Raw genomic sequence first — 55,051 nt, forward strand, 5'->3', positions numbered from 1 at the left:
CCTCCGCCGCGGCCTCCGCCGCGGCCATCCGGGCCCATCGTCAGCGCGATGCACCCGCGCAGGTGCGCCATGACCGCTCCGCAAGTCATCGCCACGGTCGTCTTCCTGACCTCGGTCGGATCGGCGATGGCGCTCGCCCTCATGGCAGGCGCCTCGTCCGCTCTGGACGCGGTGACGCAGACGTTTGATCGCGTGCGGCCGGACGAAACACGCGACCGGACGCGCCGCCGCCCGGACACCCCTACGGCATCGATCCCTGCCGACGGCGCGGCCGACCCCGTGGGCGCTGCGACAGGAAGCCCGGACGCTTCGCCTGCGCTCTGAGAGGCCCTGTTTCGCATCGCCGGACAGGGCCGAAGGGAGACGGGAGCGCATCGCCGTGACCGTGGTCGGGATCCATCGCTCGCCCTGGAGAGCCGCCGGATTGTTTGCGGCCGCCCCCGCGGCTTCGTCGGCCTGTGCGCGGTGCTCGTCCGCCCCACGCTGTTCCGGCGCGGTCCGATGGTGTCCGTGGGGCCGCGCGGGCTCGCTGCGCTACGCGACGCAGCTCAGCGAAACGCCGGTGGCCTGCGCGTGGCGGGCCCGCGGCCCTCGTGATCGCATGCTGCCGCGCGCGCTGCGGTACGCTAACCGACCTTGTCGTCTGGTTCGGTGGGCTCCACGCTCGTACCGAGCGCTCCACCGCGCGGCAAATCCACCGGACCGTGCCCGTCCCGGTTCAATATGCCGCCGTGATCTGGATTGCGCCCGTGGTTCGGGTGCGTCGCCTGCCGCTGGGCCTGTGCCAACTCCCTGTGGGTCGGCAGCGGCCGCCAAGGAGCGGGCGCGGCCCCCAGGCGAAGGGCCGTCGGGGTGCGCGTGAAATACACCGCCAGCACCACCCATGGGACGACGAAGACAACAAATGCGGTGAGACCCATGACGACGCTCCGCGAATCTTTGCCAGCAATAGTGAGAACGCTGTCGGTCCATTGCTGATCCCGCCGGGTCGAAATCAATCTCTGTCGCACCGCAACACAGGTTTCGTTGGTGGACGCGCGATGCCGCATCGCGTCGGCTTGGCAAGATCGGAAGCGGAAACGCCGATACGCCTGACCACGCTCCGTGATTTGGCTCGCGGCGTGCGGAAGCGGGCGGTGCCGCCGCGAAGCACCCGCAAGCCGCCTGCTTGAAGTCTCCGGATCGAACGTCTGGGCCGCCTCGTCAGGCCCGCACCGGGTGGATATCCGCCGGACAGATTTCTGGCGGCTCAACCACACAGGCCGCCATCACGCGTGGGCGAATGCCCTGACGCGGCCGAGCGCCTCGCGGCGATGGGGCCGTCGGCAGGTCGCTACCCCAGCGCGATCAGCATCCAGGTGCGAGCCTTCGCCATCAGTTCCCCATCCCCGGCCGACGGATCGGATGCGATCACGCGGCCGATGATCTGGCGGGCGTCCGTGCCACTCATCCCGATTCCCTGCGCGAAGCCGCTCAGGCGCTGCATCAGGCGATTGGCGGTGGCTTCGCGATCCAGATCGGCCTCGGGCTCGCTCATCCCTTCACCGGGTGCGCCAGCAGGATCGCGGTCCGGACCATGGTGCGCGTCCAGGCCGGCGTGTCGGTGGTGAGCGCATCGGCCGCATGGGCGTGCGTTCGGATGGTCACGACGAGGTCGAGGCTCCAACCCTTCGCAAGCGGGTACGCGTCGGTAGCGAGGTCGGCCGGCACCGCGTCGACCGCAGCATCGATCTCCTGATCGGTGACCTCAGCGGCTTTCCGGACTTCGGAGACGGTCGGGTCGGTGGCCACGCGAACCTGCGGCTGATGTCCGCTGAACCCGCCTCAGATTCGCCGAACCTGAGGGACCCGGTAGAAAACCGTCTTCGGTCAAAAAACCATCCAACCTCGCTCGGTTAGATGGTGGGCGCGACAGGGATCGAACCTGTGACCCCTACCATGTCAAGGTAGTGCTCTCCCGCTGAGCTACGCGCCCGGGCCGGAGCCGTTCTTGCTCCGGTGGGCGGGGCCTATAGCGGCTGGCCGGCGAGGGCGCAAGCAGAACCTGCATCGTGGATCGGAACGATCGCGCCCGGCCCGGGCACCGGACGACCGGATCGCGACGGGGCCGGACTGCATCGGTGATGTCTGGCAAGGGTTTGCGGGCAAGGGTTTGCGGGAAAAATCTTCGGGCCGGTTCAATCGACCGGCTCGGATGCGGTTCGAGGCCGAAGCCGGCCCTGGTGCACGCCGGCGGAAAAATGCGCTATGGCCCTGCCGCTCGGCATCAGGCCGTGCCGCGACACATGGCGGACACAGGGCGCCGGCATGCCGCCGCCTCACGCTTCAGGACATGCGCTACTTCATCGACCACGATCAGGGTGTTGCGATCCGCGGCTGGATCGTGCCGGACAATCCCCTCGCCATCAGCCGGGTCGTGGTCGCGGTCGACGGACGACGCGTGGCCGAGGTCCCGGCCAGCGTCATCGACGAGGCCTTCAAGCGCAACGGGTGGCATGCCACCGGGCAATGCACCTTCGTGGTCACGGAGGCGGAGGTGCCGGGGCTGACGGAGATCCCGCGGCTCGAATTGTACGATGCCGACACCAACGTGATGGTCTATCGCCGCGTGCCGCCCGAGGGGCTGGTGCGGTTGCGGACCATGCTGATCAACACCGGCATCGAGCCCGAGACCGTCCTCCAGACGGCGCTCTTCCCGCATTTCCAGCATTGCTATTTCGGCATCCATAAGCTGCCGGACGAGATTCTCACCTGCGTCCTGACCGGACCGGCGGCCCCGTCGGCCTTCCTGTCCGGCGCCGTGACCGTCCCGCGCTACGAGAACTTCCTGACGCCGGACCTGATGATCACCGCCATCCTGCTGCAGGAGCCGCAGATCGAGATGGCGACCCGGATGCGCTGGCTGAAGGCTCGGGCCGGGGATGCCGCCGATCCCGCGCGCAGCTGGCGCCTGGGCCCGCTCGCCGAGGCCGCCGCCTTCGCGGAGGGGTACGACTTCTCCGACGTGAAGAGCCTCAAGCGCTTCTTCCGCATGCTGCCCGAACCCGCCTACCGGCTGCTCTACAATCCGCTGACCCGCCAACTCGGGACCCGCATGCCGGACGACCGGCTGCATCCGGGCAACTCCATCGCGGCGATCGAGATTCTCGCCCGCGTCGGGATCGTCGGGCACAAATCCCGGTTCCCCGCCTTCGCATCGACGCTGTTCGACCGCCTGGGGATCGCCAAGCCGATCCCGGCCCTGCCCCCGGTGCCGGCCGAGACGATGGCGCTCGCCGAGCGCCTGAAGGCCGTCAAGGCGGTGGAAGACATGATCGTCTTCGATGTCGCCATGTCGGATGCCGTGAAGGCCTCGGTCGACAAGAGCTGGAGTTGAGGGTGCCTGCGTCCGGGGCGGAGGTGCCCGAATTCCAGCCCCTGCCGGCGCAGCTCACGGGGCTCTGGCGCAAGCGGCGCGACCTCGCGGCGCGGGCGGCCTCGGACGGCCTGCGCGTCGCCCTCCCGGGCCTCGCGGGCCGCTGGGTCGAGATCGTCCTGTCCAACGACCCGGCCGAGGGCCGCGACACCCTCCCGGACATCAGCTTCGTCGGACCGGACGGACGCCCGGGCACGGTGCTGCCCCAGGAGGCCCGGGGCGGGGGCGCCTTCGCGTGGATCGGCCGCCTGCCCGAGGACGTCGTCGCGTTGCGCGTCGCCGATCCGGCGGGACGGGTCCCGGTCCGGCTGCGTCGGATCGCCGTGCATCGTCTCGCCCGGCCGATCCTGGCCGCGCGCGGTCTCCTGCGCGATCCCGGCCTGACCGCCCAGGCGCTCGCCTGGCGGATCCTCGGCAAGAAGGTGCGCGCCCGTGGCTTCCTCGGCCGGGCGCTGCGCCACCGGCGCGTCAGCGGCTACGAGGCGTGGCTCGGAACCCACAGCCTGCGCCGTGCGGAGCGGGACGGGATCGCCGCCGAGATCGCCGCCTGGACCGATCCGCCGCTGATCTCCGTGCTGATGCCGGTCCACAATCCCGACCCGAAGGTGCTGCGGGCGGCCCTGGCGTCGCTGCGCGCGCAGCTCTATCCCCACTGGGAATTGTGCGCCGTCGACGACGCCTCCACGCGCCCCGAGATCCCGCGGATCCTGAGCCGGGCGGCCGAGGCCGACCCGCGCATCCGCGTCCTCACCCGGCCGGAGAACGGCCACATCGCCCGGGCGACCAACGACGCGCTGGGCATGGCCCGGGGCGCGGTCTGCGCCTTCATGGACCACGACGACGCGCTCACCGAGGACGCCCTCTACGAGGTCGCCCGGGCGCTGCGCCGCGATCCGGACCTCGTGCTGATCTACAGCGACGAGGACAAGATCGACGGGCGCGGCCGCCGGTTCGACCCGCATTTCAAGGCGTGCTTCGACCGCGAGCTACTCTACGCCCAGAACTACATCAACCATCTCACGGTCGTGCGCACCGAGGCGCTGCGCGCCGTCGGCGGCCTGCGTCCGGGCTTCGAGGGGAGCCAGGACCACGACCTGCTGCTGCGACTCACCGACGGGCTCGATCCCGGCCGCATCCGCCACATCCCGCGGGTGCTCTATCACTGGCGCGCCGCGCAGGGCTCCGGCACCTTCTCCGACCGGTCCCTCGCCCGGGCGGAGGCCGCGCGCCTGCGCGCCCTGGAGGAGGTCGTGGCCCCCTGGGGCGGCCGGGCGGAGCGCGGTCCCGGGGGCTTCAACCGCCTGATCCGGCCGCTGCCGGCGCCGCCGCCGCGGGTCTCCGCGATCATCCCGACCCGGGACCGGGCCGAGATCCTGTCGGTGACCCTCGACGGCTTGCTCGGCGCGACCGACTACCCCGACATCGAGGTGATCATCGTCGACAACGACAGCCGCGAGCCCGAGACCGCCGCCCTGTTCGCCCGCTACCGGGACGATCCGCGGGTGCGCGTCGTGCCGGTGCCGGGCGCCTTCAACTTCTCGGACCTGTCGAACCGCGGCGCCGCCGCGGCCACCGGCCCGGTGCTCCTGTTCCTCAACAACGACATCGAGGTGCTCGAGCCCGGCTGGCTCGCCGAGCTGGTCCGCCACGCGGTGCGGCCGGAGATCGGGGCCGTCGGGGCGAAGCTCCTCTATCCGGACCACACGATCCAGCACGGCGGCATCGTCCTCGGGATCGGCGGCGTCGCGGGGCACAGCCATCTCGGCGTCGCGGACGCGGATCCGGGCTATTTCTGCCGCATGGTCATCGCCCACGAGGTCTCGGCGGTCACCGGCGCGTGCCTCGCCATGCGGGCCGATGTCTTCGCGGCGGTCGGAGGCTTCGACGCCGAGGCCCTGAAGGTCGCCTTCAACGACGTCGATCTCTGCCTGAAGATCCGCCGGGCCGGCTACCGGATCGTCTGGACGCCCTTCGCCAGATTGATTCACCACGAGTCGAAGAGCCGCGGGGCCGAGGACACACCCGAGAAGCGGAAGCGCTTCGAGGGCGAGGTGCTGACCATGCTGGACCGCTGGGGTCCCGAGCTGCGCGCCGACCCCTATTACAACATCAACCTGTCACGGAATTCGGCGCATTACCGGGTGTGAGCGGTCCACGCCCCGTGGCGCCGCCGATGGCCGCGACCACCGGTGCTATGCATGCGTCAGTGGGTGAACTTGCGTCCGGAGCCGGTTGCGATACCTCTGGACATGCCGCATGAGGCGGTTCCGGCCAAGGCGACCCCATAGGCGCGCGGCGAGGGCGGCAGCCAACAATGAGTTCGAATACCCCAATGGCCTCGGCCACGATCCTGGAGCGCGACGCCCAGCAGGCGGTGGGAGACCACAAGGTCCATCCCAACGAGATCGCCATCGGTGTGGTGATCGGACGCGCGTCCGAATACTTCGACTTCTTCGTCTTCGGCATCGCCTGCGTGCTGGTCTTCCCGAAGGTGTTCTTCCCCTTCGTCGACCCGCTGAAGGGCACGCTCTACGCCTTCTCGATCTTCGCCCTCGCCTTCATCGCCCGGCCGCTCGGCACGGTGCTGTTCATGGCGATCGACCGGCGCCACGGGCGCAGCGTCAAGCTCACCACGGCCCTGTTCCTGCTGGGCGGCTCGACGGCGGCGGTGAGCTTCCTGCCGCGCTACGACAGCATCGGCATCGCGTCGGTCTACATCCTGGCCGGCCTGCGGATCCTGCAGGGCCTCGCGCTGGGCGGCGCCTGGGACGGCCTCGCCTCGCTGCTCGCCATGAACGCCCCGCGGGAGCGCCGCGGCTGGTACGCGATGATCCCGCAGCTCGGTGCGCCGCTGGGCTTCATGGTGGCCAGCGCCCTGTTCGCGTTCTTCATCGTCAACCTCGACGAGGCGGACTTCATCGACTGGGGCTGGCGCTTCCCGTTCTACTGCGCCTTCACCATCAACGTGGTCGCCCTGTTCGCCCGGCTGCGCCTCGTCGCCACCGAGGAATTCGCCCGGATGATGGACCTCGACCGGCTGCGTCCGGTCCCGGCCCTCGAGCTGTTCCGCCACCATGCGGGCGACGTGATCCGCGGCGCCTTCGTGCCGCTCGCGGCCTTCGCGCTGTTCCACCTCGTGACGATCTTCCCGATCGCGTGGCTGGCGCTGAACAGCACCACCCGCTCGCCCGGCGAGTTCCTGATCGTGCAGTTCTCCGGGGCCATCGTCTGCGCCGGCGCGGTCGCCGCCTCCGGTCTGATCGCCGACCAGATCGGCCGCCGCAACGCCCTGATCATGAGCGCCTCGCTGATCGGCTTCTTCGCCATCGGCAGCATCATCGCGCCGCTCCTGTTCGGCGAGAGCGCCATCGGCCAGACGATCTACGTCACGATCGGCTTCATGCTGCTCGGGCTCGCCTATGGCCAGACCGCGGGCGCCGTGACGGCCCGGCTGGGCAACCGCTACCGCTACACCGGCGCCGCGCTCACCTCCGACTTCGCGTGGCTGATCGGGGCCGGCTTCGCGCCGCTCGTGGCCCTGTTCCTGTCGCAGCGCTACGGCTTGGCGATGATCGGCGTCTACCTCCTCTCCGGCGCGGTCTGCAGCCTCGTGGCCTTGTTCACCGACCGGTCGGAACTGCGCCAGATGTAGTCGGCGGGCGGCGGCGCAGGCCGCCCGATCCGCCCATCGCTGACAGGAACGCCGCCTCGCGCGGCACGGCAGAAGCGCCGCGCAAGCGGCCTGGGATGACGAGACGCGTGCTGTGACCTCTACGACCCATCGACCGGACAGGACCGACACCGCGACCCGCCGAGGCGGCCGCGGGCGGCGCCTCCTGCCGCTCCTGACCCTGCCGCTCATGACCCTGCTCGGCGGCTGCAACTTCGTCGTCATGCAGCCGGCCGGCTACGTGGCCGAGCAGCAGCGCAACCTCGTGCTGGCGGCGACCGGGCTGATGCTCCTGATCATCGTCCCGGTGATCGCCTTCACGCTGATCTTCGCGTGGCGCTACCGCGCCACGAACGAGGACGCGGTCTACGATCCCGAGTGGCACCACTCGACGCAGCTCGAGGTGCTGATCTGGACGGCGCCGCTGATGATCATCATCGCGCTGGGTGCCCTGACCTGGATCGGGACACACACCCTCGATCCGTTCCGGCCGCTCAGCAAGATCGACACGAAGCGCGACGTCCCGGCCGGCACGGTGCCGCTGGAGGTCGAGGCGGTGGCCATGGATTGGAAGTGGCTGTTCCTCTACCCGCAATACGGGATCGCCACGGTCAACGAGCTGGCCGCGCCGGTGGACCGGCCGATCCGCTTCAAGATCACCGCCACCGACGTGATGAACACGTTCTACGTGCCGACCCTCGCCGGCATGGTCTACGCCATGCCGGGCATGCAGACCCAGCTCCACGCGGTGATCAACCGGGAGGGCGCCTGGGAGGGCCGCTCGGCGCATTACAGCGGCGCCGGCTTCTCGAACATGTTCTTCAAGTTCCACGGCCTGGCCAACGACAAATTCGACCAGTGGATCGCCAAGGCCAAGGCCGAGGGCGGCGAGCTCACCCAGGAGGCCTACCTGAAGCTCGAGGAGCCGAGCGAGGCCGAACCGGCGCGGTTCTACAAGTCCTACATGAAGGGCCTCTACGACCGGATCATCGGCATGTGCCCCCGGCCCGATCAGATGTGCGTCGGCGAGATGGTGAAGATCGACGCGCAGGGCGGCGCCTCCGGCGCGGAGGCGGAAGAGAACTACAAGCGGCTCCGGTACGACAACCGCCTCGCCGAGCGCGGGATCGAGGGCCCCGGCGCCACGTCGCCGGCCTCGGAGACCGGCCCGCACGGCCAGACGCAGCCCCAGGGCATGAAGCCGCGGCCCGATATGGGCAACCCGGACGTCCGGAGCCAGAAGGCGCCGGACAGCCAGGGCCAGAGCGAGGGCGAGCAGATCGCGCCCAAGCAGCTGAACCAATGATTCCGCGCGTGATGCCAGCGGAACCCACACACAAGACCGGCGGTCGCCGTCGAACCCACTGAACGGGCCGATCCCATGTTCGCAAACCTGGACCTACAGCAGCTGCTCGTCGGACGATTTACGATCGAGCAGATCCCCTATCACGAGCCGATCCTGCAGGGGACCTTCGCCGGCGTGGCCGTGGTCGGCCTCGCCGTGCTCGGGGTCATCACCTATTACCGCTTCTGGGGGCCGATGTGGCGTGACTGGATCACGTCGATCGACCACAAGAAGATCGGCATCATGTACTGCATCTTCGCGGGCGTGATGCTGCTGCGCGGCTTCGCCGACGCGATCCTGATGCGCTCGCAGCAGGCGGTCGCCTTCGGCGACCAGCAGGGCTTCCTGCCGCCGCACCACTACGACCAGATCTTCACCGCCCACGGCATGATCATGATCTTCTTCGTGGCGATGCCGTTCGTCACGGGACTCATGAACTTCGCGGTGCCGCTGCAGATCGGCGCCCGCGACGTGGCCTTCCCGTTCCTGAACAATTTCAGCTTCTGGATGACGGTGGCCGGCGGCATGCTGGTGATGGTCTCGCTGTTCGTCGGCGAGTTCTCCCGCGCCACCTGGCTCGCCTACCCGCCGCTCTCCGGCGCCGCGATGAGCCCCGGCGTCGGCGTCGACTACTACATCTGGGCGCTGCAGATCGCCGGCATCGGGACGCTGCTCTCGGGCATCAACCTGATCGCCACCATCGTGAAGATGCGGGCGCCCGGCATGACCATGATGAAGCTGCCGATCTTCGTCTGGTCGTCGCTGTGCACCAACATCCTGATCGTGGCCGCCTTCCCGATCCTCACGGCCGTTCTCGCGATGCTGTCGCTCGACCGCTACATCGGCACGCATTTCTTCACGAACGACCTCGGCGGCAACGCCATGCTGTACTTCAACCTGATCTGGATCTGGGGTCACCCGGAGGTCTACATCCTGATCCTGCCGGCCTTCGGCGTGTTCTCGGAGATCACCTCGACCTTCTGCGGCAAGCGCCTGTTCGGCTACACCTCGATGGTCTACGCGCTGGTGGTGATCACCATCCTCGCCTACCTCGTGTGGCTGCACCACTTCTTCACGATGGGCTCGGGCGCGGACGTGAACTCGTTCTTCGGGATCACGACCATGATCATCTCGATCCCGACGGGCGCGAAGATCTTCAACTGGATGTTCACGATGTACCGCGGCCGGATCCGGTTCGAGGTGCCGATGATGTGGGTGGTGGCGTTCATCGTCACCTTCGTGATCGGCGGCATGACCGGCGTCCTGCTCGCCGTGCCCCCGGCCGACTTCGTGCTGCACAACTCGCTGTTCCTGATCGCGCACTTCCACAACGTGATCATCGGCGGCGTGCTGTTCGGCATGTTCGCCGGCGTGACCTTCTGGTTCCCCAAGGCCTTCGGCTTCAAGCTCGACGACTTCTGGGGGAAGGTCGCCCTCGGGTTCTGGGTGACCGGGTTCTACGTCGCCTTCATGCCGCTCTACGTGCTCGGCCTGATGGGCGTGACCCGGCGCATGCAGCACTTCGACGACCCGTCGCTGCAGATCTGGTTCGTCATCGCCGCCATCGGCGCGGCGCTCATCGCCTGCGGCATCGCCTCGCAGATCATCATGTTCGTGGTTTCGATCCGGAACCGCGACAAGCTGCGCGACCTCAGCGGCGATCCGTGGGGCGGCCGGACCCTCGAATGGTCCACCTCTTCGCCGCCGCCGGACTACAACTTCGCCTTCACGCCGGTGGTCCACGATTCCGATGCGTGGTGGGACATGAAGAACCGCGGCTTCGACCGTCCCCTCAAGGGCTACAAGCCGATCCACATGCCCAAGAACACCGCGACCGGCGCGATCCTGGCGGGGCTGAACTTCGCCTTCGGCCTGGCCATGGTCTGGTACGTCTGGTGGCTGGCGGCGCTCACCTTCGTGGCGATCTTCGTCGTCGCGATTGCCCACACCTTCAATTACAATCGCGACTACTACATTCCCGCCGACGTCGTCAGTCGGACGGAAGGTCAGCGGACGCGCGAACTGGAGATGGCGTGATCCGATGATGCACGCGGAGACTGCACCCCCCGGCGCCGCGGCGCCGGTCTTCTACCAGACCGACGAGGAGGGCCATCATTCCGAGGGCTCGACCATGCTCGGGTTCTGGCTCTACCTGATGAGCGACTGCCTCATCTTCGCGACCCTGTTCGCGACCTACGGGGTGCTCGGGCGCAGCTTCGCGGCCGGCCCCACCCCGAAGGAGCTGTTCGACCTGCCCGGCATCGCGGTGAACACCGCCATGCTGCTGTTCTCGTCCATCACCTACGGCTTCGCCATGCTGGAGATGGACCGGGACCGGGTGAAGCAGACGCAGATCTGGCTCGCCATCACCGGCCTGTTCGGCGTGGCCTTCGTGGCCCTGGAGATCCGGGAATTCGTCCACCTGTTCCACGAGGGCGCGCCGCCCTGGCGCAGCGCGTTCCTGTCGTCGTTCTACACCCTGGTCGGGACCCACGGCCTACACGTCTCCATGGGCATCCTGTGGCTCGTCGTGCTGATGGTGCAGGTCAGCAGGCGCGGCCTGATCGTCGAGAACAAGCGCCGGCTGATGTGCCTGTCGATGTTCTGGCACTTCCTCGATCTGATCTGGATCGGCGTCTTCACCGTCGTCTACCTGATGGGAGTGCTCGAATGAGCGCCGACGCACACCGCCTCACCGGCCACGGCCAGGACACGCACGATGCGCACGCCCACAGCGAGGGCGGGCACGGCAGCTTCCAGAGCTACATGACGGGCTTCGTCCTGTCGGTGATCCTGACGGTGATCCCGTTCTGGCTGGTGATGGGCAACGTCCTCGACAACAGCCTCGTCACCACCCTGGTCATCCTGGCGCTCGGCGGCGTCCAGATGGTCGTGCACGTCATCTATTTCCTGCACATGAGCACGAAGTCGGAGGGCGGCTGGACCTTCATGGCGCTGATCTTCACCATCACGCTGGTGGTGATCATGCTCGCCGGCTCGGTGTGGGTCATGTACCACCTCAACCACAACATGATGCCGATGGATGCCCACGACGTCATGAACAACGCCCGCTGAGCGCGCGTCCGCAGATGAGACCCGCGGGGTCGGCGGGGGGCTTGAGCCCCTCCCCGGCCCCGATTGCGTTGTGGCGGCGCGTGGTGTTCGGCGTCGGCGCGGGCCTCGTCTTCGTCGTCCTGCTCGGGCTCGGCACGTGGCAGGTGGAGCGGCGGGCCTGGAAGCTCGACCTGATCGCCCGGGTCGATGCCCGGGTCCATGCCCCGCCGGTGCCGGCCCCCGACTCGGCCGCATGGCCGCGCGTCGGCCCCGACGACGCCTACCGGCACGTCCGGCTCGCGGGCACCTTCCTGCACGATCGCGAGACCCTGGTTCAGGCCGTCACCGAGCGCGGCGGCGGATTCTGGGTGCTGACGCCCCTGCGGCGTCCGGACGGCAGCCTCGTGCTGGTCAATCGCGGCTTCGTGCCCGGCGACCGGCGGGATCCGGCGACCCGGGCGGCCGGGCAGGTCGCGGGGGAGACCACGGTGACCGGCCTCCTGCGGCTGACCGAGCCCGGGGGCGCGTTCCTGCGCTCGAACGATCCCAAGGACGACCGCTGGTATTCCCGCGACGTGGCCGCCATCGCGGCGGCCCGGGGCCTGACCGGCGTCGCCCCCTACTTCGTGGATGCGGACGCGACGCCCAATCCCGGCGGGCTGCCGGTGGGCGGCCTCACGGTGATCGCCTTCCCCAACAACCACCTCGTCTACGCGATCACGTGGTACGGGATGGCGCTGATGCTGGCGGGCGCGGTTGTCTACGTCCTGCGGGGCGGACGCGGTCCTGGACCTGCGGGGGAGTAGCCCGCGTCAAGCGCGTGTCTATAATGGCGTGACAAACGCCATAACGAGTCAACGCCATGACCTCCCGCATCCCGAACTTCGCCGAAATCCCGCTGGCCGGCGAATCGCTCGCGGTCGCGGCGCCGGCGCTGGGCGAGCCCTGGATGACGCCGGAGGGTATCCCGGTGAAGGGCCGGTACGGACCGGAGGACCGGGAGGGCCTCGAGTTCCTCGACACCTATCCGGGGATTGCGCCGTTCCTGCGCGGCCCCTACCCGACCATGTACGTCACTCAGCCCTGGACGATCCGGCAGTACGCCGGCTTCTCCACGGCCGAGGATTCGAACGCCTTCTACCGCCGCAACCTCGCGGCTGGCCAGAAGGGCCTGTCGGTCGCCTTCGACCTCGCCACCCACCGCGGCTACGATTCCGACCATCCCCGGGTCTCCGGCGATGTCGGCATGGCGGGCGTGGCGATCGACTCGATCTACGACATGCGCACGCTGTTCTCGGGGATTCCCCTCGACGAGATGACCGTGTCGATGACGATGAACGGCGCGGTGCTGCCGATCCTCGCGCTCTACATCGTCGCCGCGGAGGAGCAGGGCGTGCCGCCGCAGAAGCTCGCCGGCACGATCCAGAACGACATCCTCAAGGAGTTCATGGTCCGCAACACCTACATCTATCCCCCCAAGGGATCGATGCGGATCATCTCGGACATCTTCGCCTACACGTCGAAGAACATGCCGAAGTTCAACTCGATCTCGATCTCCGGCTATCACATGCAGGAGGCCGGGGCGACGAACGACCTGGAGCTCGCCTACACGCTCGCCGACGGCGTCGAGTACATCAAGGCGGGCCTCGCCGCCGGGCTGACCATCGACCAGTTCGCCCCGCGCCTGTCGTTCTTCTGGGCGATCTCAACCAACTTCTTCATGGAGGTCGCCAAGATGCGGGCCGCGCGCCTGATCTGGGCGAAGCTCGTGAAGGGGTTCGATCCGAAGTCGGAGAAATCCCTGGCCCTGCGCACCCATTCGCAGACGAGCGGCTGGTCGCTCACCGCGCAGGACGTGTTCAACAACGTCACCCGCACCAACATCGAGGCGATGGCGGCGACGCAGGGCGGCACGCAGTCGCTCCACACCAACGCGCTGGACGAGGCGCTGGCGCTGCCCACCGACTTCTCGGCGCGGATCGCCCGGAACACGCAGCTGTTCCTGCAGCAGGAGAGCGGCACCACCCGGATCGTCGATCCCTGGGGCGGCTCCTACTATGTGGAGAAGCTCACGGCCGACATGGTGGCCCGGGCCTGGGAGCACATCCGCGAGGTCGACGGCCTCGGCGGCATGGCCAAGGCGATCGAGGCCGGGATCCCGAAGCTCCGCATCGAGGAGGCTGCCGCCCGGGCCCAGGCCCGGATCGATTCCGGCCGGCAGACCATCGTCGGCGTGAACAAGTTCCGGGCCGACGACGACATGGCCATCGACCTGCTGCGGGTCGACAACGGCAATGTCCGCCGGCTCCAGATCGACAAGCTCAAGCGCCTGCGCGCCGAGCGCGACGAGGCGGCGGTGACGGCCCGGCTGGAGGCCCTCACGAAGGCCGCCGACGGCACCGAGAATCTGCTGGAGCTCGCCGTCGAGGCCGCCCGCGCCAAGGCGACGGTGGGGGAGATTTCCGAGGCCCTGGAGAAGGCCTGGGGCCGGCACCGCGCCGAGATCCGCTCGATCTCCGGCGTCTACAAGCGCGAGGTGGGGGGCATGTCGCCTGTGGTCGAGGAAGTCCGGGCGCTGGTCGAGGCGTTCGAGGAGAATGACGGCCGCCGGCCGCGCATCCTGGTCGCCAAGATGGGCCAGGACGGGCACGACCGCGGCCAAAAGGTGATCGCCTCGGCCTTCGCGGATCTCGGCTTCGACGTGGATATCGGGCCGCTCTTCGCCACCCCGGCGGAGGCCGCCCGGCAGGCGGTGGAGAACGACGTCCACATCGTCGGCGTCTCGTCCCTGGCTGCCGGCCACCTGACCCTGGTGCCGGAGCTGAAGGCGGCGCTGACCGAGCAGGGCCGGGACGACGTGATGATCGCCATCGGCGGCGTCATCCCGCCGGGCGACTACGAGGCGCTGACGGCCGCGGGCGCGGCGGCGATCTTCCCGCCCGGCACGGTCATCGCCGAGGCGGCCGCCAAGCTGATCCGCGCGCTGAACGAGCGGCTGGGCTACGCGGCGCGGCAGGCGGCGGAGTAGAAGGCTTCCCGAGGCGGCCGGACCGGCCGCCTCGCCCCATGCCCTGGCGCGCCCCTCGTCCTGAGGTGCCGGAGCGAAGCGGAGGCCTCGAAGGAGGCCTCCATCCGGCCGCGCGATCCCTGGAGCCCCCCTGCGGCGCCCGCTGACGCGCGCACCTCAGGATGGGGCGGTGGTATGGGATCGGCCGGCCCCCGGGGCTCGCCGCTCAGTTCAGCGCCTGCGGGTCCGCCTCCGTGAGGAAGGCCCCGACCGCGTGGAGGAACTGCATGCGGTTCTTCTCCATCATCACCGTATGGGTGCCCTCCCCCAGCTCGACGAAGCGCTTGTAGGGGGCGTGAGTGAGCTTGGTGAAGTATTCCTGCGCCTGATAGCTCGGCAGGTCGGCGTCCCACTCGGCGTGGATGATCAGCACGGGCACGCGGATCTCGCCCGGATCGTAGAGCGGCTTCCCCGCCGCCCAGTAGGCGTCCTTGTCGGCGACCGTGCCGTTCGGCGCGCGCAGGACCGGCGGCGATCGCTTCGCCCCGACCGGGTCGGTGGCGAAGGTCGCGTCGGCCCATTGGTCGAACCAGCCCGCCGGGATCAGGTCGGCCTTCTTGTCCTCGGGGACGCCGGTCAGCCAGCGCGCCCGGGCGCTGTCCCGGCTGACGGTGCGATAGGCCCCCACCGTGCCGCCACCGCCGATCAGGCCGGGCGTGCGCGCCAGCCATTGCGGCGCGTAGAGGACGAGGCGGTTGACCGCGTCGTTGTGGGTGCTGGTGTAGAGCCCCATGGTGGAGGTCCCCCAGGACCAGCCCATCAGGTCGATCTTCTCGACGTTGCGCCGCTTCCGGATGAAGTCGACGACCTGCCCCATCACCTTGGCGGCGTCCGGCGTCCGCATGAGCGGCGGATTGTCGGCGGGCGGCGCGTCCATGGCGGCCGGGCGTCCGGACAGGCCGTAGCCCGGCAGGTCCACGCAGTAGACGTCGAAGCCGAGGCCCGCGAGGTAGTCCATGGCCGACATCCCCCCGAGCGGCAGGTCGAAGGCGGTGGAGGACGGGTAGGTGGAGCCGTGCACGTAGAGCAGGATCCGGTCGCCCGGGAACCGCTCGGTTCCCGCTGGCCGCTTGTTGCGCACGTAGATCTCGACCCCCGGCTCGCTCCAGGGCAGGCGGAACTCGTCCGTCGTCAGCTGGGCCACCGGAGCCGCGACGACAGGAGCCGCGACGGCAGGCGCCGCAACGGCTTGGGCTGCCGAGGCCGCGACCGCCGCCCCGGCGGCGAGCGCCCCGACCAGCTCGCGCCGGGCCAAGCCCCGGCCGTGCCGGGCCGCGTCCGGATCCGTCCGCATTGGTCTGTCCGCCATGATGTCTCCTCCGGTCCGCCTTGTCTGGCGGCTCGGGCGATTCAAGCGGCGGGCGTCGGCGGGCGCAACGCTCCGGACCGGCCGGCGGCGGACAGGCGGCGGGTTCCGTCGCCCGATCCGGCGAAACCGCGTGAAAAAAGCCCGCCCCTGTCGCCGGGGCTGGTGACGCCAAGCTCCCGGACGGGCATTGAGGCGGGAGATTCCGGGAGACGCCCGCTTATGACGACTCCGACCACCGTCGCGACCACGCCCTTCCCCGACCAGAAGCCGGGCACCTCCGGCCTGCGCAAGAAGGTGCCGGTGTTCCGGCAGCCGAACTACGTCGAGAACTTCGTCCAGGCGATCTTCGACACCCTGCCCGACAAGGCGGGCGCGACCCTCGTGCTGGGCGGCGACGGCCGGTTCCTCAACCGCGAGGTGGTGCAGAAGACGCTGCGCCTCGCCGCCGGCAACGGCTTCGGCCGGGTCCTCGTCGGTCAGGGCGGCCTGCTCTCGACGCCGGCTGCCTCCTGCGTCATCCGGAAGGCCAAGGCGCTCGGCGGCATCGTGCTCTCGGCGAGCCACAACCCGGGCGGGCCGGACGGCGATTTCGGCATCAAGTTCAACGCCGCCAATGGCGGCCCGGCGCCCGAGACGCTGACGAACGCGATCTTCGAGCGGGCGAAGGCGATCACGGAATACCGCCTCGTGGAGGCCCCGGACCTCGACCTCGACACTCTGGGCGACACCCGCCTCGGCGCCATGACGGTGACGGTCATCGACCCGGTGGCCGACTACGCCGCGCTGATGCGTACGCTCATCGACTTCGACGCGGTGGCGCGCCTGTTCGCCTCCGGCTTCCGCATGCGCTTCGACGCCATGAGCGCGGTGACCGGCCCCTACGCGACGGCGATCTTGGAAGGGATGCTCGGCGCCCCCGCGGGCACGGTGGTCAACGCGGTCCCGAAAGAGGATTTCGGCGGTCACCACCCGGATCCGAACCCGGTCCATTGCCACGACCTGTTCGACCTGATGCAGGGGCCGGACGCGCCGGATTTCGGCGCCGCCTCGGACGGCGACGGCGACCGCAACATGATCGTGGCCCCGGGCCTGTTCGTGACGCCGAGCGACAGCCTCGCCCTGCTCGCCGCCCACGCCCACCGGGCGCCGGGCTACGCGGGCGGGCTGGCCGGTGTCGCGCGCTCCATGCCCACGAGCCGCGCCGCCGACCGGGTCGCGGCCGCGCTGGGCATCAAGGCCTACGAGACGCCCACCGGCTGGAAGTTCTTCGGGAATCTTCTGGACGCCGGGCTGATCACCCTGTGCGGCGAGGAGAGCGCCGGCACCGGCTCGAACCACGTCCGCGAGAAGGACGGGCTCTGGGCGGTGCTGCTCTGGCTCAACATCCTCGCCGCCACGGGCGAGCGGGCCGACGCGCTGGTGCGGGCGCACTGGCGCACCTACGGGCGCGACTACTACGCCCGCCACGACTACGAGGAGGTGGATTCGGACGCCGCCAACGGTCTGATGGACGCGCTCCGCGAGAAACTCGCCGGGCTGCCGGGCACGCGGATCGGCGATCTCACGGTCTCGACGGCCGACGAGTTCGCCTACCGCGATCCGGTGGACGGCTCGCTCACCGAGCGCCAGGGCATCCGGATCGGCTTCGCCGAGGATGCGCGGGCGGTGTTCCGGCTCTCCGGCACCGGCACCGCCGGGGCGACGCTGCGGGTCTACCTGGAGCGCTACGAGAACGCACCGGACCGGCTCGACTTGGCCGTTGCCGAGGTGCTGGCCCCGGTCGCGGCCGCGGCCCGCGCGATCGCCGAGATCGAGCCCCGCACCGGACGGCCTGAGCCGAGCGTGGTGACCTGAAGGGAGCCGGGAGACGCCTCGTCTTTGCGAGCGCCGCGAAGCAATCCAGAGGCGCCACGCTCTACGGCGGCGCGCCACCCTGGGGCGCTTCGCTGCGCTCGCGATGACGGTAAGGCCGGCGCCGATGCCTCAAACCAAGTCCTTCACCATGTGCACGGTCACGTCGTCGTCGCGGGTCCGGCCCGGTCCGTCGTAGAGCTCCTCCCGCTCCACCCGGTAGCCGAGCGCCCCGTAGAGGCGCAGGTTCGCCGTGTACTTCTTGTTGGTGTAGAGACGCAGCCGCGCGAGCCCGGCCTCGGCCGCGACGGCGTCGGCCCGTCCCATCAGCCGGCTGCCGAAGCCCCGGCCCTGGAAGGCCGGGTCCACCGCGACGTTGACGACCAAGAGGTGATCGGCCTCGGCCCGCGTCTCGATCAGGCCGGCGAGATCCGGACCGGCCCGCAGCAGGTCGAAGCGGTGGTCCCGCAAAGCCTGCGCGTAATCCGCCTGCATGGGAATCGGCAGGCGCCCGATCACCGGGATCCATTTGGTGTAGGCCGCCTCCACCAGCGCCCGGATCGCCTCCGCGTCCGCGGCCGCGCCGCGCCGGACCACGACTGACTCGTCCATCTGACCTCTCACGGTTGACCGCGGCGCGTCCGTCCCCTAAAGACCCGCCGTCGATGGGGCTCCGCACGGGGCCCCGTCGCGTTTTCACGCGCACCCGTGGGCGGGATCCTCCCGCCCTGTCGTCCCGGACCGTGAAGGGCCGGGAAAAGGAGGGCGCGTTCCTCATTCTCGTCACGAGAGGACGCGGAAGATATGTCGAAGCGGATTCAGGCCAAGCACAAGCTCGACCGCCGCATGGGCCAGAACATCTGGGGCCGCCCGAAGAGCCCCGTCAACCGCCGCGAATACGGCCCCGGCCAGCACGGCCAGCGCCGTAAGGGCAAGATGAGCGACTTCGGCACGCAGCTGCGCGCCAAGCAGAAGCTCAAGGGCTATTACGGCAACATCACCGAGAAGCAGTTCCGCCGCTACTACGCCGAGGCGATCCGCCTGCGCGGCGATTCCGGCGAGAACCTCGTCGGCCTGCTCGAGCGCCGCCTCGACGCCGTGGTCTACCGGGCGAAGTTCGTCGCGACCCCGTTCGCCGCGCGCCAGTTCGTCAACCACGGGCACGTCAAGGTGAACGGCGTCCGCGTCAACATCCCGAGCTATCAGGTGAAGGCCGGCGACCTCATCGAGGTCAAGGAGTCCTCCCGCCAGCTCGAGATCGTCATCGTGGCGACCCAGCTCTCCGAGCGTGACGTGCCGGACTACATCGAAGCCGACCACGCCAAGATGACCGCCCGCGTCACCCGCATCCCCAGCCTGTCCGAGGTGCCCTACCCGGTGCAGATGGAGCCGAACCTCGTCATCGAGTTCTACTCCCGCTGATCCCGTCGCCCCGGCGACCGAGGAGGGGCTGCCCGTTCGGGCGGCCCCTTCGCGTTTCCGGACCCTCGTCCCGGACGCGGGTCTCCGGCGTCCGGGACGACCGCCCGGGCCTCAGCAGCCCTGGCAGATCGAGCCCATCGTGTGGCGCATCTTGCTGTCCCAGGCCTTCGAGCGGGCCTCGGCGGCCTTCTGAGCCTTGATCATCTCGGCCTGGTTCACGGGCTGCGGCAATCCGGTGGCTGCGGTGCCGCCCGGGGGTTTGGTCTGGCCGGTGGCCGTGGTCCGGCGGCCGCTGACCTGGGAACCCGCCGTGGCCGGGGACGCGGCAGAGCCCGGATTGGTGCCCGGATTCATGCCCGGAGCCGGGCCCTGGGCCAGCGCCGGCGCCGCCCCGAGGAAGAGGCCGAGAAGCAGCGCGGGACGAAGAATTGCCATGGACCTGATCTCCCCGGCGGAGGATCCCGTGCAGGCCCCGCCTCATCTGAGGCCGATCCTACCCGATCGCTCCGTTAAAATCATGCCGTCGGCAGGCCTGCGATGAGCGTTGGATCGCCGCCGCTGAATCGCCGGGACGCCGTCGCCGCGGCGCTGGCCCGGCTTGCCCCGCGCCTCCCGGATTTCGAGGCGGAGGCCGCCCTCGACCGGGCGCTGGCCAGCCCGGGCCTGCGCCGGGCCGCCCCGGAGACCGCGGCACGCCTCGCCCTCATCACGTACGCGCGCCACGTCTTCACCGATTACGACGACCTCCTGGCCGACGGATACGACCGGGACAGCGCCCGGCACTTCGTCCTCGACGATCTCAACGCCGCGCTGGCCGCCTGGGGGGCCGCGCCGATCCCCGAGGACGAGGCCGGCGAGCCTGAGGCCGATCCGCCCTGAGGCGGTCGCGCGGGACCCCGCCATGCTGTAGGAGACATGCCCGAGGCCGCCCGACGCGACCTGTTCCGGTGCGGCTTATGGAGCGAGGCAGCAGACCATGAAGATCAGCGCGCGCAACGTTCTCAAGGGCACGGTCCTCTCCGTGGACAAGGGGGCGACCACCTCCCACGTGAAGATCGAGATCAGCCCCGGCCAAGTGGTCACCGCTTCGATCACCAACGAGGCTGTCGAATCCCTCAAGCTCGTCGCCGGCGGTCCCGCCTACGCGGTGATCAAGGCTTCCGACGTCATGGTCGCCGTCGACTGAGGGCGTCCTCGCGCCGTCCCCTCATCCCGAGGCCTGCGCTGCGCTCCGGCACCGCAGGACGCGGATGGGACGGACGGCTGAGACCATGCTCCGCTTTCGCGCCGTGACCGCCGGCGGATAGGATGCGGTCCGGATCGGAGGAGTTCAACCCGTGCAGAAGACCGTGCTCGGCATCGAGACCACCTGCGATGAGACCGCCGCCGCCGTGGTGTCGGTCGACGAGGATGGTGTCGGCCAGATCCGCGCCAACGAGGTACTGAGCCAGATCGCCGAGCACGCGGCCTATGGCGGCGTCGTGCCGGAGATCGCCGCCCGCGCCCACGTGGAGGTGCTCGACCGGCTGATCGCCCGTGCCCTCGACCGGGCCGGGACCGGCTTCCGGGACCTCGACGGCATCGCGGTGGCCGCCGGCCCCGGGCTGATCGGCGGCGTGCTGGTCGGCCTCGTCACCGCCAAGACCCTGGCGCTCGTGACCCGCAAGCCCCTGCTCGCCGTCAACCATCTGGAAGCCCACGCGCTCACGGCGCGGCTCACCGACGGCGTCGCCTTCCCGTACCTGCTGCTCCTGGTCTCGGGCGGCCACACCCAGCTCGTCGCCGTGCGCGGCGTCGGCGACTACGTGCGGCTCGGCTCGACCGTCGACGACGCCATCGGCGAGGCTTTCGACAAGGTCGCCAAGCTCCTCGGCCTCGGCTATCCCGGTGGTCCCGCGGTCGAGCGCATGGCCGAGGCCGGCGATCCCGAGCGCTTCGCCCTGCCCCGGCCGATGCTCGGCCGCCGCGAGGCCGACTTCTCCCTCTCGGGCCTCAAGACCGCCGTGCGGATCGAGGCCGAGCGGATCGCCCCGCTGGCCGAGCGCGACGTCGCCGATCTCTGCGCGAGCTTCCAGGCCGCCGTGGTCGACGTGGTGGTGGACCGCGCCCGGGTCGCCCTGCGCGCCTTCTCGGACGTGGCCGGACGGCCCACCGCCCTGGTGGCGGCGGGGGGCGTGGCGGCCAACGGTGCCATCCGGCGGGCGCTGGCCGCCCTGGCCGGCGAGGCGGGCCTGAGCTTCGTGGCGCCGCCCCTGCCGCTCTGCGGCGACAACGGCGCGATGATCGCCTGGGCCGGGCTGGAGCGCCTGCGCCTCGGGCTGGTGGACGACCTCACGGCCCCGGCGCGGCCCCGCTGGCCGCTGGCGGCCCGGGCGGCGGTGCCGGCCGGATGAACCCGGCGGACCGGCGCACGCATTGGCGGGATCTGGTGGAGCGCCGCCTGCCCGAAGCCGTCCGTCCGGACTGGCCGGTGCGGCTCGACCATTGCTTCGCCCGTATCCTCCTGGACAATGCCTGCGGCGGCCCCTGGCGCGACCATACCCGCCCGCCCGCCCACGCCACCATGCCGCTCGGTCAGCTTGAGATCGCGATCGCGCTGGGCGAGGCGGTGCTCGCCGGCCGTGCGGACCTCGCGCTCCTGAACCGCCGCTCCCTGGCCTGGCGCGGCAAGATCGCCGCCGCCCCGGTGCCGGAGGCCCTCCGGGACGGCGACCTGACCCTCCGCCGCTGGCGGCCGGAGGATACGGCGCCCTTCGCGGCGCTCAACGCCGATCCGGCGGTGATGGCTCATTTCCCGCGGCCCCGGACCGAGGCGGAGAGCGCCGCCGAGGCCGGCCTCTGCGACCGCCGCTTCGTGGCGGACGGGTTCGGCCCCTGGGCCCTGGAGCATGCGGGCCGGTTCATCGGCTTCGCCGGCCCGATGCGGATCCTGCGACCCCTGCCCTTCCCGGGGGGCGACCGGCCCGGAACGACGGTCGAACTGGCCTGGCGCCTCGCACGCGAGGCCTGGGGCCACGGCTTCGCCACCCGGGCTGCGCGGCTCGCCCTCGCCGATCTCGCCGGGCGCTGCAGGATCCGGAGCGTCGTGGCCTTCACGGCGGTCGGCAACGACCGCTCCCGGGCCGTGATGGAGCGCCTCGGCCTGAGGCCGGCCGGGACATTCCCGCATCCGGCGGTGCCGGAGGGGCCGCTGCGCGTGCACGTGCTCTACCGGCTGGACTGCGCGGACAGGGAGGAAGCGGCATGAGCGCGGAGACCCCGATCAACGTCGTCGGCGGCGGGGCCTGGGGCACGGCGCTGGCCAACGCCGCCGCCGGGGCCGGCCATCCCGTCACCCTCTGGCTGCGCGATGCGCAGGCCGCGGCCGCCCTCCAGGCCCAGCGGGAGAATCCGCGCTACCTGCCGGGCGTGCCGCTGCATCCCGCGATCCGCGCGACGGCCGATGCCGACGCCCTCGCGGGCGCCCGGGCGACGCTCGTGGTCGTGCCCGCCCAGACCATGCGCGGCGTGCTGGAAACTCTGCGCGGTCCCCTGGCCAGCGCCGGGCCGGTGATCCTCTGCGCCAAGGGAATCGAGCGCGGCAGCGACAGTTTCATGAGCGCGGTGGCCGAGCAGGTCCTGCCCCCCGGCGTGCCCGTGGCGGTCCTGTCCGGCCCGAGCTTCGCAGCCGACGTCGCCCGCGGCCTGCCCACCGCCGTGACCCTGGCGGCGGCCGATGCCGGCCTCGCCGCCGGCTTGAGCGCCCTGCTGTCCGGGCCGAGCTTCCGCCTCTACCACACCGACGACGTGCGGGGCGTCGAGATCGGCGGCGCCGGCAAGAACGTGCTGGCCATCGCCTGCGGGATCGTGGTGGGGCGCGGCCTCGGGGAGAGCGCCCGGGCGGCGCTGATCGCCCGGGCCTTCGCCGAACTGATGCGCTTCGCCCGCGCCTTCGGCGGGCGGCCCGAGACGCTGATGGGGCTCTCGGGGCTCGGTGACCTCGTGCTCACCGCCTCCTCGCCGCAATCGCGCAACTTCGCCTTCGGCCAGCGGCTCGGCGCCGGCGCCAGCCCGGCCGAGGCCGCGGGCGGCAAGCTCGCCGAGGGGGCGTTCACCGCCGCGGCCCTCGCGGGCCTCGCCGCCGCGAAGGGTCTCGAGATGCCGGTGGCGGAAGCCGTCGCCGCCATCGTGGCCGGCTCGGCCAGCGTCGACGACGTGATCGCCGGCCTGCTGGCCCGGCCGCTGCGCGGGGAGACCGACTGAGGGCGCCCTCCCCGGGGCGTCCTCTCCGAGGTGCAGGCCGCCGACGCACCCGGTGCCCGGACCCGGGACCGCGCATCCGGGTTTCTGGCGGGCGCTGGGGGCAGGCCCTGCGTGATCCGTCACGGCTCCGCCCCGATCCGCCGCCCAGGGGCTCGGCCCTCTGGGCGCGTGGCTGTCGACGACGGGGCCGGGGGCGCTGCGCGGAGCGCCTCCCCGGATCGCGGATCGGACCCGCGACAGCGTCGGCAGCCCGACCGCGGGGCCGCCATCGACCACCTCCGCCGGGATGAGCCGGCGCCGGGGCCGCCCCTCTTCGAGGTGAGGCGACCGGCCCGATGCGCCTCAGGCCACGGCGGCCGCCCGGTCCGGCGCCGCGCCGTGGGTGTGGGTGGAAAAGCGCGCGATCGGCTCGGGTCGGCCCAGCAGATAACCCTGGGCGAGGGTGCAGTTCTCCTGCGCCAGGAAGGACAGCTCCTCGGCGGTCTCCACGCCCTCCGCCACCACGGCGAGCCCCAGACCCCGACCCAGCCCCAGCACGGAGCGCACGATCGCGGCCCCCTGCGGGTTGCTGTGGACCGCCTTGATGAACGAGCCGTCGATCTTGATCCGGTCGAACGGGAAGGCGCGCAGGTTCGACAGCGAGGAATAGCCGGTGCCGAAATCGTCCATGGCGATCTGCACGCCGAGCGCCTTGAGCTGGCGCAGGGTGAGGAGCGCCCGGGCCGGATCCCGGATCAGCGCGGTCTCGGTGATCTCGATCTCGAGGCGCTCCGCCTTCAGGCTAGCTTCGAACAGGGTCCCGTGGACGAACTGGACGAAGTGCGGGTTGTGGAGCTGCACCGCCGAGACGTTGACGGCGATCGCCAGAGGGTTCGGCCAGCTGGCCGCCGCCCGGCAGGCCTCCCGCAGCACCCAGGCCCCGATCTCCAGGATCGCCCCGGTCTCCTCGGCGATCGGCACGAACACGGCCGGGGGGATGCTGCCCCGGGTGGGGTGGCGCCAGCGCAGCAGCGCCTCGAAGCCCGTCACCACGCCGGTGCCGATCTCGCTCTGCGGCTGATAGACGAGCTCCAGCTCCCCCCGGGTCACCGCGTGGCGCAGGTCGTGCTCCAGCTGCCGCCGGTCGCGGATCTGCGCACCCATGCTGGCGTCGTAGCGCCGAAAGGTGCCGCGCCCCTCGTTCTTGGCCCGGTACAGGGCGGCGTCGGCGTGGCTCAGGAGCGCACGCTGGTCCGCGGCGTCGTCGGGATAGACCGCGATGCCGATGCTGGTGGCGATCACCGGGCCGGAGGCGGCCGGCACCGCGGCCAGGGTGGACAGGATCCGCTCGGCCAGCCGCTCGGCGGACCCCTCCGCCTGCGGCGTCAGGATGGCGAACTCGTCGCCGCCCAGCCGGGCCATCAGCTGTTTCGCGTCGAGGAGGCCGCCGGCCCGGAGGGCGAGATCGCGCAGCATCGCGTCGCCGGCTGCGTGTCCGAACAGGTCGTTGACCTCCTTGAAGCGGTCGAGGTCCAGGCACAACACGGCGAGGCGGCCGCCCTGGGCGTCCGCGGCGCGGATCTCCCGCTCCAGCCGCGCGTGGAAGCTCGTGCGGTTGGCCAGCCCCGTGAGCGCGTCGTGGTGGGCGAGGTAATGGATCTCGCTCTCGGCCCGGCGCCGGGCGCGCAGGTCGCGCACCGCCACGGCGTGGTGCGGCAGGCGCCCGTACTCGGCGACGGGACGCATGATCACCTCCACGGGGATCGTGCCGCCACTCGCCGGGACGAGGTCGGCCTCGAGGGGCTGGTCGACCGTTCCGGCCCCGGTGGCGACGCCCGGCAGGTACAGGGCCAGGTTCGTGCCCACGAGGTTGGAGGCCCCGGTGCCGGCGAGCCGGGCGAAGGCCTCGTTGGCGCTGACGATCTCGCCGCCGCGGCAGACGACGAGACCCTCCACCGCCGCGTTGGCGAGGCTGCGCAGCCGCTCGCGCTCGAACTCGGCCCGCTTGCGGTCCCGCAGGTCGAGCACCAGGGCAGCCCCGGCGAGCAGCAGGATCAGGAAGCTCGCCGCCGCCACCGCGGCGGCGAGCCAGGCGGTGCGGATGGCGCTCGCGTGGATCTCCACGGTGGGGTCCGGCAGGATGGTCACGGCGGCCATGCCGGTGAAATGATGGCCGCAGATCGCCAGGATCAGCAGCGCGCCGCCGCCGAACCGGCCCCGGACCGTGGTGGCCGACAGCCCGACCACCAGGGCGGCGGCGCCGAACGCCGCTGCGAGCCCGACCGAGATCACGACCGGGACGGGATTCCACACAAGGTGTCCTGGCACCTGAAAGGCGGCCATGCCGGTATAGTGCATCACCGCGATGCCGCACCCCACCACGGCGCCGCCGAGCGCCGCCTGGATCCTCCGGCCGGTCGTGGCCAGGGCGAAGCCGAGCCCGGTGATCGCCACGGCATCGACGTAGGAGAGGAGGGTCAGCCCGACGCCGTACCCCGACGGCAGCCCGGGCTCGAAGGCGAGCATCGCCAGGAAATGCGTCGCCCAGATCCCCGACCCGCCGGCGGCGGCGGCCACGGTGAGCCAGATGTAGCGGTTGCGGCCTCCGGCCCGGCCGGCATGGATGAGCAGTTCCAGCGCCGTCGCACTCGCCAGCGTGCAGACAAGTGCCGCCAGGACCACCAGCCAGAAGTTGTGCTCTCCGGCGAAGCAGCCGACCAGTGACAGCATGTATGCAACCGGAGATTATTAAGAGATGCTCTTATGCCACGTTTGGCATCCAGAATTTAATATTCAGCCAACGGCATCCCTCGATAAGCGAGATTTTACTGGTCTTTAACGACGTCTCATGCGCCGGCCCTCGGTGCGCCGAGCGCGCCGAGCGCGCCGAGCGCTCCGGACGCGGCGCTGGCCTGTTCCCGGAGGCCGAAGCTGGGCTATGGCGGGGCATGCCGCCCGGCCGGGCGGTCCGCGGGACCTTCAGCGATGGCGTACTGGCTGTTCAAATCCGAGCCCGCGACCTGGTCGTGGGACCAGCAGGTCGCGGCCGGTGAGGCCGGCACGTACTGGAACGGCGTGCGCAACCACCTCGCCAAGAAGCAGCTGATGGCCATGCAGGTCGGCGAGCAGGGCTTCTTCTACCACTCGAACGAGGGCAAGGCGGTGGTCGGCATCGTGGCGGTGATCCGCCCCTACTATCCCGATCACACGGACGAGACCGGCCGCTTCGGCATGGTCGACGTCAAGGCCGTGCGGGCGATGCCCCGCCCTGTGACGCTCGAGGCGATCAAGGCCGATCCGGCCCTGGCCGACATGGTGCTGGTCAACAATTCCCGCCTGTCGGTGCAGCCCGTGACCGAAGCCGAATGGGCCCGGATCCGTGCGCTCGGCGGCCTCGACTGAGCGGGGCGGCCCGACCGGCGCGGGTCACGCCGCGCGGTTGAGGGGACTGCGCGCGGGGGCCACCACCTCCGGCTCGACCTCGACGGCCGGCAGCGTGTCCATGACCCGGGAGGCCGGCAGCGTCACCACCACCTCGGTGCCCTCGCGCGGCTTGGACGACAGCTGGAACTGCCCGCCATGCAGCTCCACCAGGCCCTTCACGATCGGCAGGCCCAGCCCGGAGCCCTGCTCGGCGGTCTTGATCGCCAGGGAGCCGCGCCCGAACGAGGACAGGACCGTGCCGAGTTCGTCTTCCGGGATGCCCGGGCCGCTGTCCTTCACCGAGACGTATTGGCCGCCCGACGCGGTCCAGCCGACCTTCAGCCAGATCTCGCCGCCCGGCGGCGTGAACTTCACGGCGTTCGACAGGAGGTTCAGCACGATCTGGCGGAGTGCCCGCTCGTCCGCCCAGAGCCGCGGCAGCGAGCCGTCCACGAGATCGTGGAACGTCTGGTTCTTGGCCTTGGCCCGCAGGCCCATCATGTGGCGGCACTCCTCCACCACGTGGGCGAGCTGCACCGGCTCCTCGTTGAGTTCGTAGCGCCCCGCCTCGATCCGCGACAGGTCGAGGATCTCGTTGATCAGGTTCAGGAGATGCATCCCGCTGTCGTGGATGTCGTGCGAGTATTCCCGATAGGACGGCGCCGTGTGGGTGCCGAACACTTCGTTCTTCATCACCTCCGAGAAGCCCAGGATGGCGTTGAGCGGCGTCCGTAGCTCGTGGCTCATGGTGGCGAGGAAGCGCGACTTGGCGAGGTTGGCCTCTTCGGCCCGGCGGCGGGCCTCGTCGGAATTGGCCTTGGCCTGTTCCAGCTCGCCGAACACCGCGTCCTTCTCGGCCCGGGAGCGCAGGGCGCCCACCGTCGAGGTGTAGAGGCGGCGGGAGAGGCCGAGGAAGAAGACTTGCGCGCCACCGGCCATCACCACCAGCATCAGCAGGTCCATCCCGCGGGAGAAGGCGGCGAGGGACACGGTGGCGAGCGCCAGCGGCACGAGGGCGGCGATGGCGGCCAGCGGCACCGTCGCGGCCAGCATGGTGGTGACGGCGGAGGCGATGACGAGGCCGAACAGCGCGAAGGTCCAGCCGCCGGTGGTGCCGAGCCCGATCATCGCGGACCACGACAGGCTCTGCAGCACCTCGCCGATCAGGAAGCGCCGGCGCCAGCGGGCGAGCGGGATCGTCGCCGGGTCGGCGCGGAGGAAGCGCCGGCTCAAGGTGGTGTTGAGCGTGATCATCAGGAACACGCCGAGCGCCCAGGCCGCCGCCACCGGCGGCGCGATCCAGAAGGTCGCCGCCGTGGCGAGCGCCGCCGCGAATCCCACCAGCGGGATGCCCGCGCCGGCCCGGTACTGGGCGTAGTGGCGCAGCAGCTCGTAGTCGAAGGCCCGCTCCAGGCCGGTCTGCGAGGTCAGCTTCTCGCGAGCCGAGCGGATTTCCCGGGCGACCCCGAGGCGGCGCGCCGCCTCCTCCGTCGAGGGGCCGCGACCGCGCTGGACCATCTCGACGGTGAGATCGGGCATGCGCGTCTTGAAACTCGGCTCGATTCCGCGGACGGGCGGCGGTGGCTGGGAAGCACGCCGTAAAGATGAGGCGGATGTGTTAAGAAGCGGCTGCCGGCATCCCTTCAATTTTAAGCATCGGGGGCTGTATCGAGGCTGTGCCGCCGCCGGATTGAAGTGCGGTGCCGCACATCGTGTCCGGGCATGGGCTCGCTATTTAAAGGTGCGTGACCGCTTACCCGTGCGAGGCCGCACGCCGTGATCCGGGCTGCCCGGATGCCCGCGTCGAGAAAGGGTCGCCGACCATGCCGAATCTCACCGTCAACGGTGTCACGCACGCGGTCGACGCCGACCCCGACATGCCCCTGCTCTGGGTGCTGCGCGACCGGCTCGACGCCACCGGCACCAAGTATGGCTGCGGCATCGCGCAGTGCGGCGCCTGCACGGTCCATCTCGACGGGCAGCCGGTCCGGTCCTGCCAGACGCGGCTTGGCGATGTCGGCACCGCGCAGGTGACGACCATCGAGGGCGTGTCGGGCCGCGTGGCCGAGGCCGTCCAGGCGGCGTGGCGCAAGCTCGACGTGGTCCAGTGCGGCTACTGCCAGTCCGGCCAGATCATGTCGGCGATCGGCCTGCTCTCGGGCAACGCCAAGCCCAGCGACGCCGACATCGACGGCGCCATGGACGGCAACATCTGCCGCTGCGGCACCTACCAGCGCATCCGCGCGGCGATTCACGAAGCCGCGCGCAGCCTCGCCTGATCGGCCTGACGCCTCACCTTCCCCGCGGTCCCGACCGGAGCCTCGCCGCCATGCTGAACGCCCGTCGACCGAATCCCCTGCCCGCCCGTCCCAGCCGCCGCGGCCTGCTCGCCGGCGCCGGCGCCCTCGTGGTCGCGTTCCGGCTCGACCCGAAATCCGCCCGCGCGGCATCCGGCCCGAACCTCGCCGACGTCAAGGCGCAGCCCAACGCCTTCGTGCGGATCGGCGCCGACGACACCGTCACGGTGGTGATCAAGCACCTCGACATGGGCCAGGGGAACACGACCGGCCTCGCCACCATCCTGGCCGACGAGCTCGGCGCCGACTGGTCCAAGGTCCGTACCGAATTCGCCCCCGCGGATGCGACGCTCTACAACAACAGCCTGATGGGCCCGATCCAGGGCACCGGCGGCTCCACCGCGGTGGCCAATTCCTGGTTCCAGCTGCGCAAGGCGGGCGCGGCCGCCCGCGAGATGCTGATGGCCGAAGCCGCCTTCCGCTGGAAGGTGCCGGTTTCGGAGATCACGGTCGCCGACAACATCGTGCGCCACGCGCCCTCCGGCCGGCAGGCCCGGTTCGGGGAACTCGCCGCCTCGGCCGCCTCCCTGCCGGTCCCCTCCGAGCCGCGGCTCAAGGATCCGAGCGAGTGGCGGCTGATCGGCCAGACGATCCCGCGCCTCGATTCCGTGGCCAAGACCAACGGCACGGCGATCTACTCCCTCGACATCCGCCGCCCCAACCAAGTCACCGCGGTCGTGGCCCGGGCACCGCGTTTCGGCGCCACCGTGAAGAGCTTCGATGCCGCCGCCGCCCGCAAGGTCGCCGGCGTCCTCGACGTGGTGCAGGTGCCCACCGGCGTGGCGGTGATCGCCCGCGACACGTGGTCGGCCATGAAGGGCCGCGAGGCGCTTACCGTCGCCTGGGACGACAGTACCGCCGAGACCCGCTCGTCCGACGCGATCCTCGCGGAGTACCGTGAGCGGGCCAAGGGCCCCGGCCTCACGGCCTCCGAGCGCGGCGACCCGCAGGCGGCGCTGAGAGGGGCCGCCAAGGTCGTCGAGGCCGAGTTCACCTTCCCCTACCTCGCCCATGCGGCGATGGAGCCCTTGAACGCCACGATCGAGCGGGCGGCCGACGGCGGCTACGACGTCTACGCGGGCTTCCAGTTCCAGACCGTCGAGCAGGCGACGATGGCGGCGATCCTCGGGGTGACGCCCGACCGGGTGCGCCTCCACAGCAACTGGGCCGGCGGCTCCTTCGGCCGCCGGGCGACCCCCACCGCCGACTACCTCGCCGAAGCCGCGACGGTTCTGAAGGCGTCGGGCGAGAAGGCCCCCGTGCACCTCGTCTGGACCCGCGAGGACGACATGGCCGGCGGCTATTACCGCCCGACCGTGCTGCACAAGGTCCGCGCCGGCATCGACGCCAAGGGCGCGGTGGTCGGCTGGGACCACGTGATGGTCGGCAAGTCGATCATGATCGGCTCGCCCTTCGAGGCGATGATCGTCAAGAACGGGATCGATTCCACCACCGTGGAGGGCGCCTCCGACACGCCCTACGCGCTGCCGGCCTACCGGTTCGGCGTCCATAACGGCCGCGAGGGCGTGCCGGTCCTGTGGTGGCGCTCGGTCGGCCACACCCACACCGCCCACGTGATGGAGGTGATGATCGACGAGCTGGCCCATGCCGCCAACGTCGATCCGGTGGCCTACCGGCTGTCGCTCCTCGCCCAGGCGCCGCGGCTCTCCGGCGTGCTGAAGCTCGCCGCCGAGAAGGCCGGCTGGAGCGCCAGGCCGCAGGATCCGGGCCGCGGCCTCGGGGTCGCGGTCCACGAATCCTTCGGCTCGTACGTCGCCATGGTCGCCGACGTCACCGCTCAGGAGAACGCGGTCCGGGTGAACCGGATCGTGGCGGCGGTGGATGTCGGCGTTCCGGTCAACCCGGACGTGATCCGCGCGCAGGTCGAGGGTGCGGTGGGCTTCGCCCTGTCGTCGGTGCTGCGCAACCGCATCACCCTCAAGGACGGGCAGGTGCAGGAGCACAATTTCGACGCCTACGCGCCGACCCGGATGAGCGAGATGCCGACGGTCGAGGTTCACATCGTGCCGAGCCAGGTGGCGCCCACCGGGGTCGGCGAGCCGGGCGTGCCTGTGCTCGGGCCGTCGATCGCCAACGCGGTCTTCGCCGCCACCGGCCGGCGCCTGCGCTCCCTGCCTCTCGACCTCTCGGGCGTGAAGGGCGCGTGAGGAATCGCACGTTCCACCGGCCCGGTTCGGCGTAGGGAGGAGAGGCCTTCCCCCCAAGGCAAGAGACCCGACTGAAGACGGCGCGGCGCGACACCGCGCCGTTTCTTTTTTCTGCGCCGATGCGCCATCTCCGGGGCATGCCCGCCTTCGACGACACCGCCGCGCGCCTGCGCGCCTGCCGCCTCTGCCGGGACAGCCCGCTCTACGGTCCGCCCCTGCCCCAGGAGCCCCGGCCGATCGTGCAGGGCTCGGCCACGGCCCGCCTGTGCATCGCCAGCCAGGCGCCCGGCACGCGCGCCCACCGCACGGGCCAGCCGTTCACCGACCCGTCGGGCGTGCGGCTGCGGTCCTGGCTCGGCCTCGACGAAGCGCAGTTCTACGACGCGGCCCGGGTCGCCATCGTGCCGATGGGATCGTGCTTCCCCGGCCTCGACGCCAAGGGCGGCGACCGGCCGCCGCGCCGGGAATGCGCCGAGCGCTGGCGGGCGGAGCTGTTCTCCGGCCTGCCCGACCTCGAACTGATCCTGGTGATCGGCCAGTACGCGCAAGGCTGGCATCTCGGACGGATGGAGGGCGGGCTCACCGGGACAGTGCGCCGCTGGCGGGAGATCCTCGCCGAGCCCCGGCGCCCCCGGGTGCTCCCCCTGCCCCACCCGTCCTGGCGCAACAACGGCTGGCTGAAGCGCGAGCCCTGGTTCGAGGCGGAATTGCTGCCGGTGCTGCGCGCCGAGGTGGCGCGGGTGTTGGCGGAGTGAGGCGGCGATGCCGGCATTGACCTCGCGGGCGTTCCGCGGAATCGCTGCCACGACCCCGAAGGACGCCCCGATGACCGAGATTGCCGATCCCCGCGACCGCCTGATCGTGGCCCTCGACCTGCCGAGCGTGCAGGCGGCCGAGGGGCTGATCGACCGGATCGGCGACGCCGCGACCTTCTACAAGATCGGCTACCAGCTGGGTTACGCGGGCGGCCTCGCCCTGGCCGAGCGGCTGGCGGCCCGCGGCCTCAAGGTCTTCCTCGACCTGAAGCTCCACGACATCGGCAACACCGTCGAGGAGGGCGTGCGCTCGGCCTCGGGCTCCGGCGCCACCTTCCTCACCGTCCACGCCTACCCGCAGACCATGCGGGCGGCGGTCCGCGGCCGGGGCGCGGGGCTCAAGATCCTCGCCGTGACGGTGCTCACCTCCTACGACGATGCCGACGCCGCGGAGGCCGGCTACGGCCTGCCGGTGGCGGAGCTCGTCGCCAAGCGCGCCGCCCAGGCCGCCGAGATCGGCATCGACGGCCTCGTCTGCTCGGCTGCCGAGGCGGGCTCGGTCCGGCGCATCGTCGGCCCGGACCGGCTGATCGTCACTCCGGGCATCCGCCCTGCGGGCACCGAGGCCGGCGACCAGAAGCGGGTGATGACCCCCGGCGATGCCCGAAAGGTCGGGATCGACCATGTGGTGGTCGGGCGCCCGATCACCGGCGCCGCCGACCCCCGCGCGGAGGCGCAGGCGATCGTGGCGGAACTCGCCTGAACCGGACCGGGATTGCCTTCGCGCCGATCGGATCCACTTCGCTCCGCAAGGCAGGAGACGCAGCATGACGAAGGGCTACTGGATCGCGCGGGTCGATGTCCGCGACGCGGAGGCCTACAAGGCGTACGTAGCGGCCAACGGTGCCGCCTTCGCCAAGTTCGGCGGTCGCTTCCTCGTGCGCGGCGGCGCCCACGAGGCGGTGATGGGGCCGGCCCGATCCCGCAACGTGGTGATCGAGTTCCCGAGCTATGCCGATGCCCTCGCCTGCTGGAACTCCGACCTCTACCAGGCGGCCAAGGCCAAACAGCGCGGCGGCGTCGAGGCCGAGATCCTGGTGATCGAGGGCTATGACGGCCCACAGCCGAGCGCCTCCGAGCCGGCGCCGGAGGCCGGTCCGGCTTCCGAGTAGATCGCAGCGAAGGGGCCACGCGGCGTCTCGCGCGGCCGAGCCGGGCACCGGACGGGGCTCTGGATTTCGGGGCCTGCGCGCAGTCGGGGAATGACGGAGGTGTCGTCCCCGGCCGCCATCGCATCCGGCGGCGCGGTGTCCGCGCTGGCGATCGCCACTGTCCCGGCGCGCCGCTTCGCCCCTGTGGGGCGGGGGGCGGAATGCCGACGTTGGACCGACCGTCAGAGCGGGACCATGGAGGCGGGTCCTCCGGGGCGGCCGCGATGCCGCCGGCGACGATCCCGGATCTCGTCCGGTCGCGCTACGACAGCGGCCTCCGCGGCGCGAGGCTCCGCAGCAGGAAGGCCGTCATCGCGGCCACGGGCGGCACCGGCTGAAGACTGGAGCTGCCCACCAGCAGCGGATGGGTGTAGCGGGCGATGGCGGCGTGGATGCAGGCGGCCGCCTCGACGGGATCGGCGGCCTCGAATTCGCCCCGGGCCACCCCCTCGCGGATGATCCGCTCGAACCCGGCGGTGATCCGGGCCACGTGATGACGGCAGACGTCCCAGCTCTCCACCATCGCCGCCTCGATCATCTCGTGCAGGCGGGGAAACGTCTCGCAGCGGCGGGTGCAGTCGCGATGCAGGGTCTCGATCGCCGCCACGAGGCGCGCGGTGGCGTCGAGGCCCGGCCGGTCGGCGATCTCCGAGATCACCGCCTCGCTCTCGCCGATCAGCCGCTCCAGCACCGCCTCGTTGATCGCCTTCTTCGACTCGAAGAACCGGTAGACGTTGGCCGGACTCATCTTGAGCGTCCGGGCGATGTCGGCCACGGTCGTCTTCTGATAGCCGATCTCGCGGAAATACGTGCCCGCCGTCGCCAGGATGCGGCTCCGCGTGTCGGGCGCGCACTCCTCTGCGATCGCGTGGGGCGTTTCGTCCAGGGACATGCGTCCTCACTAGGCCATGCGGCCGTGGGGCGTCAAAGACGCGAACCCGGATCGGGTTCCCCTGCGGCCGGTGCGCGCGCCCGGAACCCGCCCCGGCGACACCCATTGCCCCCGCATCCGGCCGCCATGGCGGTGCCAGCGAGAGAGTCCCGATGAGCTTCACCGACACCCGTGCCCTGGTCACCGGGGCCGATTCCGGCATCGGGCAGGCGACGGCGGAACTGCTCGCCCGGGCAGGCGCCGACGTCGCGATCACCTATCACAGCGACGCGGACGGCATCCGCGAGACCGCCGCGCGGGTCGAGGCCGCGGGCCGCCGGGCCCTGGTGCTCCAGCTCGATGTCGGCGATCCGGCGGCCGTCACGGCGGCCTTCGACCGTATCGGCAGCGAGCTCGGCACCCTCGACATCCTCGTGGCCAATGCCGGACAGGCCATGAGCGGGATACCGGTCGCCGAGATGGACGACGCGGTCCTGGAGCGGATCCTGCGGGTGAACCTCATGGGACCGCTCTTCTGTGCCCGCCCCTTCATCAAGATGCGCCGGGCGCAGGGCGGGAACGGCAAGATCGTGTTCGTCTCCTCCGTGGCCCAGCACCTGCCCACCCCTGAGAGCGCGCCCTACGGGATGTCGAAGGCGGGGCTCGGCTCCCTCTGCCGCTCCCTGTCGCGGGAACTCGCCGAGGACCGGATCAACGTCAACAATGTCGCCCCGGGCCTGATCGAGACGCCGATGACCGCGGACCGGTTCGAGCGGTCGGAGGTTCTGGACCAGTCCCTGGAGCGGATCCCGTGGCATCGGGCCGGCCAGCCGGAGGAGATCGCTCAGGCGATCCTGTATCTGGCCTCGGATGCCGCGGCCTACGTCACCGGCCACACTCTGGTGGTCGATGGCGGCTTGACGATGCAGTGGGGTGGCGCCTGAACAACGAAGCGCGGCGCCGGGCTCAAGGTCCGGCGCCGCACTTCGAGATAGTCTTCGACCGGCGCCGGGGCTGCCGGTGATGCCACCAAGCCCTCGGGCAGGCCCTCAGGACCCGAATTGCGAGCCCAGCCGCTCGAGGTACTCGGCCAGGTCGACGCCCCCGACACGCTTGCCGTAGTCGAAGCGCATCCCCTGGCGGATGTCGACGCTGGCATCCCGGGTGGTCAGGGTGAAGGGACGGACGCAGACCCAGGCCCCGTCGCGGCGGTGCTCGAAGTAGCCGAGGATCTCGTGCTTGGCCATAACCTTTCCTCCGGGACCGTGTTCAGGATCATAACGGTCGCGCAGGCCGCTGGTTCGCGCGGCGCGACTGTTTTTCGCGTGCGGCGGCGCACGGATCGAGTGTTCGAGAGCCGGGATGGTCGCGGACGGCTCGCGCAGATCTCGCCTGAGCTTGGCTATTACGGTGCGAATGTTCGGCCCTGTCCGGAGGGCGGCGGGCCGGGTCAGTGCCAGAGATCGAGGATCTCGGCGGTCGTCATGGTCTCGACCTGGTGGCCGTAACGCATCCGGTACATCAGCAGGAGGGCGTCGTGCGCCGCGTCGCAGGAGCTGCACAGGGCGTCGGTGGCCAGCACGATCCGGTAGCCGAGATCGACGCCGCCGAGCACGGCGGCCAGCACGCAGACATCCGTCTCGGCGCCGGTGACGATCAGCGTATCGACAGCGCGCGCCCGCAGGCGCGCGTCGAGGCCGGTCTCGAGCCAGGGCGAATAGACGGTCTTGTCGACGACCTCCGCGGGCGGGACCAGCCGGGCGAGGTCCGGGACGAGGTCGATCATGCCGGCGTCGAGGCGCTCCCGGGTCATGGCGGCCCAGCGCTGCGAGTAGGTCGCCCAGGTGCCGCGGCCCTCGCCCGGCCGGGCGGCCGGGATGAAGCGGGTGAAGATGGTCCGCTCCGGATGCGCCGCCGCGAGGCGGCACACCTGCGGCAGGACGCGGTTCATCCACGGGGTCTGCCAGTCGGTGGGCTCGGCGAACATGCGCTGCATGTCGATGCAGAGATGGACGCAACCCGTCCCCAGGGCCCCTTCGGAGGCTTTCCCCTCCGGCCGGGGAGCATTCGTCGATCGTCCGCTTCCAGTGTCCATGTGCGCGCAATCAGGCCGGGTCGGCGTTGGTGTGAGGGTCGTCGGACGCGGCCGTCCCCGCCCCGCTTCGGGCGGGGACGGCGCGACGTCAGCGATCGGCCTTGGCGCCGGACACCGTCAGGGAGAGGTAGCGCTCCGTGATCGGACGGATCAGCTTGCGCACCGCATCCGCCATGGCCTGCTCCTCCTTGAGCGACTGCTCGAAGGCGCTCCGGTGGCCCTGCTGTCCCGCGGCGTCGCTGATCGTGAGCAGCGACTCGTAGGCGGCGATCTCGAAATTCTCGAAGGCGTGGTTGGCGTAGGTGTTCTTCAGGATCTCGTCCTGGGCCGGGGTGTGACCGAGCGCCATCATGTTCCCGACGAAGCCCAGGAAGCCCTCCTTGAGGGCCGAGGGGCTGTCGCCCAGGCTCTGGAGCGCCTCCTCCAGGCGCTGTCGCTGCCCGTGCGTCTCCTCGATGTGGCGGCGCAGGGCCTGTTCCATCTCGGGGTAGCGCTCCAGACGCTCGACCTGCCGCTCCATGATCTGCAGCGCCTGCATCTCAACCGCATGGGTATTCTTCAGGGCCGTGACGTAGATCTCGCGGACGTCCATGGTCATGGCGTTTACCTCGTAGCAGTTGCGAGCCTGATGGCTCGTTCAACCAGCAAACACAGGCGCCGCGCGGCCAAGTTCCGGTCGGAAGGTCGCAGGAGGAGGCGCCGATCGAGCCTGTCCTGCGCCGTGCTGGGATCCGGACCGGCGCGGTTCCGGATCGACCGCCTCCGGCGCGCCCCTCCGGGGCCGGGCGCGCCCTCGACGCCCCGGACTGACGGCGCGGGTCAACCGGCCGGCGGCGTCGATGGGGAGACGCGGCTCCGGCGCCACGGTCGTCGCCCTGGCCGCCGCCTCGACGGGAACGGGGGGCCAATCAATGCAGGGCGTCGCCGCGCTCGGTGCGCTGGCGGTCCGCGAGGCGCCGGCCGATCTCGATCAGCAGCGTCTCGGTCAGCGCCACCAGGGCGGTGTCGCGGAGCTGCGAGACCGTGTCGTGCAGCGAGAGGCACAGGTCGGCGGTCCGGCTGAGGGCGTCGTCGATCGTGGCCCCGTCGCGCTTCGCGAAGGCTGTGCCGGCGGACTTGCTGTCCGAGATCTCGACGATCACCCCCCGGCCGGTGGACGGACGGCCGTCCTGATCGAGGTAGAAATGCCCGCGGGTGAACAGCCACCGCAGCCGGCCTTCCGGGGAGCAGACGCGGTACTCGGCCGTGTAGGAGCCGCCCGTGCGGACGCAATCCAGGATGACCTGCGAGATATGCGGCTGGTCGTCCGGATGGACGGCCTCCAGGAGCTCGGCGAGGCTGACGCCGGCCCGCGACCGGGCCGGGCTGATGTTGAACAGCAGGGCGCTCACCGGATCGGCCCGCGCCTCGTCCCGGAGAATGTCCCACATCCAGAAGCCGACGCCGCCCGAGGCTTCGAGAGCCGCGACCAGAGCCGCCTCGGACACATCCTCGTCCGTTTGGGCCATCCGTGGCATCCCCGAGCGCATCGCCAAAACGGCCGCTGCCGCGCGCCCCCTCCGATCGTACACACTCCGTATTCCGTTGGGATCTGCAAGCGACACAATTAAGTGCGCATGTTGAGGGCGCAATATTGACCTGCGGCATTCCCTCCCCGCCGCCGCATCGGCGTCTCGTCCGGGATCGTGGGCGCGGGTCGGTCGCCTCTCAAGCCCTGCCCTTCCAGGGGACCAGCACGCGCTCCAGGCACCGCATCCCGAACTCGAACAGTCCCGCGAACAGGCCGATCACCAGGATGCCCATCAGCACCACGTCGGTGCGCAGGAAGTTGGACGCGTTGAGGACGAGCTGGCCGAGGCCGGCCTGGGCCGCCACCATCTCGGCGGCCACCAGGGTGGTCCAGCCGACGCCCATGCCGATCCGCAGGCCGATCAGGATCTCCGGCAGGGCTGCCGGGAAGACCACGTGGCGCAGGACCTGCCAGGGGCTCGCCCCCAGGGCGCGCGCCGCGTTGATCTGGTCGACCGAGGCGGAGCGCACCCCCGCGCGCGCGGCGAGCGCCACCGGGGCGAGGCAGGCGAGGAAGATCAGCAGCACCTTCGACAGCTCGCCGATCCCGAACCAGATGATCATCAGCGGCAGGTAGGCGAGCGGCGGCAGCGGCCGGTAGAACTCGATCGGCGGGTCGAGGATGCCCCGGGCGATCCGGCTCGTGCCCATGGCGAGCCCGACGGGGATCCCGACCAGGGTAGCGAGCCCGAAGGCGCCGAGGACGCGCAGGAGGCTGTCGCGGATGTGGATCCCGAGCGGGGCGCCGTCGATCGCCCCGCGCCAGGCCTGCCCGAAGGCCGACAGGACCGCCTCCGGCGGCGGCAGGAACAGCGGCTTCACCCAGCCGGCGCCCGTGGCGACCACCCAGAGGCCGAGGGCCGCGAGCACGGTTGCGACGCTGACCGCCGGCACCGGGATCCCGCCGCGGCGACGGGGTCCGGGGCGCGCCGGCGGATCCGCCGCGGAGCCCGAGGCCGCGTCCCGCGCCGTGCGGGGCGGCCCGCTCATCGGATGGCCTCGGGCCGGGCGTCGGCACCGTGGCGGATGCGCTCGAGGACGCGCTCCCGCACGGCGATGAAGGCGGGATCCGACTTCACGGCCCGCGTATCGCGGCCGCCGACCGCCGCCCGGGAGAAGGGCAGGTCCAGCGTCTCGACGATGCGGCCGGGCCTCGGGCTCATGATCACCAGCCGGGTCGCGAGGAACACCGCCTCCTCGACGTCGTGGGTGATGAAGAAGGCCATCTTGCCGGTCCGGTGCCAGATCCGGAGGATCAGCTCCTGGATCTGCTCGCGGGTGAGGGCGTCCAGCGCGCCCAGCGGCTCGTCCATCAGCAGGACACGCGGGTCTCCGGCCAGCGCCCGGGCGAGGCCGACCCGCTGCTGCATGCCGCCCGAGAGCTCGTAGACCTTCCGGTCGGCGCAGTCGGGCAGGCCCACGAGGTCGAGCATCGCGCGGGCGATCCGCCGCCGCTCCGCCCGGGGCACGCCCCGCATCTTGGGGCCGAAGGCCACGTTCTCGGCCACGTCCAGCCAGGGCATCAGCGCGTGGCGCTGGAACACCACGCCCCGCTCGGCCCCCGGGCCCCGGATCGGGGCCCCGTCGAGGAGGATCTGACCCTCGGTGGGCGGGAGGAAGCCCGCGATCGCCGAGAGCAGGGTGGTCTTGCCGCAGCCCGAGGCGCCGAGCGCCACCACGAACTCCCCGGGGCCGACGGTCAGGTCGATCCGCGACAGGGCGGCGACCGCGCCGGCACCCTGTCCGTAGCGGACGCTCAGGTTGCGGATCTCGATCATCGTCCCTCCGGTCCGGGGACAGGCTCTTTCCGGGCCGCGTCCACGACGTCCGTCGTGACGAACCGGCCGTAATCCGGCGCCAGCGCCTGGACGCGCCCCTGCGCCTTCAGGAACGCGGCGGTCTCGGTCAGGGCCTTGGCGGCGGCACCGCCGAGCCAGGCCGGGGAGGCCTGCGCCTCCAGGGTCGGGAACCGGTAGGCCGCGAGACTCGCCGGCACCTGCGCCGGCGCCGAGCCGGTGATCCGGGCCACCGCCGCCACCTCGGGCGCGTCGGCATTCCAGGGCTTGGCGGCATAAGCCGCGTCCTGGGCGGCGATCAGCTTGACGAGCGTCACCAGGAAATCCCGGTTCGCGGCCGCCCAGGCGCGGTCGACCACGAGGCCGTCGAAGGTCGCCTTGCCCCGGCGGGCGAGGTCGCCGGCCGAGACCACCACCGTGCCGGATGGCTTCACCCGGGCGAGCACCGGATCCCAGATGAAGGTCGCGTCGATGTCGCCCCGCTCCCAGGCGGCGGCGATCTCGGGCGGGCGCATGTTGAGGATCCTGACATCCGCTTGGCCGAGCCCGGCCTCCGCCAGGGCGGCGATCAGCTGGTAATGCGCCGTCGACACGAACGGCACGGCGATCGTCTTGCCGCGCAGGTCGGCCACGCGCGTCACGCCGCTGCCGGCGCGGGCCACGAGCTGCTCGGCGTCGGCGATCTCGTCGAGGATCCAGAACAGCTGGATATCGAGACCCTGCGACGCGGCGGCCGCGATCGGGCTCGATCCCGCCTCGCCGATCTGGACGCTGCCCGAGGCCATGGCGCGGATCACGTCGCCGCCGCCGCCGAACTTGCGCCAGTGGACGGTGTAGCCGGTCGCCTTTTCGAGGGCGCCCGAGGCCATCAGCGCCCGGAACGGCACCACCATGTCCTGGTGGGCGAAGGTGACCTCCTTGTCGGCGGCCCGGGCGAGGCCGGGTGCCAGAAGGCCCAGAACCAGCGTTGCCAGCGCCGCCACTGCAACCGACCGGCGGAGCATACCCTCTCGAGCCATGACCTGTTCTTCCTCCTCGCAGCCGAATCGAACGTGCGCCGGCCAGCCGCCCGGAGGGTCCGACACGCTTTGCTTCGGAGGCAAGAGACCTGCCCGTTGGACAGGGAAGCCGGCCGGACATGGCGCGTCCTCCTTCCCCGTGACGGCGCCCGACCCGCTCAGGCCGCGTGCGGCATCACGATCCTCCGGGGAGGCCTGGGCCGGGGGCGTACCCGGCGGCGGGCTGACGTCGCCGCCGCCCAGCCCGATGGAGTTCGGGACCGCGCGTTACGGCGCCTTCGCACAGGTCTCGTACCGGCTGGCCGATTTCGGCTTCGGCGAAACGGTCGCCCCGGCGGCCCTCATCCACACGGACTGATCCCGCACGCGGCGATCGTCCGGCACGGCCACGCACCGCGTCAGGCGTTGGGCGGGACCGTGCCGGGCGATCGGACCGATGCCGACATCCGCCCCGCCCGGCGCCAGGGTCTCGGCGTCCCTGGCGGCTCGATCTGGACGCGATGTCCGGCACGATCCCGATCGGCACGGCCGCCGAGCGGCCGGATCGCAGCCTCCCGCGGCACCCCCGTGCTTCCTCGCCTCACGGCCGTGGCCGAGCGGGATTCCCGACGACGGTCGCGCCCGGCGGGACATCGCGCGTCACCACGCTTCCCGCCCCGATGATCGCGTCGTCGCCGACCGTCACCCCGGGTAGGATGATGGCGCCGCCGCCGATCCACACATTCGCGCCGATCACCACCGGGCGGCCGAATTCCAGCATCTGCCGCCGCTGCGCCGGATCGCGGGGATGATCGGCCGTCAGGATCTGCACGGCCGTGCCGATCTGGGTCATGTCGCCGATGGTGACCGATACCACGTCGAGGATGCAGCATCCAAAATTCAGGAATACGCCGCGGCCCAGGCTGATGTTGTAGCCGTAGTCGCACTGGAAGGGAGGACGGATGTTGCAGCCCGCGCCGACGCGGGCGAACGCCTCTTCCAAGAGCGCCTGCCGCTCGGGCTGGCTCCGCGTATGCGTGGCGTTGTAGCGGTCCATCCATTCCGAGATGCGCCGGTTGTCGGCGGCCAGGTCCGGGTCGTCGGCGCAGTACAATTCGCCGGCCAGCATTTTCTGCTTCTGAGTCTTCATGGTCTCTGTCGTCATGGCGAGGATTCCCCTCCAGCCTCTTCGGCCCGCTCCCGCACGGCGAGACCGCACAGGACGTCAGCACCGGCATCTCACAACCGAACGATACGTACATATGTACACATCCTGGCCGCGTGCGCTACCGCCCGGCGGCCGTGATCCCGGATCCGAGGAGGCTCCCGTGCCCGCCGCCCAGCGTCGTTTCGACCCGGATCGCCGGGCGCGCATCATCCAGGCGAGCCTCGACGTCGTCGCCGAGTACGGCGTCGCCGGCACGACCCACCGCCGGGTCGCGGCGGCGGCCGACGTCCCGCTCGGCTCCATGACCTACCATTTCGAAAGCCTGGACGCGCTCTTGACCGAGGCGTTCACCGGGCTCGCCGACACGGTCTCGGCGCGGTTCGCCGACCGGCTCGCCGCGGCCGCGACCTTCGACGAGGCCTGCGAGGCCGTGGTCGACCTCATCGTGAGCGATGCCTGGGCGAGCCCGCGCACGATGCTGCTGAGCTATGAACTCTACGCCTTCGCGGCCCGGAACCCGCCGCTGCGCCGGGTCATGCAGGACTGGATGGCCAAGAGCCGCGCCGCCCTGGAGCGCCACTTCGCACCGGAGACCGCCAAGGCCCTCGACGCGATGATCGAGGGCCTGACGATCCACCGCTCGGTCGACCCGCAGCCGGCGGATCGGGCACAGGTGCGTGCGATCGTCCTGCGGCTGGTGCGGTAGGGCTGGGTCCATCCGTATCGCGACACGCCGCGGTGCGCGGCGGCGGGCAAGCCGCGACAGGAGGTCCGCTCCCGTTCCCCGTCACCGTGAGCTGCCCGCCCGCAGCGAGCCCCGACCGAGGATTCCGGAGATGGCGCGGCACCGGAGACTTCCGGGCGGCCGCGCCATCCGCGGCCTGACCGCGCCCATGACGCATCGGGAGAAGCGCAACCTGTGACCGGGATCGGCGGTGGGCCGGCCCCGACGCGCGGCCCCCGGGCGGCCCCGACGCGCGGCCCCCGGGCGGCCCTGGCGAGCGGCTCCCCGGTGCCGGAGCGGCCATGGTCCCGGTCCGTCCTCGGAGCTCTGCGGTGCGCGCCGCTACGTCCGGGACGATCGAACCATCCGTGGCGCTGTGCGTTTCAAGGCACCGAAAGGGAGATTGGTACAATGAAGGCGTTTCTGGCAGCGGCCGCGGTGAGCCTCGGAATCTTGGGCGTCGTCGGCCCGGTCTCGGCACAGCCGCGCCCCGATTACGACGATTACGGCGGTCGCGGTTACCGTGATCGCGGCGACTACGATTACCGCGACCGCGACCGCGGCTACCGCGATCGGGACGATTATCGGGGACGCGCCAATTACGGCTTCGACGAGCGGGAATACCTGCGCTGCAATCCGGATGTCCGCCGCGCCGTGGCCAACGGCCAGATGGAATCGGGCGCCGCCCATTACCGGGTGTTCGGGCGTCGCGAGGGCCGCCGTCTGAGCTGCTGACCGGATCGCCGGACCCCGCTCGACCGGGCGCGCCTATCGGGCGCGGGCCCGGTCGTGCAGCAGGTTGATGATCAGCGCCGTCCAGCCGGTCTGATGCGCGGCGCCGAGCCCCCTGCCGGTGTCGCCATCGAAGAATTCGTGAAACAGCAGCGGCTCCTCGGCGCCGGGCGCCGGGGCGATCGGTTCGCGGGGCCCGAGGGCGGGCCGCCGGCCGGTCTCGTCCCTGGCGAACAGGGCGATCAGCCGGTCCTCGAGGGCGTCCGCGATGGCGCTGAGCGTCAGCATCGCGCCCGAGCCCGTCGGATACTCCACCCGGAAGTCGTCGCCGTAATAGGTATGGAAGCGCCGTAGCGCCTCGACGATCAGGAAGTTCATCGGCATCCAGACAGGCCCGCGCCAGTTCGAATTGCCGCCGAACATGTTCGAGGTGGAATCGGCTGGGTCGTACCGGACCGTGAAGGAGGCGCCCAGCTCGTTGAGCACGTAGGGCGCGTCGCGGTGGACCTTCGACAGCGAGCGTATGCCGTAGGGCGAGAGAAACTCGGCCTCGTCGAGCATGCGGCGCAGCAGGGCCTTCATCCGGTGCCCGCGCAGCAGCGACAGCAGCTTGCGGTCCTTCACGCCGCCCTCGGTCCAGCGGGAGACCAGCTGGGCGAGATGGGGCCGGTTCTCCAGAACCCAGTTCAGGCGCCGGGCGAAGTCCGGCAGCCGGTGGAGCACGGAGGGCTCGATCACCTCCACGGCGAAGAGCGGGACCAGCCCGACCATGGAGCGGACCCGCAGCGGCAGCATCCCGCCGCCGGGGATGTCGACCTCGTCGTAGTAGAATTCGTCGGCCTCGTCCCACAGGCCGAAGCCGTCGCCGCCGCCTTCGCCGCCCATGTCGGTCATGGCCTCGGCGATGAGCAGGAAGTGCTCGAAAAACTTGGACGCGGTGCTCTCGTAGACGTCGTTGTGGAGGGCAAGCTCCAGGGCGATGCGCATCATGTTGAGCGCGTACATCGCCATCCAGGCGGTGCCGTCGGCCTGGTGCACCACCCCGAAGCCCGGGGGCGGGCGCGAGCGGTCGAACACGCCGACATTGTCGAGCCCCAGGAAGCCCCCCTGGAACACGTTGCGGCCCTGCGCGTCCTTGCGGTTCACCCACCAGGAGAAGTTGATCAGGAGCTTGTGGAACACGCCTTCCAGGAAGGCGAGGTCGCCGCGCCCGCCCCGCCGGTCCCGGTCGATCTCGAACACCCGGTAGGTGGCCCAGGCATGGACCGGCGGGTTGGCGTCGCCGAACTCCCACTCGTAGGCCGGGAGCTGGCCGTTCGGGTGCATGTACCATTCGCGGGTGAGCAGCAGGAGCTGCTTCTTGGCGAAGTCCGGGTCCAGCAGGGCGAGCGGCAGGCAGTGGAAGGCGAGGTCCCAGGCGGCGAACCAGGGATATTCCCAGGTGTCGGGCATCGACAGCACGTCGGCCGCCGCGAAGTGGCGCCACTGGCCGTTGCGGCCGCCCGCGCGCCCCCGCGGCGGCGGCGGCTGGAGCGGGTCGCCCTCCAGCCAGCGCCGCACGTCGTAGCTGTAGAGCTGCTTCGACCAGATCAGGCCGGCGGCGGCCTGGCGGAAGATGGCGCGGGAATCCGGGCTCGCGATGCCGTCCTGCAATTCCTCGTAGAACGCGTCCGCCTCGGCCACCCGGCGGCGGACCAGCGACCCGTCGTCGACCACCCGGGGGCGCGTGCCCGCCGACAGCCGCAGGCGGATCCGGGCGGTTTCCCCGGGCGCCAGCCGCAGCGCGTAGTGGAGGCCGAGCTTGGTGCCCGTGTCCCGGCGCACCGAAGCGGGATCGCCGCCGACGATCGCCGCGTGGAGCCCGTCCTTGAACGGCCCGGCGGCGTCCGGCTGCCCGCCGTGCCGCCGCAGGTTGGTGTCGTTCTCGCAGAACAGGAGGTCCGGCATCCCGTCGAAGGCGAGCCGGTACGGCCCGAGCCGGTCATGCGTGCAGATCACGCCCCCGTCGGGGGCGCAGGCGATCCGCGGGCGCGCCTGCCCGGCCTGCCAGGACCACGTGTTGCGGAACCAGAGCTGCGGGACGAGGTGGAGGTCGGCGGCCTCGGGCCCCCGGTTCAGCGCGGTGATCACCGCGTGGATGTCGTCGGCGTCGGCCTTGGCGTATTCCACCGTGACGTCGAAGAACCGGTTCCCGTCGAAGAGGCCCGTCTCCTCGATCTCGTATTCGGGCTGCTCCCGCCCGCGCCGCATGTTCTCGCCGACGATGTCCTCGTACGGGAAGGCCGCCTGCGGATAGCGGTAGAGCATCTTCAGGTAGGCGTGGCTCGGGACCGCGTCGAGGTAGTGGTAGACCTCCTTCACGTCCTCGCCGTGGTTGCCCTCCTGGTTGGTCAGGCCGAACAGCCGCTCCTTGAGGATGCGGTCGCGCCCGTTCCAGAGGGCAAGGGCCAGGCAGAGGCTGCCGCGCTCGTCGCAGATCCCCGCCAGCCCGTCCTCGCCCCAGCGATAGGCGCGCGAGCGGGCGTCCTCGTGCGTCAGGGCGGCCCAGGCGTTGCCGCAGGGGCTGTAATCCTCCCGCACGGTCCCCCATTGCCGCTCGCTGAGATAAGGCCCCCAGAGCGACCACGCCCGGTCGCCCCGGCCCTGCTCGGCGATCCGGCGGCGCTCGGCCCAGCCCACCGACGCGTCCCGGGAGTCGTCACGATCCTCGGCACGATCCTCGTCCACGCGCGGCCCCATCAGCCGCGTCCCGGACGCGGTCTCGGACGGCGGGGGACGGGGGCGCGGCGGGGATGGGAGGCGGCCATCGGTCACGACGGTTTGCTGCGGATGCGCCGGCCCGATGCATCATTGACGCCATCCCGACCCGGCCGCCCGCACGGCCACCGCACGGCTCCGTGAGGGCCCGTCCGCCGGCCCCGCGGCGGGCCCGGCCCGGGACCATCCGGGCCCGCCCCGGAAAACTTGACCCTGCGCAAGGTGAGCGACAGGATCGGTCTGGATGATCTGCGACTCGACGCGCGGCGATGCACGTTGATCTGTCCGAACTCAGCGTTCGTCGGCGATCTGACCGGCCGCATCTGGGGGAACGATGACGCAATTACTGAGGGCCGGCCTGGCCGGGCTGCTGTTCATGACCGCGGCGCAGGGGCAGGAGGGCGGCGCGCCGGTGAAGATCGGCGTCGCCGCGCCCATGACCGGGCCGAACGCGGCCTTCGGCGCCCAGATCCGGAACGGCGTGAGCCAGGCGGTCGAAGACCTCAACAAGGCGGGCACGCTGAAGGGGAGGACGCTGACGGTCACGGTCGGCGACGACGCCTCCGACCCGAAGCAGGGCGTCTCGGTGGCCAACAAGTTCGCCAGCGACGGCGTGAAGATGGTCGTCGGCGACTACAATTCCGGCGTCACGATCCCGGCCTCCGACGTCTACCTCGACGCCGGCATCATCCAGATCACCCCGGCCTCCACGAGCGTGAAGTTCACCGAGCGCGGGATGTGGAACACGTTCCGCACCTGCAGCCGCGACGACCAGCAGGGCGCGGTGGCGGGCAGCTATCTGGCCGCGCACTTCCCGGGCCAGAAGATCGCCTTCGTCCACGACAAGACGCCCTACGGCAAGGGGCTGGCCGACGAGACGCTGAAGGCGTTCCGGGCCAAGGGCGGCAAGGAGGTGCTGTACGAGGGCATCAACCCGGGCGAGAAGGACTACGCGGCCCTCGTCTCCAAGATGAAGTCGGCCAATGTCGACGTCGTCTATTTCGGCGGCGTGCACACCGAGGCCGGGCTGATCATCCGGCAGATGCGCGATCAGGGCCTCGCCGCCCGCATGATGAGCGGCGACGCCATCCCCGACAAGGAATTCGTCCAGATCGCCGGCCCGGGCGCGGCCGGGACCCTGATGACCTTCGCGCCGGACGCCCGCAAGAACCCGAACGCCAAGGGCGTGGTGGCGGCCTTCAACGCCCGGGGCATCGATCCCGAGGCCTACACGCTCTACGCCTACGCGGCCGTGCAGGTCCTGGCCAAGGCCATGGCCGAGACGGGCTCCAGCGACGGGAAGGCGCTCGCCGACTGGCTGCACCAGGGCAAGCCGGTGGACACGGTGGTCGGGCCGATCGCCTACGACAGGAAGGGCGACCTCACCCGGCCCGACTACGTCATCTACGCGTGGACGAAGGGGCCGGACGGCCGGATCGACTATGCCGGGCACGAGGTGACCCCGTAGGCCGGTCGGGGCCGGAGGCCGCCGCCTCAGCTAATTGGATGAGGGCGGCCCTCTCAACGCAGCCGCCACGACGGCCTTATGCTCCCGCCCGACTGCGCCGCGGTCCGGAAGAGGGAGCCTTCATGTTCGATTTCAGCCAGCTCCGGTGCTTCGCCGCCGTGGCGGAGGAGCTGCATTTCGGGCGCGCGGCCGCCCGGCTGAACATGACGCAGCCGCCGCTGTCGCGGCAGATCCAGGTTCTGGAGCGCGTCCTCGACGTGCAGCTCCTGGAGCGCACCAGCCGCACCGTCCGGCTGACCGCCGCCGGCCGCAGCTTCCTGCCCGAGGCGCAGCGCATCCTGCGGCTGGCCGAGACCGCGACCCACGTCACCCGGCAGGTGGCGGCGGGGCGCGCGGGCGTCCTCAAGTTCGGCTTCACGGCGGCCTCGGCCTACGACTTCCTGCCGCGCCTCGTCACCGCGTTGCGGCGGGCGCTGCCGGACGTGACGCTCGCGTTGCGCGAGATGGTCAGCAAGGATCAGATCGAGGAACTCCTCGCCGGCCGGATCGACGCCGCGCTGGTGCGGCCGCCGGTGACGCATCCGGACCTGATCGCCGTCCGGGCGCTGGCCGAGCCCCTCGTGGTGGCCCTGCCGGCCGGGAACCCCCTGGCCCTGCGCGACGGGCTCACCCCCGCCGATCTCGGGCGCGAGCCGCTCATCGGCTACGCGCCCAACGAGGCGCGCTACTTCCACGACCTCGTCCTCGGCCTGCTCGCCGAGGCCGAGATCCAGCCCCCGATGGTCCAGCAGCTGACGCAGATCCACTCGATCCTGGCCCTCGTCCGGGCGGCGCTCGGCATCGCCCTGGTGCCGGCCGCCGCCGAGCGCCTGCGCTTCGAGGGCGTGGTGTTCCGGCCGCTCGCCCTGCCCGCCCCGCGCCCGGTGGAACTCCTCCTCGCGTGGCGGCGCGATGCGGACGCTCCGCTCATCGCCCGGCTGGTCTCGATCCTGGCCGAGATGCCCCCACCCTGACGGGGCCTCCGATTGATGCATGTTCGGCATCGATCGATCCAGTGTTTGGCTTTGACCTCGCACCGGAAGGCTGCGCGTGATGGGGCGGACGGCGCGCAGACGCCGCGACGCGTGCGCGCCCAGGGAGGATCGTGATGGACAGCCTCACCAACCGCTTCAAGGCGGCCCTCGCCGAGGGGCGCCAGCAGATCGGCCTGTGGTGCAGCCTTGCGAGCCCGATCTCCACCGAGGTGGTCGCCGGGGCCGGGTTCGACTGGCTGCTCCTCGACATGGAGCACTCGGCCAACGACCTCCGGGACATCTACGCCCAGCTCCAGGCCATGATGGAGGGCGACACGCACCCGATGGTGCGGGTGCCGAGCGACGACCCGATCACCATCAAGCGCATCCTCGATGCCGGCGCGCAGTCGCTTATGATCCCCAACATCGACGATGCCGAGCAGGCCGCCCGGGTGGTCGCGGCGACGCGCTACGCGCCCCGCGGCATCCGCGGCTTCTCGCAGGCGCCCCGCGCCGCCCGGTTCGGCCGGATCAAGGACTACCACACCCGCTGCGAGGCCGAGATCTTCGTGGCGGTGCAGGTCGAGTCCCGCCGCGCCCTCGACAATCTGGACGCGATCGCCGCCGTCGAGGGCGTGGACGGCGTGTTCATCGGGCCCGGCGACCTCTCCACCAGCCTCGGCCATGTCGGCCAGCAGGGCCACCCGGAGGTGGTCGCCACCATCGAGGCGGCGGTCGCGCGGATCGTCCGGGCCGGCAAGCATGCCGGCATCCTCACACCGAGCGAGGAGCTGGCCCGCCGCTACATCGCCGCCGGCACCCGCTTCACCGCGGTGGGCTCCGACATGGGGCTGCTCGCCCGCGGCTCCGAGGCGCTGGCCGCCCGCTTCCGCGCCTGAACACCGCAACCGGGATCGACACGCATGAACATCGGATTCATCGGCCTCGGCATCATGGGCGCGCCCATGGCCGGACACCTGATCGCGGCGGGCCACAGCCTGTTCCTCAAGACCCGGCGCAGCGTGCCCGAAGCGCTGCTTGCCGCGGGCGGCACCGCCTGCGCCACGGCGGCCGCGGTGGCCGAGCGCGCCGACACGATCATCCTGATGCTGCCCGACACCCCGGACGTGGAGCAGGTCCTGTTCGGCGCCGACGGCGTGGCCGAAGGCCTGTCCCCCGGCAAGACCGTGATCGACATGAGCTCGATCGCGCCGCTGGCCACCAAGGATTTCGCCGCCCGGATCGCCGAGCGGGGCGGCGCCTATCTCGACGCGCCGGTCTCCGGCGGCGAGGTCGGGGCCAAGAACGCCGCGCTCTCGATCATGGTCGGCGGCGAGCCGGAGGCTTTTGAGCGCGCCAGGCCGCTCTTCGAGGCGATGGGCAAGACCGTGACCCATGTCGGCCCGGTCGGCGCGGGCCAGGTCGCCAAGGTGGCCAACCAGATCATCGTCGCCCTGACCATCGAGGCGGTGGCCGAGGGGCTGCTCTTCGCCTCGAAGGCCGGCGCCGACCCCGCCAAGGTGCGGCAGGCGATCACCGGCGGGCTGGCCACCTCGCGCATCTTGGAGCTGCACGGCGCGCGGATGATCGAGCGGACCTTCGATCCCGGCTTCCGCATCGGCCTGCACCAGAAGGACCTCAACCTCGCCCTTGAAGGGGCTCGGACGCTGGGCCTCAGCCTGCCCGCCACGGCTTTGGCCCAGCAGCTGTTCTCGGCCTGCGTGGCGCAGGGCGGCGCGGCCTGGGACCATTCGGCGATGGTGAAGGCGCTCGAGGCCCTCGCGAACCACGCCGTCGGCGACGCCGCCTGATCACGCCAGAAGCCCGGACGGGCGCGTCACGGAAGGAGTCTCCGATGCAGGCCGAGATCGAAGCCCCGACCCGCCCGCCCGCCGCCGGCGACGTGCCGCGCACGATCCGCCTGAGCCCCGACGACAACGTCGCCATCGTGGTCAACGCCTTCGGGCTGCCGGCCGGCACGGTCTTCCCGGACGGGCTGGAGCTCGTCGAGTTCGTGCCGCAGGGCCACAAGGTCGCCCTCACCGACATCCCGGAGGGCGGGGCGGTCCGCCGCTACGGCGAGGTGGTGGGTCTCGCCACGCAGGCGATCCCGCGGGGCGCCTGGGTCGAGGAATCCCGCGTCGCGACGCCGGTCGCCCCCGCCCTCGACGCCCTGGAGATGGCCACCCGCGTGCCGGCCCCCCTGCCCCCGCTCGAGGGCTACACCTTCGAGGGCTACCGCAACCCGGACGGGTCGGTGGGCACCAAGAACATCCTGGCGATCTCGATCAGCGTGCAATGCGTCGCCGGCACCCTCGACGTGGCGATCCGGCGGATCAAGCAGGAGCTGCTGCCGCGCTACCCCAACGTCGACGACGTGGTCGGCCTGACCCACGCCTATGGCTGCGGCGTCGCCATCAACGCCCCCGAGGCGGTGGTGCCGATCCGGACGCTCCAGAGCCTCGCGCAGAACCCGAATTTCGGCGGCGCGGTCATGGTCGTCGGCCTCGGCTGCGAGAAGCTCGTCTCGGAGCGCCTCCTGCCCGACAACGGCGCCGCCGGCGACGGGGTGGTGCGGCTGCAGGACGAGCGCCATCACGGCTTCTCGGCCATGATCGACAGCATCCTGGCGATGGCCGAGGCGCGCCTCGCGGAGCTGAACCGCCGGACCCGCGAGACCTGCCCGGCCTCGGACCTCGTGGTCGGCCTGCAATGCGGCGGCAGCGACGCCTTCTCGGGGGTGACCGCCAACCCGGCGCTCGGCTTCGCCGCCGACTTGCTGGTGCGCTGCGGCGCCACCGTGATGTTCTCGGAGGTGACCGAGGTGCGCGACGCGATCCACCTCCTGACCCCGCGCGCCAAGACGCCGGAGGTCGCCGAGGCGCTGATCCGCGAGATGGCGTGGTACGACGCCTACCTCGCCAAGGGCGAGGCCGACCGGCGGGCCAACCCGTCGCCGGGCAACAAGAAGGGCGGCCTCAACAACATCGTCGAGAAGGCTTTGGGCTCGGTCGCCAAATCGGGCACGAGCGCGATCTCCGGGGTCCTGGCGCCGGGGGAGCGCGTCCGCGAGAAGGGCCTGATCTTCGCCGCGACCCCGGCGAGCGACTTCGTCTGCGGCACGCTGCAGCTCGCCTCGGGGATGACCGTCCAGGTATTCTCCACCGGGCGCGGCACGCCCTACGGGCTCAGCCAGGCCCCGGTGATCAAGGTCGCGACCCGGACGGAACTCGCCGAGCGCTGGTCCGATCTGATCGACCTGGATGCCGGCCGCATCGCCACCGGCGCGGCCACGATCGAGGAGGTCGGCTGGGAGCTGTTCCACCTGATCCTCGACGTGGCGAGTGGGCGCAAGCGCCCCTGGTCCGACCGGTGGGGGCTGTTCAACGATCTGACCCTGTTCAACCCGGCGCCGATCACCTGAGGGCGGCCGGGGGGCATGCGCCCTGCGGCGTCGTCAGCGTGGCCGCGTTCTGCTAGGCAGCCGGCATTGCCATGACGCTGCCGATTCCCTCCCTCCGGACCCTGCTCTTCCGCCTGCACTGGGCGCTTGGCCTCACCGCCGGCCTCGTCCTCGCCCTGATGGGCCTGACCGGGGCGCTGATGAGCTACGAGGAGGCGATGACCGCCTTCGCCAACCGCGACCGGCTGGAGGTCACGCCCGGCGCGCGGACGGCGCTGTCTCCCGCGACCCTCGCGGCGCGGATCGACGCGCAGGCGGGGGGGCGTATCGCCAACGTGCTGACCTTGTCGGACGATCCGCGCGCCAGCGTCCATGTCCGCTTCGCCCGCGATCCCGAGACCCGCGCGCGGCCGCCCGCCGCCTATGCCGATCCCTACGACGGCACCCTGCTCGGCCCGGTGCGGCTGGAGGGGGCCTTCACCACGGTGCGGGACCTGCACCGCTGGCTGCTGCTCCCCGGCGGGTCCAAGGGCTGGGGCCGCACGATCACGGGCGCCTGCACCCTGGCGCTGCTGGCTTTCCTCGGGACGGGTCTCTACCTGCGCTGGCCCAGGATCCATCGCTGGCGGATCTGGCTGAAGCCGGCCCTGTCGCGCCCCGGCCGGCCGCGCTGGTGGTCGCTGCACGCCGTGGTCGGGACGTGGCTGCTGCCCGTCTACCTGGTCATCGCGCTCAGCGGCCTGACATGGTCCTACCCGTCGTTCAAGGACGGCGCCACGCGGCTGCTCGCGGGCGCTCCGGACGCGGGGAAGCCTGCGCGACCGGCCGGGAGCAAGGCTGCCGGACGCCCGGTCGATGCCGGGGCCGATGGCGGCGCGGCCGTCGACCGCGCCTGGGCGGATTTCCGCGCGCGGACCGGTGACGCCGCCGGGACAGCGGTCCTGACCCTGCCGGGGGCCGACACGAAGGCGATCCGGATCCGCTGGCTGCCCAAGGGCGTCGATGCGCCGAGCGCCCGCAACGAGGAGCGCTACGATCCCCTCACGGGCGCCCTGCTGGCCTCCGAGCGCGCCACCGATGCGCCGCTGGGCCGGCGTCTCCTGGACAACATCCTGGAGGTGCATCGCGGCCGCTTCTTCGGCGATCTCGTCGCTCTGCTGTTCTGCCTCGCGGCGCTGGCCATGCCGGGTTTCGCGGCCACCGGCCTGACCCTCTACGCCCTGCGCCGCCGCGCCGGTGCCCGGCGCAGGGCCGTCGAGCCGAAAGCGTCGGCAGGGGCCGTCCGCGCGGTGTGAGACCCTGCGCCCGTGTGGCCTTCGGCCGCTCCAGCCCGCTCGCCGTCGCGAGCGCCGCGAAGGCGAGCGGGGCGTCATGACGCCGGTCCGTGGAGCGCCGCCCGGGCGTGCATCGCTCCGTGCGGGACCGGCAGCACTGCACTCCCCCGGTGTGACGCGATAGACGAGGCCGCCGCCTCCGCGAGGCCGCCCGCCCGGTTCAGAGCCGGGCGGTGATCGTCGCGAGCACCGTGAACGGCGCGCCGGGCGTGTTGTTGGTCACGCTCGTCGGCGCCTCGATGTAACGTGCGTTCGTCAGATTGCGCATGTTGACCGACAAGCGCCAATGCGCGTCGAAGTCGTAGTATACGAGCGCGTCGAGGCGATTGTAGGCACCCACGGTGAAGCTGTTGTTGAGGTCGCCGTAGCGCTGGCCGACATGGGTGATGCCGAACCCGAGCCCGAGCCCGCGGAGCGGGCCATGCTGGACATCATAAGTCGTCCAGAGGCTGCCGCTGAAGACCGGCACGCCGGCGAGGCGATTGCCGATCGCGAAGGTCGTGTCTTTGGTGATCCGCGCGTCGATCAGGCCGACGCTGCCGATGATGTTCCAGCCGGGCAGGATCTCACCGGCCAGATCCGCCTCGACCCCCTGCGATTGCTGCTGGCCGGTGATGACGGAGAAGGTGGGGTTCTGTGGATCGGTGGCCGCGACGTTGTCCCGCGTGATCCGGAAGGCGGCTGCGCTCAGGGTCAGGCCGGGATTGAGATCGACCCGGGTACCGACCTCGATCTGATCGCCCGTGCTGGGAGGCGGGCTGGTCACGTTCAAGACGCTTGCGGTCTGCGGCAGGAACGAGGTGGCGTAGCTCGCATAGAAGGTCAGCGGCTCGAACGGCCTGTAGATCAGGCCGACCCGCGGCGAGGCGCCAAACAGGGTCTGCTCGGGCGGCTGGGATTTCGATGCCGGCACGCGGCTGAAATAGTATTGGCTGCCGAGGTCGAACCGAGCTCCGACGACGAGCTGCAATCCGGGCGCGAGCACGATCTGGTCCTGCGCATAAAACCCGTACACTTCCAGCTTCTGCTTCAGGTCAGACTGGAACCGGAGTGGCTGGAAGGCCGCACCGAACACAGGGGTGAGGAAGCTGACGGGGGCGAGGTTGCCTTGCAGCAGGAGGGCGTGCCGGAAGCCGTTGGAATATTCGATCCCCAGGAGCCCCGTATGGGCGAGGCCGAAGGTCTCGAACTTCATCACGGCCTCGGACTGCGTGTCGACCGCGGCAAAGCGTGAATTGACCGCTGACTCGCGTCGGTTCACCAGCGTGCCGGCAGTGTTGACGCTCTCGGCGCGGGCCGCGAACACGTCGAAGGTGCCCCATTGCCCACTGACGATCTGCCGGAGCATCAGGTTCTCGTTGACGTCGTGCTCGGCCCGCATGGTGATCGTGTTGAAGGCTCCGGAGTATCGTGACGAGGGCTCGCCGTAGAACCGGCTGATGTTGTCGAGGGGCACGCGGCCACGGAAGGCCACCAGACCTTCGTCATACTGGCTGTGCTGGTTGGTGAATTCCGAGTTCACGTAGACGCGGGTGTCAGCACTCGGGGTCCAACTGAAGGCGGGCGCTACGAAGACGCGCCGATTGGTGTCGCCCCCGAAGTTGCGGAAGGTCGGATCTTCCTGCGCGGCGAAGCTGAGACGGGCGGCAAGCCCCTCGACAGCAGGTAGCGCACTCGACACGGAGCCCTGGAAGCGCCGGAAGCCGAAGCTGCCGCCCTGGACGCTCGCATCGGCTGTCGGTTCAAGCGTCGGCCGGCGGGTCACGATGTTGATGACCCCGCCCGGATCGCCGCGACCGAACAGCATGGAGGCTGGCCCCTTGATGACCTCGACACGTTCGGCATCCACAAGGTC

Annotated in this window: 51 protein-coding genes and 1 tRNA gene (1 of these 52 only partly in view); 32 read left to right on the top strand and 20 right to left on the bottom strand. The window is 71.0% G+C overall.

Features of this window, described 5'->3' with window-relative positions; translation table 11 throughout:
- Positions 1-69: 69 nt before the first annotated feature.
- Positions 70-324 carry a hypothetical protein gene (locus tag MCBMB27_RS06350; protein WP_043379566.1) on the top strand — a complete coding sequence of 85 codons (255 nt, stop codon included), beginning with the start codon at positions 70-72 and terminating at the stop codon, positions 322-324.
- A gap of 302 nt (positions 325-626) precedes the next feature.
- Here the strand turns inward: MCBMB27_RS06350 and MCBMB27_RS06355 are convergent, their stop codons facing one another.
- The 4 genes from MCBMB27_RS06355 to MCBMB27_RS06370 form a co-directional block, all read right to left on the bottom strand.
- Positions 627-1,049 (bottom strand): hypothetical protein, encoded by a 423-nt coding sequence (locus tag MCBMB27_RS06355; RefSeq protein WP_236952923.1) that lies wholly within the window; start codon positions 1,047-1,049, stop codon positions 627-629.
- Between the two features lie 284 nt (positions 1,050-1,333).
- Positions 1,334-1,537: a hypothetical protein gene (locus tag MCBMB27_RS06360; protein ID WP_043345991.1), complete on the bottom strand. Its 204-nt coding sequence runs from the start codon at positions 1,535-1,537 to the stop codon at positions 1,334-1,336.
- A complete protein-coding gene (locus MCBMB27_RS06365) occupies positions 1,534-1,791 on the bottom strand; it encodes a hypothetical protein (RefSeq protein ID WP_043379561.1) in 258 nt (85 codons plus the stop codon). The genes MCBMB27_RS06360 and MCBMB27_RS06365 overlap by 4 nt, the downstream gene beginning before the upstream one ends.
- Before the next feature lie 109 nt (positions 1,792-1,900).
- Positions 1,901-1,975, bottom strand: a tRNA-Val gene (locus MCBMB27_RS06370).
- A gap of 357 nt (positions 1,976-2,332) precedes the next feature.
- Between MCBMB27_RS06370 and MCBMB27_RS06375 the strand changes: the two genes are divergently transcribed.
- The 9 genes from MCBMB27_RS06375 to scpA all read left to right on the top strand — a co-directional run bounded on the left by MCBMB27_RS06375 (position 2,333) and on the right by scpA (position 14,512).
- Complete coding sequence (locus MCBMB27_RS06375; RefSeq protein WP_075380088.1) at positions 2,333-3,376, top strand: hypothetical protein; 1,044 nt, start codon at positions 2,333-2,335, stop codon at positions 3,374-3,376.
- Between the two features lie 2 nt (positions 3,377-3,378).
- Positions 3,379-5,562, top strand: a complete 2,184-nt coding sequence (locus MCBMB27_RS06380; protein WP_083683410.1) for a glycosyltransferase family 2 protein — start codon at positions 3,379-3,381, stop codon at positions 5,560-5,562.
- A gap of 167 nt (positions 5,563-5,729) precedes the next feature.
- Positions 5,730-7,067 (top strand): MFS transporter, encoded by a 1,338-nt coding sequence (locus MCBMB27_RS06385; protein ID WP_043379559.1) that lies wholly within the window; start codon positions 5,730-5,732, stop codon positions 7,065-7,067.
- 112 nt (positions 7,068-7,179) lie between these two features.
- Positions 7,180-8,391 carry a ubiquinol oxidase subunit II gene (cyoA, locus tag MCBMB27_RS06390; protein ID WP_075380089.1) on the top strand — a complete coding sequence of 404 codons (1,212 nt, stop codon included), beginning with the start codon at positions 7,180-7,182 and terminating at the stop codon, positions 8,389-8,391.
- 75 nt (positions 8,392-8,466) lie between these two features.
- Positions 8,467-10,467, top strand: a complete 2,001-nt coding sequence (cyoB, locus tag MCBMB27_RS06395; RefSeq protein ID WP_043346007.1) for a cytochrome o ubiquinol oxidase subunit I — start codon at positions 8,467-8,469, stop codon at positions 10,465-10,467.
- A gap of 4 nt (positions 10,468-10,471) precedes the next feature.
- Complete coding sequence (gene cyoC / locus MCBMB27_RS06400) at positions 10,472-11,104, top strand: cytochrome o ubiquinol oxidase subunit III (RefSeq protein WP_075380090.1); 633 nt, start codon at positions 10,472-10,474, stop codon at positions 11,102-11,104.
- A complete protein-coding gene (gene cyoD, locus MCBMB27_RS06405; protein ID WP_043379552.1) occupies positions 11,101-11,505 on the top strand; it encodes a cytochrome o ubiquinol oxidase subunit IV in 405 nt (134 codons plus the stop codon). The genes cyoC and cyoD overlap by 4 nt, the downstream gene beginning before the upstream one ends.
- A gap of 14 nt (positions 11,506-11,519) precedes the next feature.
- Complete coding sequence (locus MCBMB27_RS06410) at positions 11,520-12,290, top strand: SURF1 family protein (protein WP_075380091.1); 771 nt, start codon at positions 11,520-11,522, stop codon at positions 12,288-12,290.
- Positions 12,291-12,346: 56 nt separating this feature from the next.
- On the top strand, positions 12,347-14,512 hold the full coding sequence (gene scpA / locus MCBMB27_RS06415) for a methylmalonyl-CoA mutase (protein ID WP_043346014.1): 2,166 nt from the start codon (positions 12,347-12,349) through the stop codon (positions 14,510-14,512).
- 205 nt (positions 14,513-14,717) lie between these two features.
- On the opposite strand, the gene MCBMB27_RS06420 is transcribed toward scpA, so the two are convergent.
- Positions 14,718-15,860 (bottom strand): alpha/beta hydrolase, encoded by a 1,143-nt coding sequence (locus tag MCBMB27_RS06420; protein WP_075380092.1) that lies wholly within the window; start codon positions 15,858-15,860, stop codon positions 14,718-14,720.
- A 219-nt stretch (positions 15,861-16,079) separates the two neighbouring features.
- On the opposite strand from MCBMB27_RS06420, the gene MCBMB27_RS06425 reads away from it, so the two are divergent.
- Positions 16,080-17,714: an alpha-D-glucose phosphate-specific phosphoglucomutase gene (locus MCBMB27_RS06425; RefSeq protein WP_075380093.1), complete on the top strand. Its 1,635-nt coding sequence runs from the start codon at positions 16,080-16,082 to the stop codon at positions 17,712-17,714.
- Positions 17,715-17,843: 129 nt separating this feature from the next.
- Here MCBMB27_RS06425 and MCBMB27_RS06430 read toward each other — a convergent pair whose 3' ends face one another.
- The gene (locus tag MCBMB27_RS06430; RefSeq protein WP_075380094.1) at positions 17,844-18,323 is read right to left on the bottom strand and encodes a GNAT family N-acetyltransferase; all 480 of its coding nucleotides are present in this window, start codon (positions 18,321-18,323) and stop codon (positions 17,844-17,846) included.
- A gap of 192 nt (positions 18,324-18,515) precedes the next feature.
- On the opposite strand from MCBMB27_RS06430, the gene rpsD reads away from it, so the two are divergent.
- The gene (gene rpsD, locus MCBMB27_RS06435) at positions 18,516-19,133 is read left to right on the top strand and encodes a 30S ribosomal protein S4 (RefSeq protein ID WP_010686187.1); all 618 of its coding nucleotides are present in this window, start codon (positions 18,516-18,518) and stop codon (positions 19,131-19,133) included.
- A 111-nt stretch (positions 19,134-19,244) separates the two neighbouring features.
- Here rpsD and MCBMB27_RS06440 read toward each other — a convergent pair whose 3' ends face one another.
- A complete protein-coding gene (locus MCBMB27_RS06440; protein ID WP_043379541.1) occupies positions 19,245-19,568 on the bottom strand; it encodes a hypothetical protein in 324 nt (107 codons plus the stop codon).
- A gap of 102 nt (positions 19,569-19,670) precedes the next feature.
- Here MCBMB27_RS06440 and MCBMB27_RS06445 point away from each other — a divergent pair, with 102 nt between their 5' ends.
- The 5 genes from MCBMB27_RS06445 to MCBMB27_RS06465 all read left to right on the top strand — a co-directional run bounded on the left by MCBMB27_RS06445 (position 19,671) and on the right by MCBMB27_RS06465 (position 23,375).
- A complete protein-coding gene (locus tag MCBMB27_RS06445; protein WP_075380095.1) occupies positions 19,671-20,012 on the top strand; it encodes a DUF2293 domain-containing protein in 342 nt (113 codons plus the stop codon).
- Between the two features lie 97 nt (positions 20,013-20,109).
- Positions 20,110-20,319, top strand: a complete 210-nt coding sequence (locus tag MCBMB27_RS06450) for a TOBE domain-containing protein (RefSeq protein WP_043350594.1) — start codon at positions 20,110-20,112, stop codon at positions 20,317-20,319.
- A gap of 151 nt (positions 20,320-20,470) precedes the next feature.
- On the top strand, positions 20,471-21,526 hold the full coding sequence (gene tsaD, locus MCBMB27_RS06455) for a tRNA (adenosine(37)-N6)-threonylcarbamoyltransferase complex transferase subunit TsaD (protein WP_043350596.1): 1,056 nt from the start codon (positions 20,471-20,473) through the stop codon (positions 21,524-21,526).
- Positions 21,523-22,380 (top strand): GNAT family N-acetyltransferase, encoded by an 858-nt coding sequence (locus MCBMB27_RS06460; protein WP_043379537.1) that lies wholly within the window; start codon positions 21,523-21,525, stop codon positions 22,378-22,380. The genes tsaD and MCBMB27_RS06460 overlap by 4 nt, the downstream gene beginning before the upstream one ends.
- Positions 22,377-23,375, top strand: coding sequence for an NAD(P)H-dependent glycerol-3-phosphate dehydrogenase (locus MCBMB27_RS06465; RefSeq protein ID WP_043350600.1), 999 nt, complete (start codon positions 22,377-22,379; stop codon positions 23,373-23,375). The genes MCBMB27_RS06460 and MCBMB27_RS06465 overlap by 4 nt, the downstream gene beginning before the upstream one ends.
- Before the next feature lie 342 nt (positions 23,376-23,717).
- On the opposite strand, the gene MCBMB27_RS06470 is transcribed toward MCBMB27_RS06465, so the two are convergent.
- Positions 23,718-26,084, bottom strand: a complete 2,367-nt coding sequence (locus MCBMB27_RS06470) for a bifunctional diguanylate cyclase/phosphodiesterase (RefSeq protein WP_043756910.1) — start codon at positions 26,082-26,084, stop codon at positions 23,718-23,720.
- Between the two features lie 255 nt (positions 26,085-26,339).
- On the opposite strand from MCBMB27_RS06470, the gene MCBMB27_RS06475 reads away from it, so the two are divergent.
- Positions 26,340-26,756 carry an EVE domain-containing protein gene (locus tag MCBMB27_RS06475; RefSeq protein ID WP_075380096.1) on the top strand — a complete coding sequence of 139 codons (417 nt, stop codon included), beginning with the start codon at positions 26,340-26,342 and terminating at the stop codon, positions 26,754-26,756.
- Positions 26,757-26,780: 24 nt separating this feature from the next.
- On the opposite strand, the gene MCBMB27_RS06480 is transcribed toward MCBMB27_RS06475, so the two are convergent.
- On the bottom strand, positions 26,781-28,316 hold the full coding sequence (locus tag MCBMB27_RS06480; protein ID WP_043346075.1) for a sensor histidine kinase: 1,536 nt from the start codon (positions 28,314-28,316) through the stop codon (positions 26,781-26,783).
- A gap of 284 nt (positions 28,317-28,600) precedes the next feature.
- Between MCBMB27_RS06480 and MCBMB27_RS06485 the strand changes: the two genes are divergently transcribed.
- The 5 genes from MCBMB27_RS06485 to MCBMB27_RS06505 all read left to right on the top strand — a co-directional run bounded on the left by MCBMB27_RS06485 (position 28,601) and on the right by MCBMB27_RS06505 (position 33,229).
- Positions 28,601-29,056 (top strand): (2Fe-2S)-binding protein, encoded by a 456-nt coding sequence (locus MCBMB27_RS06485; protein WP_043346072.1) that lies wholly within the window; start codon positions 28,601-28,603, stop codon positions 29,054-29,056.
- A gap of 50 nt (positions 29,057-29,106) precedes the next feature.
- Positions 29,107-31,302, top strand: a complete 2,196-nt coding sequence (locus MCBMB27_RS06490; protein ID WP_075380097.1) for a xanthine dehydrogenase family protein molybdopterin-binding subunit — start codon at positions 29,107-29,109, stop codon at positions 31,300-31,302.
- 137 nt (positions 31,303-31,439) lie between these two features.
- Entirely contained in the window at positions 31,440-32,057 is a 618-nt protein-coding gene (locus tag MCBMB27_RS06495) for a uracil-DNA glycosylase family protein (protein WP_075381888.1), read from the top strand.
- Positions 32,058-32,127: 70 nt separating this feature from the next.
- Positions 32,128-32,820, top strand: coding sequence for an orotidine-5'-phosphate decarboxylase (gene pyrF, locus MCBMB27_RS06500; protein WP_075381889.1), 693 nt, complete (start codon positions 32,128-32,130; stop codon positions 32,818-32,820).
- A gap of 64 nt (positions 32,821-32,884) precedes the next feature.
- Entirely contained in the window at positions 32,885-33,229 is a 345-nt protein-coding gene (locus MCBMB27_RS06505) for a DUF1330 domain-containing protein (RefSeq protein ID WP_043346068.1), read from the top strand.
- 301 nt (positions 33,230-33,530) lie between these two features.
- Here the strand turns inward: MCBMB27_RS06505 and MCBMB27_RS06510 are convergent, their stop codons facing one another.
- On the bottom strand, positions 33,531-34,160 hold the full coding sequence (locus MCBMB27_RS06510) for a TetR/AcrR family transcriptional regulator (RefSeq protein WP_043379529.1): 630 nt from the start codon (positions 34,158-34,160) through the stop codon (positions 33,531-33,533).
- A gap of 152 nt (positions 34,161-34,312) precedes the next feature.
- Here MCBMB27_RS06510 and MCBMB27_RS06515 point away from each other — a divergent pair, with 152 nt between their 5' ends.
- Positions 34,313-35,083 (top strand): SDR family NAD(P)-dependent oxidoreductase, encoded by a 771-nt coding sequence (locus tag MCBMB27_RS06515; protein ID WP_043756918.1) that lies wholly within the window; start codon positions 34,313-34,315, stop codon positions 35,081-35,083.
- A gap of 105 nt (positions 35,084-35,188) precedes the next feature.
- On the opposite strand, the gene MCBMB27_RS06520 is transcribed toward MCBMB27_RS06515, so the two are convergent.
- The 8 genes from MCBMB27_RS06520 to MCBMB27_RS06560 all read right to left on the bottom strand — a co-directional run bounded on the left by MCBMB27_RS06520 (position 35,189) and on the right by MCBMB27_RS06560 (position 41,762).
- Positions 35,189-35,386 (bottom strand): hypothetical protein, encoded by a 198-nt coding sequence (locus tag MCBMB27_RS06520; RefSeq protein ID WP_012318739.1) that lies wholly within the window; start codon positions 35,384-35,386, stop codon positions 35,189-35,191.
- A 203-nt stretch (positions 35,387-35,589) separates the two neighbouring features.
- Positions 35,590-36,135, bottom strand: coding sequence for a cysteine hydrolase family protein (locus MCBMB27_RS06525; protein ID WP_043756924.1), 546 nt, complete (start codon positions 36,133-36,135; stop codon positions 35,590-35,592).
- A 187-nt stretch (positions 36,136-36,322) separates the two neighbouring features.
- Positions 36,323-36,832 carry a ferritin-like domain-containing protein gene (locus MCBMB27_RS06530; protein WP_043756927.1) on the bottom strand — a complete coding sequence of 170 codons (510 nt, stop codon included), beginning with the start codon at positions 36,830-36,832 and terminating at the stop codon, positions 36,323-36,325.
- A gap of 310 nt (positions 36,833-37,142) precedes the next feature.
- Positions 37,143-37,742, bottom strand: a complete 600-nt coding sequence (locus MCBMB27_RS06535) for a PAS domain-containing protein (protein WP_043379521.1) — start codon at positions 37,740-37,742, stop codon at positions 37,143-37,145.
- A 199-nt stretch (positions 37,743-37,941) separates the two neighbouring features.
- Positions 37,942-38,793, bottom strand: a complete 852-nt coding sequence (locus MCBMB27_RS06540; RefSeq protein WP_075380099.1) for an ABC transporter permease subunit — start codon at positions 38,791-38,793, stop codon at positions 37,942-37,944.
- Complete coding sequence (locus tag MCBMB27_RS06545) at positions 38,790-39,581, bottom strand: taurine ABC transporter ATP-binding protein (RefSeq protein ID WP_075380100.1); 792 nt, start codon at positions 39,579-39,581, stop codon at positions 38,790-38,792. Before MCBMB27_RS06545 ends, MCBMB27_RS06540 begins: the two co-directional genes overlap by 4 nt.
- A complete protein-coding gene (gene tauA / locus MCBMB27_RS06550) occupies positions 39,578-40,618 on the bottom strand; it encodes a taurine ABC transporter substrate-binding protein (RefSeq protein ID WP_075380101.1) in 1,041 nt (346 codons plus the stop codon). The genes MCBMB27_RS06545 and tauA overlap by 4 nt, the downstream gene beginning before the upstream one ends.
- A gap of 580 nt (positions 40,619-41,198) precedes the next feature.
- Positions 41,199-41,762 carry a sugar O-acetyltransferase gene (locus MCBMB27_RS06560; protein WP_075380103.1) on the bottom strand — a complete coding sequence of 188 codons (564 nt, stop codon included), beginning with the start codon at positions 41,760-41,762 and terminating at the stop codon, positions 41,199-41,201.
- Between the two features lie 163 nt (positions 41,763-41,925).
- Here MCBMB27_RS06560 and MCBMB27_RS06565 point away from each other — a divergent pair, with 163 nt between their 5' ends.
- Positions 41,926-42,471, top strand: a complete 546-nt coding sequence (locus MCBMB27_RS06565; RefSeq protein ID WP_043379780.1) for a TetR/AcrR family transcriptional regulator — start codon at positions 41,926-41,928, stop codon at positions 42,469-42,471.
- Positions 42,472-42,900: 429 nt separating this feature from the next.
- The gene (locus MCBMB27_RS06570; protein ID WP_043356119.1) at positions 42,901-43,224 is read left to right on the top strand and encodes a hypothetical protein; all 324 of its coding nucleotides are present in this window, start codon (positions 42,901-42,903) and stop codon (positions 43,222-43,224) included.
- A 33-nt stretch (positions 43,225-43,257) separates the two neighbouring features.
- On the opposite strand, the gene MCBMB27_RS06575 is transcribed toward MCBMB27_RS06570, so the two are convergent.
- Positions 43,258-45,960 carry an MGH1-like glycoside hydrolase domain-containing protein gene (locus MCBMB27_RS06575; RefSeq protein ID WP_236952924.1) on the bottom strand — a complete coding sequence of 901 codons (2,703 nt, stop codon included), beginning with the start codon at positions 45,958-45,960 and terminating at the stop codon, positions 43,258-43,260.
- Positions 45,961-46,312: 352 nt separating this feature from the next.
- Between MCBMB27_RS06575 and MCBMB27_RS06580 the strand changes: the two genes are divergently transcribed.
- From MCBMB27_RS06580 to MCBMB27_RS06605, 6 genes are all read left to right on the top strand, one after another.
- A complete protein-coding gene (locus tag MCBMB27_RS06580; RefSeq protein WP_075380104.1) occupies positions 46,313-47,446 on the top strand; it encodes a branched-chain amino acid ABC transporter substrate-binding protein in 1,134 nt (377 codons plus the stop codon).
- A gap of 122 nt (positions 47,447-47,568) precedes the next feature.
- Positions 47,569-48,459, top strand: a complete 891-nt coding sequence (locus MCBMB27_RS06585) for a LysR family transcriptional regulator (RefSeq protein ID WP_043379508.1) — start codon at positions 47,569-47,571, stop codon at positions 48,457-48,459.
- A gap of 134 nt (positions 48,460-48,593) precedes the next feature.
- Positions 48,594-49,358: an HpcH/HpaI aldolase family protein gene (locus MCBMB27_RS06590; RefSeq protein WP_043357688.1), complete on the top strand. Its 765-nt coding sequence runs from the start codon at positions 48,594-48,596 to the stop codon at positions 49,356-49,358.
- Positions 49,359-49,382: 24 nt separating this feature from the next.
- Positions 49,383-50,270, top strand: coding sequence for a 2-hydroxy-3-oxopropionate reductase (locus MCBMB27_RS06595; protein WP_043357687.1), 888 nt, complete (start codon positions 49,383-49,385; stop codon positions 50,268-50,270).
- Positions 50,271-50,314: 44 nt separating this feature from the next.
- The gene (garD, locus tag MCBMB27_RS06600) at positions 50,315-51,883 is read left to right on the top strand and encodes a galactarate dehydratase (RefSeq protein ID WP_053608278.1); all 1,569 of its coding nucleotides are present in this window, start codon (positions 50,315-50,317) and stop codon (positions 51,881-51,883) included.
- A 71-nt stretch (positions 51,884-51,954) separates the two neighbouring features.
- Positions 51,955-53,157 (top strand): PepSY-associated TM helix domain-containing protein, encoded by a 1,203-nt coding sequence (locus MCBMB27_RS06605; RefSeq protein ID WP_075380105.1) that lies wholly within the window; start codon positions 51,955-51,957, stop codon positions 53,155-53,157.
- Between the two features lie 199 nt (positions 53,158-53,356).
- On the opposite strand, the gene MCBMB27_RS06610 is transcribed toward MCBMB27_RS06605, so the two are convergent.
- A protein-coding gene (locus MCBMB27_RS06610; RefSeq protein ID WP_051975939.1) for a TonB-dependent siderophore receptor crosses the window boundary here: on the bottom strand, positions 53,357-55,051 show its 3' portion. Its footprint extends 486 nt past the window's final position; 1,695 of the gene's 2,181 nt are visible here — the last part of the coding sequence; the start codon falls outside the window, past its right edge; the stop codon is at positions 53,357-53,359.

The organism is Methylobacterium phyllosphaerae (genome assembly GCF_001936175.1).
In the GTDB taxonomy this organism is placed as follows: Bacteria; Pseudomonadota; Alphaproteobacteria; order Rhizobiales; family Beijerinckiaceae; genus Methylobacterium; species Methylobacterium fujisawaense.

Bases quoted from the DNA above. Each gene is read 5' to 3' on its own strand.
- MCBMB27_RS06350 (WP_043379566.1), top strand. From the start codon at position 70: ATGACCGCTCCGCAAGTCATCGCCACGGTCGTCTTCCTGACCTCGGTC.
- MCBMB27_RS06355 (WP_236952923.1), bottom strand. From the start codon at position 1,049: ATGCGGCATCGCGCGTCCACCAACGAAACCTGTGTTGCGGTGCGACAG.
- MCBMB27_RS06360 (WP_043345991.1), bottom strand. From the start codon at position 1,537: ATGAGCGAGCCCGAGGCCGATCTGGATCGCGAAGCCACCGCCAATCGC.
- MCBMB27_RS06375 (WP_075380088.1), top strand. From the start codon at position 2,333: ATGCGCTACTTCATCGACCACGATCAGGGTGTTGCGATCCGCGGCTGG.
- MCBMB27_RS06385 (WP_043379559.1), top strand. From the start codon at position 5,730: ATGAGTTCGAATACCCCAATGGCCTCGGCCACGATCCTGGAGCGCGAC.
- cyoB (WP_043346007.1), top strand. From the start codon at position 8,467: ATGTTCGCAAACCTGGACCTACAGCAGCTGCTCGTCGGACGATTTACG.
- cyoC (WP_075380090.1), top strand. From the start codon at position 10,472: ATGATGCACGCGGAGACTGCACCCCCCGGCGCCGCGGCGCCGGTCTTC.
- cyoD (WP_043379552.1), top strand. From the start codon at position 11,101: ATGAGCGCCGACGCACACCGCCTCACCGGCCACGGCCAGGACACGCAC.
- MCBMB27_RS06410 (WP_075380091.1), top strand. From the start codon at position 11,520: ATGAGACCCGCGGGGTCGGCGGGGGGCTTGAGCCCCTCCCCGGCCCCG.
- scpA (WP_043346014.1), top strand. From the start codon at position 12,347: ATGACCTCCCGCATCCCGAACTTCGCCGAAATCCCGCTGGCCGGCGAA.
- MCBMB27_RS06420 (WP_075380092.1), bottom strand. From the start codon at position 15,860: ATGGCGGACAGACCAATGCGGACGGATCCGGACGCGGCCCGGCACGGC.
- MCBMB27_RS06425 (WP_075380093.1), top strand. From the start codon at position 16,080: ATGACGACTCCGACCACCGTCGCGACCACGCCCTTCCCCGACCAGAAG.
- MCBMB27_RS06430 (WP_075380094.1), bottom strand. From the start codon at position 18,323: ATGGACGAGTCAGTCGTGGTCCGGCGCGGCGCGGCCGCGGACGCGGAG.
- rpsD (WP_010686187.1), top strand. From the start codon at position 18,516: ATGTCGAAGCGGATTCAGGCCAAGCACAAGCTCGACCGCCGCATGGGC.
- MCBMB27_RS06440 (WP_043379541.1), bottom strand. From the start codon at position 19,568: ATGGCAATTCTTCGTCCCGCGCTGCTTCTCGGCCTCTTCCTCGGGGCG.
- MCBMB27_RS06445 (WP_075380095.1), top strand. From the start codon at position 19,671: ATGAGCGTTGGATCGCCGCCGCTGAATCGCCGGGACGCCGTCGCCGCG.
- MCBMB27_RS06450 (WP_043350594.1), top strand. From the start codon at position 20,110: ATGAAGATCAGCGCGCGCAACGTTCTCAAGGGCACGGTCCTCTCCGTG.
- MCBMB27_RS06460 (WP_043379537.1), top strand. From the start codon at position 21,523: ATGAACCCGGCGGACCGGCGCACGCATTGGCGGGATCTGGTGGAGCGC.
- MCBMB27_RS06465 (WP_043350600.1), top strand. From the start codon at position 22,377: ATGAGCGCGGAGACCCCGATCAACGTCGTCGGCGGCGGGGCCTGGGGC.
- MCBMB27_RS06470 (WP_043756910.1), bottom strand. From the start codon at position 26,084: ATGCTGTCACTGGTCGGCTGCTTCGCCGGAGAGCACAACTTCTGGCTG.
- MCBMB27_RS06475 (WP_075380096.1), top strand. From the start codon at position 26,340: ATGGCGTACTGGCTGTTCAAATCCGAGCCCGCGACCTGGTCGTGGGAC.
- MCBMB27_RS06480 (WP_043346075.1), bottom strand. From the start codon at position 28,316: ATGCCCGATCTCACCGTCGAGATGGTCCAGCGCGGTCGCGGCCCCTCG.
- MCBMB27_RS06485 (WP_043346072.1), top strand. From the start codon at position 28,601: ATGCCGAATCTCACCGTCAACGGTGTCACGCACGCGGTCGACGCCGAC.
- MCBMB27_RS06490 (WP_075380097.1), top strand. From the start codon at position 29,107: ATGCTGAACGCCCGTCGACCGAATCCCCTGCCCGCCCGTCCCAGCCGC.
- MCBMB27_RS06495 (WP_075381888.1), top strand. From the start codon at position 31,440: ATGCCCGCCTTCGACGACACCGCCGCGCGCCTGCGCGCCTGCCGCCTC.
- pyrF (WP_075381889.1), top strand. From the start codon at position 32,128: ATGACCGAGATTGCCGATCCCCGCGACCGCCTGATCGTGGCCCTCGAC.
- MCBMB27_RS06505 (WP_043346068.1), top strand. From the start codon at position 32,885: ATGACGAAGGGCTACTGGATCGCGCGGGTCGATGTCCGCGACGCGGAG.
- MCBMB27_RS06510 (WP_043379529.1), bottom strand. From the start codon at position 34,160: ATGTCCCTGGACGAAACGCCCCACGCGATCGCAGAGGAGTGCGCGCCC.
- MCBMB27_RS06515 (WP_043756918.1), top strand. From the start codon at position 34,313: ATGAGCTTCACCGACACCCGTGCCCTGGTCACCGGGGCCGATTCCGGC.
- MCBMB27_RS06520 (WP_012318739.1), bottom strand. From the start codon at position 35,386: ATGGCCAAGCACGAGATCCTCGGCTACTTCGAGCACCGCCGCGACGGG.
- MCBMB27_RS06525 (WP_043756924.1), bottom strand. From the start codon at position 36,135: ATGCAGCGCATGTTCGCCGAGCCCACCGACTGGCAGACCCCGTGGATG.
- MCBMB27_RS06530 (WP_043756927.1), bottom strand. From the start codon at position 36,832: ATGACCATGGACGTCCGCGAGATCTACGTCACGGCCCTGAAGAATACC.
- MCBMB27_RS06535 (WP_043379521.1), bottom strand. From the start codon at position 37,742: ATGGCCCAAACGGACGAGGATGTGTCCGAGGCGGCTCTGGTCGCGGCT.
- MCBMB27_RS06540 (WP_075380099.1), bottom strand. From the start codon at position 38,793: ATGAGCGGGCCGCCCCGCACGGCGCGGGACGCGGCCTCGGGCTCCGCG.
- MCBMB27_RS06545 (WP_075380100.1), bottom strand. From the start codon at position 39,581: ATGATCGAGATCCGCAACCTGAGCGTCCGCTACGGACAGGGTGCCGGC.
- tauA (WP_075380101.1), bottom strand. From the start codon at position 40,618: ATGGCTCGAGAGGGTATGCTCCGCCGGTCGGTTGCAGTGGCGGCGCTG.
- MCBMB27_RS06560 (WP_075380103.1), bottom strand. From the start codon at position 41,762: ATGACGACAGAGACCATGAAGACTCAGAAGCAGAAAATGCTGGCCGGC.
- MCBMB27_RS06570 (WP_043356119.1), top strand. From the start codon at position 42,901: ATGAAGGCGTTTCTGGCAGCGGCCGCGGTGAGCCTCGGAATCTTGGGC.
- MCBMB27_RS06575 (WP_236952924.1), bottom strand. From the start codon at position 45,960: ATGGGGCCGCGCGTGGACGAGGATCGTGCCGAGGATCGTGACGACTCC.
- MCBMB27_RS06580 (WP_075380104.1), top strand. From the start codon at position 46,313: ATGACGCAATTACTGAGGGCCGGCCTGGCCGGGCTGCTGTTCATGACC.
- MCBMB27_RS06585 (WP_043379508.1), top strand. From the start codon at position 47,569: ATGTTCGATTTCAGCCAGCTCCGGTGCTTCGCCGCCGTGGCGGAGGAG.
- MCBMB27_RS06590 (WP_043357688.1), top strand. From the start codon at position 48,594: ATGGACAGCCTCACCAACCGCTTCAAGGCGGCCCTCGCCGAGGGGCGC.
- MCBMB27_RS06595 (WP_043357687.1), top strand. From the start codon at position 49,383: ATGAACATCGGATTCATCGGCCTCGGCATCATGGGCGCGCCCATGGCC.
- garD (WP_053608278.1), top strand. From the start codon at position 50,315: ATGCAGGCCGAGATCGAAGCCCCGACCCGCCCGCCCGCCGCCGGCGAC.
- MCBMB27_RS06605 (WP_075380105.1), top strand. From the start codon at position 51,955: ATGACGCTGCCGATTCCCTCCCTCCGGACCCTGCTCTTCCGCCTGCAC.